The organism is Chroococcidiopsis sp. (assembly GCF_051657925.1).
Taxonomy (GTDB): domain Bacteria; phylum Cyanobacteriota; class Cyanobacteriia; order Cyanobacteriales; family Chroococcidiopsidaceae; genus Chroococcidiopsis.
In genome coordinates this window covers 1-41,828 of record NZ_JBOFLP010000131.1, presented here as the reverse complement: position 1 = coordinate 41,828, position 41,828 = coordinate 1, and the positions used below count along the sequence as shown (strand labels likewise).

Below are 41,828 nucleotides of genomic sequence, written 5' to 3'. Positions count from 1 at the left end.
GCGATCGCCTGCCATTACTGCTTGTCTACCTGCCTCAAAGTCAGCTAGGGCGAGTTGAGCGATCTGTAAAGCTTGCTCTGGATGAGCTTCGATCGCGGCGATTGCGGTAGAGGCGATCGCGCCGAATCCTGGCAGGTTTAACAACTCGGCAATACCTGCAAATACTTCTGCTTGCGCTCGCAATTCGCCCGCAATTTCTTGACCTGTAGGATCGGTGACGATCTCCGAGAGCCGTTCGATTCCCTGAGCAACATCCACCTCAAAAATCGAGAGTGCAATATCTACCCCTAGATCGACAGAGCTAGGTAACTCCGCCGCTCCTTTCAAGAAATTTCCTATACTCGATTCGATCCGAGCAAACACTGGCTCTGCTGTTGCCATTGCCTGCTCGTTGTTGCACTGACCGTTTTCAATCTGCTCGATTAATGGTAGACGCAGACAGTCATAAGCTTCTAGTAACAAGCCTTCTACTTCGGCATTAATATCTAATTCTGGGTTGTGCAGCCCTTTAAAAATATCTTCTAGGCTATGAGCTAAGGTTTTAATCGTGTCTAGACCAACACTCGCCGCCCCTCCCTTAATTGAGTGAGCAGCCCGCATCATGTTATGGACTTTGGCGGTGCTGCGTTCCGTTCTGAGCGTCAGCAATTCCTCTTCAATGAGCTGCAATAGCTCTGGAGCTTCTTGAATGAAGAATTGATAAGCCTGGTCGCGAATATCAGAGTCGATCGCCATACTGAATAGGGAGTAGGGAGTAGGGAGCAGGGAGCAGGAAGCAGGGAGTCGTAAGGGGCGGGTTTAGGGCAAGCTTGACGGATGAGGCAATAAATCTTGGTTCAAAACCCGCCCGTACTCGGGAGTCGGGAGTCGGGGAAGATAAATTGATATCTCTTCTCACGCACCACGCACCACTAACTAACTTTGAACTGACTGACACTAGCTTGCAGTTCTTGTGCTAGTGCTGAGAGTTCTCTAAAGGAGCTGGAAACTACGGTGGCTTCGTTGGAAGTGCGGTCGGCGATCGCCACTACATCTGTCATTGTGGCAGTTACTACTTCAGATGTTTGGGACTGCAACACCGCAGCAGAAGCGATCGCCGCTACGAGTTCGCCGATCTGTTGACTCGCTGTGGCAATTTGGTTCAAGCTTTGACGAGTTTCATCGACTAACTTGGTTCCAGAAACAACTTGTTCTGTGCCAGCTTCCATTGCTGCTACCACTTCGTTTGTCTCTGCCTGAATGTTGGCAATCAAACTTTCAATTTCTGCGGTTGCTTCTGCCGATTGCCGCGCCAAGACGCGCACTTCATCAGCTAGTACGGCAAATCCTCTTCCTTCTTCTCCAGCACGGGCAGCTTCAATTGAAGCTTTTAATGCTAATAAGTTAGTTTGAGCGGCAAATCTACCGATCAAGTTCACGACTTTAGAAATCTTTTGAGAGGATTCACCCAACTGCTTCACTTTTTTCGAGGTTGTCGTCACTGTGTCCCGAATTGCCATCATTCCTTCAACTGTTCGGTTCATCGTCGTACCTCCTGCTGCTACCGTTTCAGTTGCTTGTTGCACGACTGCTTCTGCTTGGGAAGCACTTGCTGCTACAGCACGAATTGAATCGGACATCTGTTGAATTCGCTCTAGTGCCGCAGTAATGACCTCGGTTTGCCGCAGCGCTTCTTGAGACAGTTCGCCCACAGATCGTTCGCTGCTAGTTGTTGTGCTGGCTACTTGTCGAGCGGCAGTTTGTACTTGCGTCACGATTTTTCGCAGGCTGTTAATTGTGGCATTGTAGGAGTCGGCGATCGTGCCGATTTCATCTTCGGTGACGTTAGCGCGTACTGTTAAGTCGCCGCGACTAACTGGATCGACTTGCATCAACAGTTCTAAAGCACGTTGCTGCATGAACTCTCTAGCGTTCTTTTGCTGCTCTAACAGAGATGCACGATCGAGAGCGTAGCCAATTTGTGTTGCTAATTGCCGGAAAAAGTCCATCTCTTGCTGCTGCCAAACACGGGCACCAGAACATTGATGAGCAATTAATAAACCAAATAATCGATCGCCCTGCACAACTGGCGCGACTAAATTTGCTTTGACGCTAAATTGTTCGAGTTGTTTGCGATAACAAGCAGTCACTCTCGGTTCCTTGTATATATCGCTAATGCTCGTGACTTGTCCCTTTTTGTAGCGTTCTACCTGACCTTTTTTCAAGCAGGGATCTTCAATCTCAGCTCCCATTGCTACTGGAAAACCATTAGCCACCGACTCAGCTATAATCGTCCCCTTCCAGTTAGTCGGGTCTAAACCGTAAACCACCACTCGGTCTGTGGCGATCGCTTGCCGGATCTTATCAGTAGCAACATTCAGTACATCTTGTAGGTTGCTGATTTGAGCAATTTTGAGCGTGATATCTTTGAGTAGCTCGCCGCGCTTAGCTTCATCTTGTTGTTCTTGTAATAGATCGATCCGGTGCAAAGATGACCCTAATTGTAATCCTAAGCGCTCTAGAAAATTAATTTCTGCTTGCTCCCAAAGATGAGATTTTGAGCAATATTGAGCAAATACTAAACCAAAAAGCTCGTCGTCTTTAATAATTGGTGCAACTAAATTTGCTTTGATTTTCAATCTTTCAAGTAATTGAATGTGGCAATCAGTAAAGCCTGCTCGATAAATATCGTCGATCGCCCTCACCCGACCTTTCTTGTATTCTTCAGCTTTTTTTGCCTGCATACAAGTATCGGCAATCGTCGTGTTCAGGCAGGACGGTAAGCCAGGTATGGCTGCCTCGGCAACCACTAGTCCACTCCAATCAGAATTGAAACGATAGACTACTACTCGCTCTACCTGTAACATATCGCGGGTAACTTTGACTGTATGAGCTAACACGTCTTCAACTGTTTGAAAATCTCGTGTTGTCGCTGCCAAATCGCCAAAAAATTGAGCGTATTTTGCTTCTTGACGACGAGCTTCCAGATTGGCTTCAATATTGGCTGCCATCTGATTCAATTCTTGAGAGAGAATGCCAATTTCATCGTGGCGATCGCTGACTTCTTCCAGTCTCGTGCCAGTCTCTCCAATCCCAATCTGTTGTGCGAAACTTGCTAAACGTTTGAGCGGTCGAGAAAAAGAGCCTGTTACTGGAATTGCAACTAAACCAATTAACAGCAACATGCCTCCAGACACACCGTAGGCGAAAAGTTGCTGTTCGCGAATGTGAGCTTCTATTTCATCCAAAGGTGTACCGACGAAAGCCATTCCAACAGGCTTAGCTTTGTCTGGATGCAAAATCTTTTCATGGTCGTACAGAGGACTGTATGCTGTAAGATATGTTTGCCCCAAGATATTTGTCTGACCATTAAATTCTTGCCCCCGATCTAGGACTGTCTCTGCAACTTCTCTTGCAGCTCGCGTACCAATTGCTCTAGATTTACCGTCTGTATATGGGACAGTCGTTGTCACCCGCCAATCTTGAGCAAAGATGGTTGATAAGGAAACTTTTTCAAAGTCTTTAAAACTATCCACCTGCCCTGGAGCTTGGTTGATTACAGAACCGACGATGACAGCACCGACAACCTTTTTATTCGCTAAGATTGGCTGCACTACCATCCCTACCAATCCCATTTTCCCCGCATCAACGTTGTAAGTCCCATTGGGAGAGGGTTGTTTGCTTGGTGGTAAACCTGCTGTCGGTTGGGGACGAATACCAATATTCGCTTGCTTATCTTGCCCTAAGCGTTTGAGAACATTACTGTTAATGAGTTCTAGACCGCTTAAAACTTTTCCTGTTTGTAAAGCGTGTTGGACGATCGGTACATCCCCTAAATGGATACCAGTTGGAAGAGAGACTTGGCGGTATGGGGGATTGAGTTCTACTTTATCTACGGCTAAGTTTAAATATTCTTCTGATAAGGTGCGAATACTTTGGGCTACTGTTTTTCCGTCAGCACCTACAATAACGCGGATGTTTTTTTCTACAGAACCACTACCATCTGTAACGCTAAATTTGCCCAGAAAAGTATTGAGAAACTGGCGCTGAGCTGCTACCTGCTGCCGATCGCGTAGGTCAACCTTCATTGCTTGTACGACTTCGGCGATCGTATTCGCTTCTGTAGCTGATTCCGTAACAACCCACGTGGCATAGTTAGATAAGAAACTAGCTTGAGCTTTTTGTAAAAATGTTTGAGCGTTCTGTATTTCTCTTTGTCGTGTCACAGCAGCATTCCTTTGCGTTACCACGACTATAGGCAGTGCCGCACTCAACATTAGCAATAGAGTTAGCTTGGTACGAAAGCTAAAATTATTCCACGGTTGACCGCGACGCTGTTTGCCAACAGCAGATTTATGTGGCGATCGCGGTGGCTGCGAGGATGTTTTGACCTCAGAGTTTGAGACTTGGGGAGTTTGTTTGAGGCGAGAATTTAGCATAGCTGATACATCTTCGAGGGAGTAGGGAGTAGGGAGTAGGGAGTAGGGGAAAGAGAGAGTCGCCCAGCTGTAGGGCGAAGCCCTTCTCGTAGCCCGAAGGGCTTGCCGAAGGCTAGAATGGGGGCGCAAGGTTGCTGAGGGAGCAATTCCAGCCACCAGCCACCAGCCACCAGCCACTCACCACTCACCACTAACTAACTTTGAACTGACTGGCGCTAGTTTGTAGTTCTTGCGCCAGCGTTGAGAGTTCCTTAAATGCCGCAGATACTACAGTTGCTTCGTTGGAAGTGCGGTCGGCGATCGCGGCTACATCTGTCATTGTTGCCGTCACGACTTGCGATGTCTGAGATTGCAACGCCGCAGCAGAAGCGATCGCCGCCACGAGTTCGCTGATCTGTTGGCTCACTTCTGTAATTTTGAGCAGATTTTGCCGCGTTTCATGCACGAGTACAGTACCCGTCACCACCTGCTCCGTACCAGCTTCCATTGCTGCTACAACTTCGTTTGTCTCTGTCTGAATATCTTTCACCAAGCTTTCAATTTCTGCCGTTGCTTCTGCCGATTGCCGTGCTAAGGTTCGTACTTCGTCAGCTACCACTGCAAATCCTCGTCCTTGCTCTCCCGCGTGAGCCGCCTCAATGGAAGCGTTAAGTGCTAGTAGATTAGTTTGATCGGCAAATGTACCGATCAGGTTCACAACTTTCGAGATCTTTTGAGACGATTCACCCAATCGCTTCACTTTTTTCGAGGTTTCTGCCACCGTTTGTCGAATTGCCATCATCCCGTCCACAGTCCGGTTCATGGCTGTATCGCCTTCTGCTACTGTTTGAGTTGCTTGCTGCACTGCTGCTTCCGCTTGGGAGGCACTATTGGCTACAGCAAGAATTGAATCTGACATTTGCTGAATCCGCTCCAAAGCCGCAGTCACTGCTTCAGTTTGCCGTAGTGCTTCTTGAGATAGTTCGCCGACAGATCGTTCGTTACTCGTCGTTGTATGAGCTACTTGTTTGGCAGTAGTTTGTACCTGGGTTACGATTTTCCGCAAGCTGTTAATTGTCGCGTTGTAGGAGTCGGCGATCGTCCCGATTTCGTCTTCGGTGACATTGGCGCGTATCGTCAGGTCGCCTCGGCTGACTGGATCGACTTCCATCAGCAATTCTAAAGCGCGGCGCTGTAAGAATTCTCTGGCATTCTTTTGCTGTTCCAACAAAGAGGCGCGATCGAGTGCGAGTCCTACTTGAGTAGCGACCTGGGAGAACATGGCAATTTCTTCTTGCTGCCATTTGCGGGGAGCATCGCACTGGTGAGCGATCAATAGACCCAAAAGTTCGCCACTACGAATCACGGGAGCAACTAAGTTTGCTTTGACTGCAAACTGTTGTAACTGAGCAATATGACAATCAGTTAATCCCGCATCATATATATTTTCTGTTGCTTGCACTCGCCCTTGACGATAGCGTTCTACATAACCTTTGGCAAAACAGGGATCGTCAATATCTGCTCCTAAAGCCTTGGGGAAACCCTCACCAACAGATTCGACAATTACTCTGCCTTTCCACTGCTCGTTGAAACTATAAATGATGACGCGATCGCTATTGAGTGCTTGGCGCAGTTCTTGCACCGCAGTTTCCATAATTTCCTGCACGCCAAGTCCTTGAGTTAGCTTAATGGTGATATCTTTCACCATTGACGCTCGCTCTACCGCAGCTTGTTTTTGTTCTAGGAATGACAAGCGATTTAAAATAACACCTAGCTGAGATGCTAGTTGTTTGAGGAAGTTAATTTCTTCTTGCTGCCAAGTGTGGGTTTGTTCGCAGTGATGGGCAATTAATAAGCCAAATAACTGGTCGTTTTTCAAGATTGGTGTAACTAAATTGGCTTTAATTTGCAATCGTTCCATTAAACGCAGGTGTTCTGGATGGAAACCCGCCGCCATGACGTTACTAGTAGGAACGACGCGACCGCGCCTATATTCTTCCAGCAGTTGTTCGCCAATACAAGCATCGTCAACATTGTTATCGAGGGCGCGCGGCAAACCAGGTAAGACTGATTCCGCTGCAATATAGCCACTCCAGGTGGGATGAAAGCGATAAACGACAACTCGATCTGCTTGTAAAAGTTCTCTGGCTCCTTGCACTGCTTGGCTGAAGACAGTTTCTAAATCTTCCGAACCACCATCGCGGGCAGAGGCAATTTCTGAGAGGAAATTAGCTTGTTGAGTTTGGGTAGCTTGGCTGTGTAAGAGATCTTGTAACTGGTTTGCCATCTGGTTGATGTTAGTTCCCAGTACCGCTAGTTCGTCTTCTCCCTCTACAGCAACGCGGGTGTCCAACTCTCCCTGACCCAATTTTTCTACTGCATCTGCTGCTTCTAAAATGGGACGAGTGGCGCGGTTAACTAAGTAAGCAGCGATCGCGCTGACTAAAAATGCCGCGATCGCCGTACCAACACCGAAGTTTAATAACAGTCCTTGTTGGGCAACAAATGCTGTAGCTGAATCTCTTGCAATTGCAGTACTCCAACCTAAATCTGGTATCCCCTCTACTTTTGGAAAAGGAGCGTACGTCAAGATGTGTTCTTCTTTATGAGTTGTATGAATATCAGTGGTTGCTCCACTCGCGAGCGTTGCTTGCATTTGCTGCAATTTAGGAAAGATCGATTTAGCCTCTTTTCCTAAATTGGTGGCATCTTGAGAACCCAAAACTTTTCCGTTAGCATCAATCACTAGAAAGTCTTGTTCGCTCGCACCATATTTTTCTAGCAACTGGCTCACTGCTTCGGCTGGAATTTGAGCGCGAACGACACCAATGATTTGGTTAGTCAGAGAATCTCTGACTGGTGCGGCGATCCGAAGACTTAATTTTCCTGTTGATTTAGTGACTGCTGGTTGACTAATGAAAGGGCGACCAGTTTTCAGCGCTTGCTGAAAATATTCGGCATCCTTGTGATTGGCAATTGGTTTCCCTTTAGATTGCACGACGGTATCGCCGTTGAGATCGAACATAGCAATGCTGCTATATACCCCATAGGCATTGATATATCGATCTAGTAAGCTCTGCTTTTCCTGCGGCGTTGTCACTGCTACTACTTTAGGATTTGCTAGGATCGGTAAATTTGCTAGCACTTGAATATCGCCATACCGCTCAACCATGAAATTTGATAGCTCTTTACTCAGAGCTTCATTTCGCAAGAGTTGACTTTCCGTAACATCTTTATGTAACTGTTGATTGGTCAAAAAATAATCAGTTGCCCCAATTACCACTACAGGAATCGTACTCAGGGCAACTGCTATAGCTGTGGCTTTGAACCTCAAACTGCGTCCTTTTTTGCCAGATTGACTTGGTTGTTGGTTCGGCTCTAGTTCGCTACGATCTTGATTAAAGTTTTGCCGACCTTCAATTTCAGATATTGGCTGCTCGTTGAATGTCGTATCGTCATGAAAAGGCTCGTTGTAGTTACCCTTATGAGTATTTTTAGCTGAGTTTGGTTGGGAAGAAGAATTCATAGTTTAAGTCGTTAACTTAGAAATCAGGGGTGAGATGGAAACTTTCATCTGCAAGTTTAGTAATGGACCAAAATGAAATTAGCTCAAGCATTTCAACTAGTCTCTGTTTTTGGTTGAGGCATTCCAGCGATGATGGAGTCGCCATCTAACACCACCAAGATTTCGCCATTCGGTTTGGGAAAATAACCACGCAAATACGGCACTAACTCAGGGGTGACAGCAGACGCGGGAGGGGATTGAATGTTATCGGGGTTGCACCATTCCATGTCTTCCACCTGATTGACCAATAGTCCCAGCACTTTTTTACCTGTTTTGCGATCGCTTTGTCTTTCAGCAACCTGCTGAGTGCTGTGAATCACCACTGCTGTGTAACTAGAGCGACTAGTTCCTTGTTGGTATAGGGGAGCCTGTCCGATCTTGTGACCGAGATCGACAATCCACAGAATCTCGCCTCGCCAGTTATAAACACCCATGACCCAAGCGGGTAAATGGGGAATAGGTACGATCTGAGCAGTGGGTACGGTCAGTACTTCTGCGATTTGGGCTAGTGGCAATATGGCAGTCGTATCTGGTGGCAAATGCAATCGCAAAAACTGCTGTTTTGAGCCAGCAGCTTCTTCTGCATTTGGATTTCCTGCTACTACACCCCTGGTTGTAAATTCCGATATCATGACCGCTCTCCTAGCAGTTCTTGGCTAGCAAATTTGCCAAGTAATCGTTACATTAATTCCAATCATTTCAATAGTTGCTTGACAGTTTGTAGTAGTTTTTCTTGATCGATAGGTTTGGTAATATAAGCATCTGCTCCTTGTTTCATGCCCCAGAATTTGTCCATTTCGCTACCTTTTGTGGAACACATGACAACAGGAATCATGCTCGTTCCTGCTTCTGATTTGAGATCGCGACAAAGTTCAAAACCGCTCCGACCTGGTAGCACGACATCCAAAATAATTACGTCTGGTTTTTGACTGCTAATTTTAACTAAAGCTTCTTCTCCGCTAGTTGCTGTTTGAACGCTTAAACCACCGCGTTGTAAGCAACTAGTGATGACTTGCATTTCTGTCATTGAATCATCGACGACTAAAACTGTACTCATGGCTTCAACCTCTAGAACAAATGAAAATAAACTAGTATTTAGATCGATTACAAGCGATCGGATTTAAGGCAGTGCAAACGAGAACAGCTACATCATAATGAGTCATTTTAAAGATCTTCTACCAAAGAATTACTGTTAAGATGTTTAGACGTTACCGACAAAACTGTTTCTGCATCTACTGGCTTACTCAGAAAATCTGAAGCCCCGACAATTTTGGCACGAACTCGATCGATAATGCCATCATTACCAGTGAGGATAATAATGGGAGTGATACGGAAAGCAGAAACTTTACGTAACTGGCTGCAAATTTCATATCCATTGGTATTTGGCATGACTAAATCTAAAAAAATTAAGTCTGGTTTGCGGCTCAACAAACCAGCGATCGCGCGGAGAGAATCTTGAACGGCAAAAAATCTGTAGCCGTTTGCGGTCAAAATTTGTTCCATGCTTTGACAGACTAACGGGCTATCGTCTATGCAAGCAATGAGCGGTCCTTTGCCAGAAGGTGTGGATGGCGGTGTGGCTGGCGCTGCTGGAGCGACTGGCGGTGCTAAATCTGGAATATCAATCAGTTCGACTAAACCTGCTTGAATGTAAGGTAGCAAAGAACAAACGACATCCTTAGCATCCCGATTCATGACTACTGATAGATCTCGCAATGTCCGCTGTCCGTCTAGCAGTTTAGTTAGATTTTGATAAACAGCAGGCGAGACTTGTTCCTGAAGCTGTTCTGGTTGGTTAATAACTGCGGCTTTATTTGGCGAGAGATCGGCAACTTTTGCTTTTTGCCAGAGCTGCCAAACTTGTTGTACTTCTGATAATAATTGCCCTGGATCGAGTAGTGCTAATTGTGGTAATGCAATGTTATCTGTCTTGCTCTGATATGTTACGTGCATGGCTTGAGTGATATCAAACATGACTTCAGAGACAATCGCCGCGATCGTTTTTCCTGCTTGCTCTCTGGTAATTTGCTGTTTCTCTATCCCTGCATTGAGCAAGTGGCATTCCCAGCAATTATCTGAGCTATTTGAAGCGTTAGAGAGAACGGCAGATAGTTTTAACTGTTGAATATCAACTTGCGGACAATGCAATTTTAAAGCTCTATACCAACGTCTAACGGTATGATTTCCCCCAGAAGCACATAAAATTCTACCCAGAAATAAATAAACAATCCACTCTTGTTCTACAGGGCTTTTCAGTAATAATTGCCCGCTGAACCTCTCTTGTTTTAAAGTATTAAGATGACTGATAAAATCATGACTTGCTATCGGTTCCGTCATCATAAGATAATTTATTTACTTACAAAAAGTTGGGCGTTCATTGACAATCTCAAAATATAGATAGAAAATAGTAGCTCTTTCAAAATATAGTTATAATGTGAAATAGATTTTAGGTTTTTAGAGAAAACTATATAAATGAGTTAACTCGATAATGACTTCAACATTCTGTTTAGCTCAAATCTTCAAGAAAAAAAGAAATACAAGCGATAATAAAGCTAATTAAACTCCTGTCATAATGTAGCCTCGATCATGACATTAGCTCAAAGTAGCAAGTAACCGTATGAATACTGAATTTATCGAGCCAAAATAGCATCACGTACGTGTTCTCAATGGCTTTTTAGCTGCATAAAAGGAATTTATCTACTAAATAGAAGCTCGCATAGAAGCTCACAAAGAGAAGTTTTTGTAGTTAGCTTATCAAGCTCGTACTAGTCTCAGTTAAAGTTGCAAGTTGGCGATCGCGTCTCAAACCGCCGCTCAAACATGAAGGAGCAGCAACAGAGTTGCGCTTGAACAACTATTCAGGTAGGGTGTGAGTAGAGCTATGAAGAGAGCGACCTTGTGGTGGCGATCGCATGACAGCAGAAGCTTGAGAAACAGCATGAGTGAGGGTTCGACGCTATTTAGCCGCGCACGGAAGTCTGGAGTGTCAAATTAAACATTTCCAATCGTGCTATTTACAAGGTCAGAAAGTTTACAAACTTAGCTTTGGTTCGACAAGTTCTTTACTAAGTTTTTATATACCATAAAGTATATTTACTGTGTCTTTACACTATATAAGCAATCTGCATACTACTATTGTTACGCAGATGGTTAATTTATACTTGTTTATAAAATTAGCAAAACAGTGACAAAGCAATCGATTGGAAAGACAAGAGGAAACCTGCAAAGTTTTGAGGTGCTTGCATGAAAGCAGTCATACTGGCTGGAGGGCTTGGGACTCGTCTGAGTGAGGAAACCACCGTCAAACCAAAGCCGATGGTGGAGATTGGTGGCAGACCGATCTTGTGGCACATTATGAAAATTTACTCTGCCTCTGGTATTAATGATTTTATTATCTGTTGCGGTTACAAAGGATACTTAATTAAGGAGTACTTTGCTAACTATTTTTTGCATATGTCAGACGTAACGTTTGACATGCGTTTCAATCAAATGAACGTTCACTGCGGTTATGCCGAGCCTTGGCGAGTCACTCTAGTAGATACGGGTGATAAAACCATGACTGGTGGAAGACTCAAGCGCGTTAGAGAACATATTGGTAATGAAACTTTCTGCTTCACCTACGGCGACGGCGTGAGTAGCGTAAATATCAAAGAGATAGTCAAATTTCACAAAGAGCAAAATACTTTAGCAACTCTAACCGCCAGCCAACCGCCGGGACGCTTTGGTGCAATTCATCTGGAAGGAGATCAGACCAAGATTACTAGCTTTCGAGAAAAACCAGATGGCGATGGAGCATGGGTCAACAGTGGTTTCTTTGTTCTAGAACCAGAAACGATTGACTTGATTGAAGATGATAATACAGTTTGGGAACAAGAACCATTACAAAAATTGGCACAGATGGATGAGCTATCAGCCTACAAGCACCCTGGTTTTTGGCAACCGATGGATACGCTGCGAGACAAACACCTGCTCGAAGAACTTTGGAATAGTGGCAACGCTCCTTGGAAGGTATGGTAGATAAGTCAAAAGTTAAGTAGGGGCGGGTTGATGTCTCAACTCTTAGGTGAACGATTGACCGTCGAGGATTAAACTCGCCTTTACAAGTGTAATATTAGTCACTTCAATCGCATGAATAATAATCTCACGTATGATTTCGCGATCGTTGGTGGTGGGATAGTAGGGTTGGCTACAGCCATGACGCTAGGCGATTGCTATCCCGATGCCAAGATTCTGGTCTTAGAAAAAGAGAACGATTGGGCATCTCATCAAACTGGGAATAACAGCGGCGTTATTCACTCGGGCATTTACTACAAGCCAGGTAGCTTCAAAGCTAGATTTTGTCGAGAAGGCAGTCGCTCGATGGTAGAGTTCTGTCAGCAGCACGATCTTCCTCATGAAGTTTGCGGCAAAGTCATTATTGCCACGACTACCGCGCAACTGCCATTACTAGATAATCTTTATGAAAGAGGTATAGCTAATGGCTTGGGCGTGAGAAAGTTGAGTGCGGCAGAAGTTGCGGAATACGAACCGCATGTCAGATGTTTGGCAGGAATCCACGTCCCTACAACCGGAATCGTTGACTACAAAAAGGTTGCGCAGAAGTATGTCGAAATAATTCAAGCTCAGGGTGGAGAATTAAAGCTCGGTACTAAGGTAGAACGAATCCGACATACGAGCAACAGGACACTACTAGACACTAACTCTGGTAGCTTTGAGACAAAGTTTACGATCAATTGTGCTGGACTGCAAAGCGATCGCATAGCTAAAAAGAGCGGAGCCGATCCCCAAGCCAAAATCGTACCTTTTCGTGGCGAGTACTACGAACTCGTACCAGAAAAACGCTACTTAGTCAAAGGCTTGATCTACCCCGTACCCAATCCTGCTTTCCCCTTCTTGGGCGTACATTTTACCCGCATGATTGATGGCAGCGTTCACGCTGGACCTAATGCAGTCTTGAGTTTCAAGCGTGAAGGCTATCACAAAACAGATTTTGACTTCAAGGATTTGGCAGAAGTGCTAACCTATCCAGCTTTTTGGAAATTAGCTGCCAAACACGCCGATGAAGGAATTAAAGAAATCGTTCGTTCTTGGAGTAAAGCTGCCTTTGTCAGGAGTTTACAACAATTGATTCCAGAGGTACGAGAACAAGATGTCGTGCCAACTCACGCGGGAGTAAGAGCGCAAGCGCTCAAAGCCGATGGTAGTTTGGTAGATGACTTTTTACTCGTGCCAGGAAAAAATGCCATGCACGTTTGTAATGCTCCTTCCCCAGCTGCTACCTCTTCGCTAGAGATTGGTAAGGCAATTGTTGCCGCAATTTCCCAATCCCCTTCCCAGGCAAACACAGTCAAAGTATAGGAAGAATAATTATAAATGAAAGTATTAGTTACAGGTACAGAAGGATATTTAGGCTGTTTACTACCACCACTATTAATCAAACGGGGACATGAAGTTCTAGGAGTAGACACCGGATTCTACAAAGTTGGCTGGTTGTATAACGGGACTGAGACGACGGCTCAAACCTTAAATAAAGATATTCGCCACATCACTACAGAAGATTTGCAGGGTGTAGAGGCGATCGTTCATATGGCAGAATTGTCTAACGATCCTACCGGACAGCTCGCACCCAATATTACTTATGACATTAACCACAAAGGTTCAGTACGGTTAGCGAACTTAGCTAAAGCTGCTGGTATTCGTCGTTTCGTGTACATGTCCTCTTGCAGCGTCTACGGTGTTGCAACCGAGGGAGATGTGACAGAGGCTTCTCCTGTGAATCCGCAAACTGCCTATGCCGAGTGTAAGGCTTTAGTAGAGCGGGATTTAACGGCAATGGCAGATGACAGCTTCTCGCCTACATTCATGAGAAATGCTACAGCATTTGGTGCTTCGCCACGGATGCGCTTTGATATCGTCCTGAACAACTTATCTGGATTGGCATGGACGACCAAGGAAATCAAAATGACGAGTGACGGTACGCCTTGGCGACCTTTAGTACACGCGCTAGATATATGTAAAGCGATTATTTGTGCCCTAGAAGCGCCGCGGGACATCGTTCACAATCAAATCTTCAACGTCGGGGATACGGCGCACAATTACCAGGTAAGAGAAATCGCCGAAATTGTGGCAGAAGCTTTTCCGGGCTGTCAGGTTAGTTTCGGGGACAGTGGATCGGATAATCGCAGCTACCGAGTCAGTTTTGAGAAGATTAACTCTACCCTACCAGGGTTTAAGTGTGAGTGGGATGCACGGCGGGGAGCAAAACAGTTATTTGAGTTGTTTAGTGGAATTCAAATGACTGCTGATGTATTTACTTCCAGAGGGTTTACTCGCTTGAAGCAATTGGAGTATCTATTGCAAACAGGACAGTTAGATAAAGATTTCTTTTGGAATCAACCAAAATAATCCTGTTTGCTCAAACTTCAGTTTCCACTCTTTGAGTGGAATTTATTTTGTAATTTAGCTTTAAATCGTAGGAGAAATCGGATAGTGAGTAAAAAGTGTCGTTTTTGTGGCAACGAACTGCGATATACCTTTGCAAATTTAGGTATGTCACCTATAGCAAATGATAATTTAACTTCAGAACACTTGAATCGCGCCGAGAAGTTTTATCCACTCCATACATACGTCTGCGATCGCTGTCTTCTGGTACAGTTAGAGGAATTTGAATCTCCCGAACACATTTTTGGTGACGGTGACTATGCTTATTTTTCTTCCTATTCGGATAGCTGGCTCAGACATGCCAAAGCTTATACCGAGTTGATGGTAGAAAGATTCAAATTCAATGCAGCTAGTCAAGTTGTTGAAATCGCTAGTAACGATGGTTACTTACTGCAATATTTTCATCAAAAAGGTATTCCAGTATTAGGAGTAGAACCAGCTGCAAACACTGCTAAAGCAGCATCTGAAAAAGGAATTCCAACTTGGGTAAAATTCTTTGGCGTAAATACGGCTAAAGAAATGGTAGCAGAAGGAAAATCGGCAGATCTATTGTTGGGAAATAACGTTCTGGCTCACGTTCCCGATGTGAATGACTTTATCGGTGGCATGAAAATTGTCTTGAAGCCAAATGGCATCTTGACAATGGAATTTCCTCACTTACTGCAACTAATGCAGCAAAATCAGTTTGACACGATTTATCACGAACATTTTTCTTACTACTCCTTCATTACTGTAGAAAAAATGTTTGCCGCGCACGGTTTAACGTTGTTTGATGTCGAAGAACTCTCGACGCATGGCGGTTCTTTACGAATTTACGGCAAGCATAGCAATGCAGTAGAGCCAAGAGTTAGCAACCGCGTTAAGCAACTGAAGACAAAAGAAGCGGCTGCTGGGTTGGAAGATATTGAAACTTACTTGACATTTGGCGAACAAGTTAAGGCAACCAAGCGCAAGCTACTGAAATTTTTGATCGAAGCTAAATCTCAAGGAAAGACAATCGCTGCCTACGGTGCGCCAGCTAAAGGCAATACCCTACTGAATTACTGCGGTGTGGGCAAAGACTTCATCGACTATACCGTAGATCGCAGTCCTTACAAACAAGGTTTATTCCTACCTGGAACTCACATTCCAATTCTGCACCCAGATAAAATCCGCGAAACACAGCCCGATTACGTGTTGATTTTACCCTGGAATTTGAAAGAAGAGATTATGACACAAATGGCATATATTGCTGAATGGGGTGGACAGTTCGTCGTGCCGATTCCAGAAGTACGAGTTTATCCGGCAATTCAGCAACAGGTTTTGTCTACTATAGCTAGCTAATGCCACTATCAAGCCTATGCTTTTTACTGAAACGGCGCTCCAAGGAGCGTACATCATTGACATAGAGCCAAAAGAGGATAGTCGGGGTTTTTTTGCGCGGACTTTTTGCGATCGCGAATTTGCTGCGCTTGGCTTAGAAATTACTAACGTCCAGTGCAGCATTGCCTTCAATCATAAAAAAGGTACGTTGCGAGGAATGCATTACCAAGCAGCTCCAGCAACAGAGGCAAAGTTAGTTCGCTGCACTCAAGGAGCAATCTACGATTGTATTGTCGATTTGCGTCCCGATTCTCCCACATACTTATCTCACATCTGTGTGGAGTTGACTGCCGATAATCATAGGGCGCTATACATTCCAGAAATGTTCGCACACGGCTATCAAACTCTTGACGATAATACAGAGATAGCGTATCAGATGAATAAGTCTTATACGCCTGGATACGAGCGGGGGCTGCGCTACAACGATCCGATTTTGGATATTCAGTGGCAGCTACCAGTCAGCGAAATTTCTCGCAAAGATCTGGAATGGGATCTACTAGAAACGGTTTTAATTAAATAGTCATCCTGTTGGAAGTGAGTCGTGAGTAGTGGGTACTGGCAATTGGCAATTGGTAGTTGGTAGTTGGTTAAGAGGCAAGGGGACGCTAATAACTGACAACTGATAACTGTAAATGGCAACTTATAACTACAATCCACAGCAGGAAGTCATCGGACTGTTACCAGCAGGGGGACAAGCAACCCGCATTTCTCCCTTGCCTTGTAGCAAGGAATTGTATCCGATTGGCTTTCGCTCTCAAGCAGATGGTAGCCTGCGTCCCAAAGTTGTATCTCATTACTTACTGGAAAAGATGCAAACGGCAGGGATTCGGAAGGCGTTCTTTCTCCTACGCCCTGGAAAATGGGATATTCCTGCCTATTTTGGCGATGGCGACATCGTAGGTTTGGATTTAGGCTATCTGGTAGTAGGTTTACCCTTTGGCGTGCCCTATACCCTCGATCGCGCGTATCCTTTTGTTCAAGATGCAGCGATCGCGATCGGGTTTCCCGATATTCTCTTTCAACCAAATGATACCTACAAGCGTTTGCTGACAAGGCTTTATGCTGGCAATGCAGATGTAGCAATCAACTTGCTACCGCTTGAGCATTCGCACAAAGGTGGTATGGTTGACTTCGACGCGCGAGGACGGGTAAGGCAAATTATTGAAAAACCCGCCCAAAGTGAATTGCAATACAGCTGGTGTGCTGCCGTCTGGAAACCAAGTTTTACAGAGTTTCTCCATCAGTTTGTTGCTAAGTTAGAAATAGAGCGACACAATAATTCTTCTCCACCCCGCGAAGTTCCGATTGGAGATGTTTTTCAAGCAGCAATTGATGCTGGTTTGCAAGTAGAAGCAGAAATCTGCGATCGCCAACCATACTTAGATATCGGTACTCCAGCAGATTTACAGCGAGCCATACGCTACTTAACATCTGAGAAAATATAGCGTTTGAAATTGATGAAAAGCTCCTCACGTATTATTCGTTCAATTTGACGCTCAGATGTCATATAAATATCTTAAGTCTCTAAAATAGATCGAATCATCCAATTTCGATGAATTTTCTACTTTTGGTCGAAAATAGTTTTGATTTACAGAACCTGTTAAAATAATTTTGAATACATATATAAAATTAGTAACGAACTTGTTGTAGGAGTAAAATTATGATTCAAGTTAGTCCGAGTATTCATAACCTATCTTATTTAAGGAAATCTCTCACCTCAAACGATATAGGACGACAAATTTATCAAATGATATCTCGATTATATCCAATTTGTCGTAGTATTACAGGCAATGGAGTCCGAGAAACCCTAAAAATTATTCAAGAACACATTCCTTTAGAAATAGCAGAAATTTCTACAGGTACGGAGGTTTTTGACTGGACGATACCAAAAGAATGGAATATTAAAGATGCTTATATCAAAAATTCAAGAGGTGAGAAGATCGTAGATTTTCAGAAATGCAATTTGCACGTCGTGAACTATAGCGTTCCCGTACATAAAACTGTCAGTTTATCTGAATTAAAAGCACATTTACATACGCTTCCAGAATATCCCGATCGCATTCCATATCGAACTTCATACTATAAAGAAACTTGGGGTTTTTGCTTAAGTCACACACAATTTTTATCTCTAGAAGAGGAAGAATACGAAATTTGTATTGATTCGAGTTTAGAACCTGGATATTTGACCTATGGCGAATATTATTTACCAGGCGAAACGCGAGAAGAAATTTTAATTTCCTGCCATACCTGCCATCCATCTTTATGTAACGATAATCTTTCCGGTATATCGTTAGCTACATTGTTAGCCAAACACCTTAGTCAAATTCAACAACGAAGATACTCTTATAGATTTTTGTTTATTCCAGGTACGATTGGTTCCGTGACCTGGCTAGCTTTAAACGAGCAAAATGTCAATAAAATTGCTCACGGCTTAGTTGTTACTGGCGTAGGTGACGCAGGAAAATATACTTATAAAAGAAGTCGCCGGGGTGACACGCAGATAGATCGAGCTGCAATCCATGTCATGCAACACTCTGGCTCGGAATATCAAGTTATTGACTTTTTTCCCTACGGCTATGACGAACGGCAATATTGTTCTCCCGGGTTTAATTTGGCTGTAGGTTGTTTCATGCGATCCTCCCACGGTCAGTATTCTGAATATCATACTTCCGCAGATAATTTGAGCTTCGTGCAACCCGAGTATCTAGGTGACTCGTTCGCCAAATTCTTGTCAATTTTGCACGTATTAGAAAATAATCGCACTTACTTAAATCAAAATCCTAAATGCGAACCACGCCTGGGTAAAAGAGGACTGTACAGAGCTGTAGGCGGTCATGCAGAAGAACAAGTGAATGAGCTAGCTTTGTTATGGGTTCTCAACTTATCTGATGGCGAATACAGTTTATTAGACATAGCCGAGCGATCGCAACTCAGTTTTGATGTCATCAAGCAAGCAGCAGACGCTTTAGCGGGCTGCGATCTGTTGAAAGCTAAGCCAGAACCAGCTATGAAAGCATAAAGAATTTTCGTAAAATACATCTATATATAGATGAGTCAATCTGACTGCGATCTAGACTATGACAAAGAAGATGAATCTATTGCCCAAATAGTTGAAGTTAAGATGAGTGATGCGCTGGCGGAATTATCGGGAAAGAGAGTTTTGGTCACAGGTGCGAGTGGATTTTTGGGTTCTCATTTGTGCGATCGCCTATGTCAAAATGGTGCGGAAGTTCATGCTATTTCTCGCACAGAACGCACGACAGATCGTGAATTACTGCATTGGTGGCAAGGCAATGTGGAAGATTTAGAAGTCGTGCAAAACCTATTTCAGACAATTCAGCCCCAGATAGTCTTTCATTTATCTGGGCTGATTACTGGTGTTGCTGGTTTAGAGTTGGTGTTGCCCACATTTCACAGCTTAGTAGTGAGTACTGTCAATATCTTGACAGTTGCGACTCAAATGCAGTGCGATCGCATAGTCACGATCGGCTCGTTAGAGGAACCAGAACCAAAACAGGGTGAAATTGCGCCAATTTCACCCTATTCTGCTGCTAAGTGGGCTAGTGTTGCTTACAGCAGGATGTTTCACCATCTCTACCAAACACCTGTAGTTCTCGTGCGCCCGTTTATGACCTACGGACCCAGACAACCCATCCATAAAATTATTCCTTCCGTTACCCTATCTCTACTCCAAGGCGAAGCTCCCAAACTAGCCAGTGGTACGCGAGAAGTTGACTGGATCTACGTTGATGATGCGATCGACGGTATGCTAGCGGCAGCAAGAGTAGCTGGAGTTGAAGGATATACCTTCGATCTGGGTTCGGGCAACTTAGTTTCTATTCGTTCGCTCGTAGAACAACTAACGCAAATAATTAACCCACAAATAGAACCTTTGTTTGGTGCTTTACCCGACCGACCAGTAGAAAAAGTGCGAGTAGCAAACATAACCTTGACTTTAGATAAATTAGGTTGGCAGCCGAAAATTTCTCTAGAAACAGGCTTAGTTTATACAGTTGATTGGTTTCGTCAGCAGTCAAAAGCCGAGCGCGCTTAAAGCGCTCGTAGTTTTATGCTTTTGGACTAAATTGTCCAATGAAAAATATATTCCAATTGCTTCAGTATTTATTAGTTATAGCGCGTCCAAGTTGTAATAGTTGTAATACTGAGTTTGAAACAAGCGATTGATAAATATGGTTATTAAAAAATATGACTAGTAAACAAAGAGTACAAGAAGTTATCAACAGGCTAAAAGTTATTGTCGGCTTGCACCTAAGAAATTTAACTTCTTATTTATTATTTTTATGGATTATAGCGCGTAAAAGTAAACCTCTAGCGCTAAGCCAGAAATCGGCGATCGTTTTTGCTCCTCACCAAGATGATGAAACTTTAGGCTGTGGTGGCGCGATCGCCCTCAAACGGCAGCAGGGAGTCCCAGTGAAAGTCGTGTTTATGACTGACGGGCGCTATGGTTTCCTCGATCGTATGGAAACGGCAGAAGTTATCAGCTTGCGTAAAAAAGAAGCTCAGACTGCGCTTGATGCTCTTGGGGTTGCTGATTCAGAAATTATTTTTCTCGACCAAATTGACGGTACTTTGGCTAGCTTGACCAGTGAATCGCGCCAAAACTTAATCGAGCAGATCGTTCAATTGTTACAAAAAACTGCGCCAGGGGAAGTGTACGTTCCTCATCGCAAAGATTTTCATGCCGATCATGAAGCAACTTACGATCTAGTCCGGACTGCGATCGCTCAGTCTGGAATGCAGGTAGAGCTACTACAATATCCCATTTGGATCTTCTGGCAAAATCCTCTGTCATTTCAACTTCAAGGGAGAGATCTCGACGGCGCTTATCGACTACCGATTAATTCCGTTCGCGATCGAAAACATCAAGCGATAGAAACTTATCAATCGCAGATTCCCGGTCTCAGCCGTGGTTTCTTACGACGATTTTTTTCGCCATACGAATTATTTTTCAAAGAATAAAGTCATTCCGACTTTACAGTTACAAGTTATTAAGAACAGATAATGTTCGCGGTAAACTAAAATAGTAGCCTGAATGTTCGCAGTAAACTAAAATAACAACTCTGTTTTTAGGTAAAAACAGGGTTCAGATATATGAATATTCTAAATATAGATAGCAATAGAACAGCTATGATTGCTAACTTTTTACATCGTCTGGGTCACTACTTCAATTTTATTTTTGGCAAAATTAGTGGTCGAATTAATCGTATTAAAGTTGCTTCTTTCAAACCAGAAGGCATTGCCAAAGGAAACGCTCTAATTTCATATAACCTCGATCCATTTCTCGCCAAATCTACTGAAGCAGTTTGCAATAAGCACACCCATCATTGGGAAACTGTGGAGATGGTGAGAATTTTGTTAGATTTAGGTTATTGCGTTGACGTTATTACCTTATTTAACGATTTATTTATACCCCAAAAAAAATATTCTATCGTGCTCGATAGTCGGCACAATCTAGAAAGATTAGCTCCAGTACTCGATTGGGACTGTATTAGAATTTTGTATGCTGATACAGCTCATATCGTATTTCATAATGCGGCAGAGTGCAATCGATTATATGCCTTGCAACAAAGAAGAGGTATAACTTTACGCAATAACAGGTTTGAGCCACCGAATAAAGGAGTTGAGTACGCGGACTGCACGATCGTTTTAGGAAATGAATTTACGATTAATACCTTTAAGTATGCTCGCAAACCAATATATCGCGTGCCAATTTCGACAACTGAAGTCTATCCATTTCCAGAAGAAAAAGACTTTGCTGCTTGTTGTCGGCGTTTTTTATGGTTTGGTAGTAATGGAGCAGTTCATAAAGGGTTAGATCTAGTTTTAGAAGCTTTTGCAGAAATGCCAGATTATCACTTAACTATCTGCGGTCCGGTTAGCAAAGAGCTAGATTTTGACAAAGCCTTTTATAGAGAACTTTATTATACTCCTAACATTCATACTTATGGATGGATCGATGTTAGTAGTCCTGACTTTGTAAAAATTGCTAATTCTTGTCTCGGCATTATTTATCCTTCGTGTTCTGAAGGTGGTGGCGGTTGTGTAATTACCTGTATGCACGCTAGTTTAATCCCAATTGTGACTTACGAAGCTAGTGTAGATGTCAGAGATGATTATGGAGTGATTTTAAAAGAAGCTTCCATAACAGAAATTCAAAAAGAGATTCAGAAAATCTCTAGCTTACCTCCAGCAGAGTTAAAGGCAATGGCACGGCGAGCGTGGGAATTTGTGAGGGCAAATCATACACGAGAGAGGTATTCTCAAGAATATCGTAGGGTAATAACAGAAATTATTGATACTTTTGGAAAACCCAAGTTTTAAATTAATCGGAAACTACTATTTAATTTATCTCAACTAGCTTTTGAGTAAGTGAAATAATAGTTTAGTTAGGTTGGGTGAAATTAGCTTGTCGCTATTTCTTGAGTGACAAATTATAGGAGTTTAGTAATCCATTCAAGACTTTTCGTTGAGGCAAGTGTCTCAAAAACGATAGATTCTAAAAAAAGAAAATCGATTAGTACTATTTTTGGTGTCGCTTCTTGAAATCGAAATAGGTATAACTGAATAGAGGAAGTCGAGCTGCAACAGAATAGCAAATGATTCTCAATAAATCGAAAATTTTCCAAGCGATCTAAGTTGTCATTTTAGACCGCATAAGCGTGTGATTTTTGAAGTGAGGATAGTTATAAAGTTTCTATAACTAACATAACTCATGCTCATCGCGAGCGCAAAAATCTCAAGGGCAAAATAGCTAGACTCTAGATGCACCCTATCTCACCGAGAAAAACTACGACTTTGTGAAGAGGTAAACGAATTGTCATACAATTAAAATTGGTGAGCGATTCGTAATTGATTTATGGTTGTGTAGTTAATGCTGGTGCTTTCTAAAACATCTGTCATAGTAAGTGATAAATACTCTTGTTCTTCTCAGGAGCAATTGTTTCGAGCAGAGTAACTTTGGAGAATATGGAAAAATTCTTCGATTTTATTTCAGGCATCTGCTATATTGCGAAGGAGAATGGGATTATAACTGAGAATTTTGCGCTAGTAGAGATGGGCAATCGCATCTGTATAATCCGCTTATACCGACTTTATACCGATTGAGAGGCTGAAATTGACTATGAATGCTGACTTGCTTGACGCGATCGCCAATTCCGAAGCTTGGTGCGCCCGTAAGCAACATCGGTTACATATTTTCCCAAGTCAGAAACATCTCGCTCTCTCAAGAAACATGACATGCAAATGACTCATTAGCTTTGGTTGACAATGCTAAGCTTTCCCATGCTAGGTTGGATTGCGCCACACTAGCTTGTAAGTGCCGAAATGTGACGGCAGCAGGCGTAAAGGCTCTCGCTAGAGCGTAATGTTAATTGTTAATTTGGTCATGAGCTTAGATGATATCAGATCGTTTGCCAAAACAAGATAACTCTGTAGCTACACCTGCACGGATTGACTGCGTTGGTATGGGGTGGTTTCCGCACGCGCCAGGAGGACTAGACCGCTACGTATACGAACTAACGCATCATCTAGCTGCGACAGGCGATCGCGTTACCCTATATGGTCTAGGTTTGCCAATACTAGATAACTCCGCAGTAGAGTTAGTCAATTTAGCTGCACCCGACCGTCCCCTCTGGCAGCGATTATGGTCAACTCGTTGTAACTTTGCCGAGCGGCAATTGCAGAAGCCAGACGCAATTAACCTGAATTTTGCTCTGTATAGTTTGCCATTGTTGCAGAGTTTGCCGAAGGGCGTACCAATAACCTTCACTTTCCACGGTCCTTGGGCATTAGAAAGCGCTCAGGAAGGTAGCAGTCAACTGAGCGTGTTGCTAAAACAGCACTTGGTAGAAAAAACGGTTTATCGTCGTTGCGATCGCTTTATCGTTCTCAGCCGTGCCTTTGGCGAGATTTTGCATCAAACATATCAAGTTCCGTGGCACAAAATTAATGTCATTCCAGGTGGGGTTGACCTACAACGCTTCCAGCCCAACTTATCGCGGCAACAAGCTCGGACTCATTTAAACTTTCCTTCAGACCGATTGATTCTATTCGCGCCCCGTCGCTTGGTTCACCGCATGGGTTTAGACAAGTTACTGCTAGCCCTGGCACAAATCAAGCCAAAAATCCCTGATGTCTGGTTGGCTATAGCTGGTAAAGGACCGCTCAAACAAGTTTTAGAACAACAAGTCGCCGAGATGGAACTGCAAGAACACGTAAAATTTCTAGGTTTTTTACCAGACGAGCAGTTACCGATCGCTTACCAAGCAGCAGATCTTTGTGTCATGCCCAGCCAATCATTGGAAGGTTTTGGTTTAACAGTTTTAGAATCTCTTGCTTGCGGTACTCCCGTGTTATGTACTCCTATAGGCGGAATGCCAGAAATTTTAGCTCCGTTTTCACCAGAATTAATTGCTGATACCAGCGAGGCAACTGCGATCGCTCGGAGATTAGCTGAATTACTGACCGACTCAAGTTTGTTACCTTCTAGAGATGCTTGTCGGCAGTATGCTGCAACTCATTTTGATTGGCAGAAAATTGTATTACAAGTGCGCCAAGTCTTGTTAAGATAATGTGCCAATTATTCAACCTCAAATTTTTAAGTCCTGTTCTAGGAAAGTTAGTACTTGCTAATCGAAAGGATTAGTGGTACTGCGTAGGCTTTATAGATTTTTTATAAAAGTTTTATATAGTTCGAGTATTGACTGTAAAGAAACAGTGAAAGCCGGCTAATATCGTGGTGGTTTTAAGGGATTTTGCATAACATAAGTATAAATTTGCTCAATCATTTCCGAAATCACGTAAGTCCAACGTGTCATCTTATTTAAGACATACAAATCTAAAACTTTTTAATTGCCATTTTACACAAGTTGAGGTCATACTCTTGAAAATACTTGAACAGATTGATTTGTAAGTCAGTTCGCCTGTCAGCAAATAAATATCTCTATTAGAGATTCCAATTTGCCTTTGATTCTGGATCTCATCCCTGCTTGGGGAATTGAAACACTATAGCCGTTACATGTCAACATCTAAAGCTGGAATTATGCCGAATAGCTCTACTATCGAGCGAGAGCGCCAAGCTAATCAATTTTTGCGCTACAAATTGAAGTGGCGACAACAATATCTGGTTGTAAATTTAGCATCAACAACAAGAAAAATGTATCTCTCTGGGCTTGACACTCAGGAATGGTTGGTAAACCGTTTAAAGCTGTCATCATTAAAGGGAGTATGCCTCGATCCTAATCTTGGGGAGACAGAGATCGAAATATGGGCTGATGCGTGCGCTCAAGCAGACAAAACAGCATTTTTGCGCCTACCACCTCAACTAAAAAGAGCAAAGCGACAAAATCTGATTGGTGGGAAATTGCAGAAGCTGCTCGACCGAGCGATCGCGGCTCTGTTAATTTTATTGCTCAGTCCTGCACTACTCGCATTGCTCTGCATATCCTGCTGGCGATCGCCAAACCCATTCACCTGCGATCGGCAGTGGTACGTGAGCCAGCAAGGTAAGCTATTCAGACTATACAAATTTCAATTAATCGCAACAGCCAATTCTAAACGACGAGAAAACGACGCACAGCACGAGTCAAAAAATCTGCTGGAGCGTTACGGATGCTCTCAACTCGAAGATTTGGATCGATGGCTGCGTAGATATCATTTCGATAGACTGCCGAAGCTATTCAATGCTTTGCGAGGAGAGATCGGGATTGTCGAACGACGCTATCTGACTTTGGGGCAGGTAGTAAGGCTAAGTTTAGACAAAAAACCACTTGACAAAAAGCCACTTTTAGAAGCGCGACACCAAGAACCACAGTCCGAACGCAGCATAGAAAAACTGCACTCGGTAGGAGTGGAGTACAAGCACTAAGCACCAATAGTTGTTTGTTTAGCAGTTTTTGATTTGGTAGTTTTTGATTTAGGTGTTGTCAGAAAATACATAACTGAATTCTTAGTTCATCTACAATTTCGATCTGTTAGCTACTAGCTAGCAGCTAGCGCAGTGATCAACCAAGCTCTAATCGCAACATGAGAATAGATACATTCAGATGGATTGAACCAGCTAGAATGGGAAAATCCTATTCTGAGCAGCAATATCGATCGCTTCAACAGCAAGCCATAAGCCCAGATCGAGTATCGAGTACTGATGGTTTAGGAGTTTGGTAAATGAAAGCAATCAGAAGTCGAGTTCAGTGGGTTTTGAACGGACGTAGCTCTACTGCTGCAACTTTGCAGACAGTCATGGCAAGAATACTCGTGCTAGCCGCCAACATGGGGACTGGAATCATTACGTCTAGAGCCTTGGAGCCGCAAGGAAGAGGTGAATATAATGCGATCGCCCTTTGGCCCCAGTTTTTAGCTTACCTCTTAATGTTGGGTTTACCATCCGCCATACAATACAACTTCAAGCGTCATCCAGAGAAAGAATCGGAACTTTTTTCAGCAGCTCTCGGATTGAGCGTGGTACTGGGTTTATTTGCCATGACGATCGGTGTCGTATTCATGCCACGGTTCTTACCACAGTACTCGGCAGATGTGATTCGCTTTGCCCAATGGTACATGATCTTAGCTCCGATCGTCCTTTTAACGGAAATTTTTTTCTCAATCCTAGAAGCAAACCAAGAATTTACCTTTGTCAATCAACTTCGTTCCCTACAACCATTATTTACTCTAGCTATTTTGGGCGTGTTGGCATCGACCGAGCAGCTAACTCCTTTGACTGCCGCTCTAGCCTACAGCGTACCTGGGTTGCCTTTATTTTTCTGGATGTGGAGATATTTATGGCAGCGCTTTCGCCCCCGTTGGAAAGGGTTAGGCAGCGCTTATCGATTGTTAGTTAGTTACGGCATTCGTGCTTATGGCATGAACTTACTAGGAACTCTAGCCGAGAAGATCGATCAAGCATTAGTGGTGACTATGCTATCTCCTGCTTCGATGGGTCTGTATACACTAGCTTTGAGCGTCTCTCGAATGCTTGGTTTATTCCACAGTTCGACGATTACCGTCTTGCTACCCAAAATTGCCGCACGTCCAATTGAAGAGGTAGTGGCTTTAACTGGACGAGCAGTCCGTGTCAGTACGGCTGTCACTGTAATCGTTGCCCTAGCGGTTTCAATCCCAATTCCTTTTTTGATTCAATTGCTTTATGGTGACAAATTTGTCGAGGCTGTTGGTGTTTTTCGCATTCTCAGCGCAGAGATCGCGATTGGAGGCGCGGCTTGGGTTTTGGCTCAGGCTTTTATGGCTGTCGGTAGACCTGGAGCGCTGACGGTTGTAGAAGCAATCAGCGTGTTGGTGACTGTACCCCTTCTGCTCATACTCATTCCCATCTACGGATTAGAAGGTGCGGGCTGGTCATTGTTAATTTCGACTGTCTTTCGCTTAGTTTGCTTGCTTGCCGGCTACCCACTACTCTTGAAAGTACGTCCTCCCGGTTTGATTGCGACTAGAAAGGATATAGATTTTTTACGGCAGGTATTTTTACATCAGTGAGGATGGCTCAAATCGTTTCCGCGATCGCGACCGATTATAAGGTATAAATTATGCTTAGTAAAAGACGCTCGACAAGAAATAAGTTGCATAACTGGAGGCAGCTGAATGCAATCGACCAATTTTAGTGGCAAAGTCTATTTTTATTGCATTGCACCGGATACTCCTGAAAAAACAGGCTATCCCCACACGATGATTTGCTTGGGTGATGGATTAAAAGCTTTAGGAATAGATGCTTACGCCAATATCAATTATTGGCGGCTAGCTCCAGATACAGAAGAGTACCTGTTTCGCCATGACCCTGAAATTACACCAGATGACTGCTCGATTGTTGTCCTCAATCAAGACTGGTTTCGAGTAGCAAATAAGCCTTTTCCACAACATTTATTTCATCCCAATCGAAAATATATTACTGTCTATCTAGACAGCGATGATGGTAGTAAAACGCACGCTTATAACCCTGAGTTTCGCCAATTTGATTTTATTTTTAAAGTTTGTTGTAATTGTTACTTCAAATACCCCGACAATATTCGCCCTTGGGCGCAGGGAATATCTAGCCGGATGTTGCGAGAATTAGAAAACATTCCACCGATCCAGGCAAGAAAAAGGCAATTGTTAGTTAATTTTAGAGAACCGCACAAAATCAAGCACTCTGTTAGGCGAATAGTTCGTAAAGAACTGCTGCCTCAAATCGATGCAGCTCTACCAGTTAATAATGTCGTTGAAGGTCTAGATAACTTCTCTACAGAGCCTTATCACTACATGCATTGGTCGCAAACAGGCAGAAGACATTCGCCAGGTTATTTCCAAAGTTTAAAAGATTACGCTGCTTGCGCCTGTTTTGGTGGCTTTTTTGTCACTCCTGTACCTCGCGATCCTTCTACGGCAACAAGTCGTTTGCTCAAAAAAATTCTCAGCAAATTGGAGTGGAAATCAAATCGGATTACAGATTGGGATAACTGGCGTTACTGGGAGTCCCTTGCAGCAGGATGCGTTAGCGTGCGCGAGGATTTTGACAAGTACGGTTTTATTATTCCGGTCATGCCAGAAAACTGGCGACACTACATTGGGATCGATCTGAACAATATCAAACTAGCTGTGGATAGAATAGCCAGCGAACCAGAAATTTTAGAAAAGATCTCTATTGAAGGCAGACAGTGGGCGCTAGAAAATTACAGCCCCGTACCTACAACGTTACGCTTTCTGAATACAGTCAGCGAAAAATTATAATAAATAGCCACCTATGTCTACGAATATAACTACCCATATCACAGCGCCAGAATCGTTAGTTAGTGTTATTATTCCTACCTACAATCGCCCAGAATACTTGAGAAAAGCGATCGCGAGTGCGGTACGCCAAACATATCGTAATATCGAAATCATCGTATCTGACGATTGCAGTCCTGACAATCCTCAAGCAATTATTGACGAGTTTCAAGACCCTCGAATTCGGTTCCGCCGCAATCCACAGAACTTAGGCATTGCATTAAATGTCACGAGTGCATTTAAAGAAGCAAAAGGCAAGTATGTTGCAAGTTTAAATGATGACGATCTGTGGAATGAAGATTATTTAGCAAAACTCGTACCATACCTCGATGCTAATCCAGATTTGGTTGTCGCTTTTTGCGATCATTACGTGATTGACTCAGAGGATAAAATCGATTATCTAAAAACTGAGGAAAATACGCGGTATTGGCAGCGATCGCGGCTTAAAGAAGGAATTTATCAACCTTTTTACGAGTTGAGTGTGGTCGATCAGTCCGTATTCATCGCCCTAGCAACTGTCATCCGTAGAGATGCGATCGATTGGGATAGCATCCCACTGGAAGTAGGATTGTTTTGGGATCTCTACTTGGCATATCTTGCTTGTCGATCTGGTAAGGGTGCTTACTACTATCCCGAAAGATTGACGCGCTACCGCATTCACCCCCAATCAGAGACGCAAATCAGCGGCAAAAAAAACGTGCAGGCGAAGATTCGCACGGGTAAAGCAGGAATCTTTTGTTACGAGCAATTCATAGCAGACGAGCGTTTACAACAATTTCGCCCGTATTTTAGAGCCAAACTAGCACAATCTCACACGACTTTGGGAATTGGTCTGATGCGGTCTGGACAAATTGCGGCAGCACGCCCCCATTTCTGGAAAGCAATCCAATACCAATTAAACTTGCGTAGTGTAGCTGCACTGACCCTGAGCTTTACGCCTGGGTCAATCGTCAAGCTATTAAAAGTCTAATCGGGTGAGTCGTGGAGTTAGCAAGTCATGATGATTTCTGTTTTGATACCTACTTATCGCCGTTCGCAAGACTTGGCACGCTGTTTAGTAGCTTTACAACAGCAAGCTCGACCGGCGGATGAGGTGCTGGTGGTCGTCCGCGATAGCGATACGGAAACTTGGCAACTACTAGCAGGATTAGACCCTCATGCTTTACCAATACGCACTGTCAAGGTGAGCGTCCCAGGGGTAGTAGCAGCCATGAATGCAGGCGTTGATGTGGCAAAAGGAGAGATTATTGCCATCACCGATGACGATGCCGCACCTCACGCCGATTGGTTGAAGCGGATAGAAGCTCACTATTTAGCAGATGAGAAAGTGGGTGGTGTTGGCGGACGCGATCGAATGCACTACGGGGCGCAGCTCGTCGAAGGTCAATCCCACGTAGTCGGTCGATTGCAGTGGTTTGGACGGGCGATTGGCAACCACCATCTTGGCGTGGGAAATGCCCGTGAAGTTGACATACTTAAAGGGGTAAACTCCAGTTATCGGCGTTCCGCGATCGCTCATATTCGCTTTGATGAGCGGATGCGGGGTACGGGAGCGCAGGTACATCACGAATTGATGTTGTGCCTAACTCTAAAACGGGCTGGCTGGAAGCTGATTTACGATCCCGCGATTGTCGTCGATCACTACCTCGGGCAGCGGTTTGATGAAGATCGGCGCAACCAGTTTAATGCAGTTGCTTTTAGCAACATGACATATAATGAAACCTTGTCTTTGCTGGAACATTTAAGCCCTATACGGCGAACAGCCTTCGCGATCTGGGCGGTTTTGGTAGGAACGCGAGATGCTTGGGGTTTAGTACAGTTACTGCGGTTCTTACCGAGTCAAGGAAAATTGGCGTGGCAAAAGTGGCTTGCCTCCATGCACGGGCGCTGGCAAGCGTGGGTAAGTTGGAGCAATCGCGATCGCTCCTCAGAGGTATGGGCGCAGCATTTGTAATTCGTAATTCGTAATTATCGATTGAGAAATCTGCCTTAGTTTAAATGCTGTCATCATGGAGATGCTACTAGGTGAACTCTAAGCAAACACTTTCAACTCCTGCTTTCGGATTGCAACCAGCGCCAGCTTGGATGGCAATTATCGGATTTTCACTGATTACAGCACTGTGCCTGGTTGCTGCTAGCGGGATCGCACGCTATGCTTTTCCCCTAAGTGCTTTTGTTGTGGGTGCGTTTCTCTATTTTCGCTATCCTGTCTTTTACGTCAGCTTTACTTGGTGGATTTGGTTTCTCACGCCGTTGCTTGCCCGCATCGTCGATTTTAAGAGCGGCTGGGATGCACAGCGTTTAATGCTGGTCACGCCTTTTCTTGTCTCGTTGCTAAGCGGGATTACTCTCATCCGCTATTTACCTAAAGCATATCGTCAAGGCGGCTTACCCTTGATCTTGGCTTTTGTCGCCGTACTCTATGGTTTTCTAATCGGATTGGTGAAGAATTCGCCTGTGGCAGCAACGCGAGCGAGTCTGGACTGGTTCACGCCAATCCTGTTTGGCTTCCATCTATTTATCAACTGGCGCGATTATCCCAAGCTCAGCAAGACAATTCAGCAGACTTTCCTTTGGGGCGTGCTAGTTTCCGGTGTCTATGGTGTCGTGCAATACTTAGTTGCACCAATGTGGGATCGGTTCTGGATTATTGAAACAGAATTGGTGACAAATGGCAGACCAGAACCACTTGGCATTCGCGTGTTTAGTACCATGCATTCGCCCTTTCCTTTTGCTGTGGCAATGATGGCGGGTCTGGTGTTGTTATTTAACACGAAAGGAACTTTGCGTATCCCTGCTTCTGTAGGGGGGTATTTGGCTTTTCTGCTATCGGCAGTAAGAGCGGCATGGGGCGGGTGGCTAGTGGCACTTATCACCTTGCTGACTTCCATGAAAGCACGCCTACAGCGACGATTGATTATTTCCATCTTAGTGATGTCTGTGTGCGTGATCCCGTTGGCAACGATCGAGCCTTTCTCAGAAGTCATTAATACTCGCTTACAGTCTTTTTCAGAGATTCAAAAAGATACCAGTGCTAACGATCGCGCTGCTACCTACGAGCAACAACTCAATCTTGCCCTATCTGATTTTCTGGGTAAAGGGTTGGGAGGGATGTACGCTACTAACAGTGAAGGTCAGTTAGAACAAGTTATCCTCGACAGCGGCGTTCTCGATTTATTCTTCACCCTGGGCTGGTTTGGTGCGATCCCTTACTTGGCGGGCATTGTTCTCATTATCTATACGCTGCTGCAAAATTCCGAACTGCGGCTGGACTCTTTTGCTAGTGCTGCCCGTGCGATTAGTATTGGCGTTCTCGTTCAGATGCCACTGGGAAATACCATAGTTTCGCTTGCGGGTATGGTTTTTTGGTGCTTTGTGGCTATGTGTTTGGCAGCACGTAACTACTACCAGCAGCAGAAGTGGTTGCAGTCAACGAATATGGCAGGGAGTAGGGAGTAGGGAGCAGGGGGGAGAAGAGAGCTGGGGGAGCTGGGGAAGCTAGGGAAGCTGGGGAAGCAAAACAATTCACTCACGCATTCAAAATTCTCTACACCCCACACTTCCCACACTTCCCACACCTCCCACACCTCCCACACCTCCCACACCGTCCCACACCCCACACCCCACACCCCACACCCTACACCCTTTCATCACGCACCACGCACCACTCTTCACTGATAACTGTCAACTGTCTTCAGGTATGGCAAGTTCGTCATAGACTGCTAGGGTTTCTTTATGAACTCTAGTCGCCGTCAGACGTTCTATATTTTGTCGTGCTTTGTCTTTCCAAGCGTGGAGAATTGGCGGCTCGTTCAGTAATTCAGTCAGAGCAGCTGCTAAAACATGACTGTCTGCTGCTGGGACTAAGATGCCTGCCTTCCCACCGTCCAAAGCTTCAGGAATGCCATCGACGTGAGTGGCAACAATAGCACATCCTGCTTCCCGCGCTTCTGGAATCACCAAAGGAGAGGGATCGCGGTGGGAAGCCAATACGAAGATGTCAGCAGCCATTAAATAGCGTTGCGGTTGTGGTTGAAACCGCTCGAAGTGGATGCGATCGCTAACAGGCGTGTTCCGTGCTTGAGCTTCAAATAGTTCGCGATCGGGACCATCCCCAACTAAGTAAAGATGAGCTGTAGGAAAATCAGCAGCAATTTGGGCAAAGGCAGTAATTAACTCTGCAATCCCCTTGCGTTTGTACATTCCCGCCACGGTCACGATCGCTGGGTGTTTTAGAGTTATGGGGACGCACTCTTTGAGTTGGCAAGTTCGAGGGCTACCTAGCGTACCGTTGGATATCACCCGCAGTTTTTGCTCTGGAATACCACGCCGTACCATAGAGTCTGCCACAGCCTTGCTGACTGCAATGACGCGATCTGCCAAACCCATCAGAACAGCACTACGCTGAAATTCGTTATGCACCGTCGATACGAGAGCGTATTTCGACTGAAATCTCAAAGTACTTGCTAATACAACTCCCGTCATCATGTGAGCATGAACGATGTTGGGGTCAAACTCTTTGACAATGGCTCGATAACCTCTAGCAGCTTCGATCAACTCGATGGGTTTTCTCGTCTGGTCTAGTTTGAAGTGCTTGACACCATGTTGCATGAGTAACTTCTCATAGCCTCCCCCAGCAGAAGCTACACCCACTTTGCAACCTGCCTGTGCTTGCAGACACGCTAAATCTACCGCTACGTTAACTATGCCGTTACCAGCTTCTAGCACGTGATTCAAAATATGCAGTACGTGCATTTATATCCCTACAATTCCTACAATGTCAGATAAGTTATGAATGCGTGCTATATGCACGAACGAGCTTGAAACAGTGAAGGTTATTGATGCATAAACCAGAAGCAAATAAATCCTTCACCATAGTAGCTGCGATTTGTCTGTTTTTTTGAGCGTTTTATGGGCAAGCTTAGGACGTGCGGAGAGTCACATCATCCCACTTCACGTAGTCTCCTTTTTTTCCAGTTCCCGTGGTTCCTAACTCTACGACTGCCCAGTCTCGGGAGATGGGTAAGGTGATTTCTAAATATTCCCAACCATTTTTCTTGGTGGCAGTTTTTGACATCTCTGCATCTCCGTCGCGATCGTCATAGCCAAGAATTTTGAGCGTTGCCTTGGCATTGCCGTTGACATATGCCCAAGCACCGATCGCCACATTTTTGCCTAGTGGCAGCTGACCAGCAATTCGTCGGACTCGGACTGGTGTACCCGCTGCGGTGCCATCTAATTTGACGTAACCCCTACCTTTGTGCGCTCCACGAGCATCGTTACGCACGAAAGTTACGTAAGGCAAAGGTCCCATATCGCCGATGTCGCCAGCACCAAAATGTACCCACTCAGTCTCAGGATTGTTAGCCGACTCAAAACCTTTGTTAGCAAGCGGTTGGTTCAAACGCATACTTTTGATTTTTTGATAAGTCTTGGTGGGCTTAAAGTTTGGGGCGATCGCCCACTCATCATGACCGTCAAGATCGAATAGTATGGCGTTGTCGTAACCGAATCTTTTGAGCTGTTGCCCGAAGATCGCAAACCACCGACGACGACAGTTTTCTTTTTCAGCCGCCGAACCAGGACACCAGCTTGAAATGACTCCGGCTTCGCTGATGGCAAGCGGTTTTCTGATGCCCCGTGCTTCTAGCGATCGCCAAGGATGCCCCAAGCGATTGTCGGCAATTTGTCCGCCATAGGCATGTAAGCCGATGTAATCGCTCACCTTATCGATGCCGCGATCGAGCATTTCATCTAGGATATGGGATTCAATTCCTGAAATTGGGGGTGATTCGATCTTAATTCTCGGGTCAATGGCTCTAGCAGCTTTAAAGGCAATCTGAGTCATGTCTACGCACTCTTGAGCTGACATCTTGCCATTGCCATAGTCTAATTCTGGTTCATTGTCAATAATATAATAAAAAATTTTACCTTTGTAATGTGCCATGACGTTACGAACGAAATAATTGAAGTTCGCTTGCCATTGCTCGTAGTTGCTATCTCGATCGACTCCCAATCGAGGAGATACAACCGTATGAATTTTCAGCCCTGCATCGAGGTACTGCCGCACGGCGATATCTCTGGCAAACCAATCAAAGGATGAGCCTTCTGTCTTACCGCCAACACCATCCATGCCCATACGAACTAAGCCTAAGCCTAGATCCTTCGTATGTTTAATCGATCGCGCCACATATGCTGGATCGGTGTTATAGCCAGTACCGTTATTAATTCCCAGATATGGACCGCTGGGAGTAGCTCTGACACTAGCGCTGGGCGATCGCGCTGGAGGTTTATTAGATGTAACAGAGAATAAATTTGGAATGAGATAAATAGAAATTAAACTAAAAATAATTAACCCAGCAATGACACTCAATAAAAGCTTAAATCCCAAGCGATGACGAGCAGGTTGTTTAAACTTAGTCGAATTTTTTTTAGATCTCTTCAACATTTCAATTAGTGTCGAGCTATTATGCAATCGATTTGAGATTTTTTTTGCTGTCACGATAACATCATAAATAATAACTTACCCGTGAAAAGGCGATCGCCTTTTCACGGGTGAGCTGAGAAAATCTAAGTTAAGCTATGGCGCGCGTCCGCAATTAGAGTACGCGGACGCTAACGTCATCCCACTTCACAGAGTCGCCTGCTCTGCCAGTCCCCGACGTTCCTAGTTCGACCACTGCCCAATATCTGGAGATAGGAACGGTAATCTCTAAATACTCCCAACCGTTTTTCTGAGTTGAAGTCTTCGAGATCTCGGCATCACCATTTCTAAAGTCATACCCCAAAGCTTTTAGCGTTGCTGAGGCTCCGCCACTGACATAGACCCAAGCACCAATTGCTACCCTCTTGTTTTTTGGCATATCGCCTAAAATTCGCCGGATTCTAATTGGCGTGCCAGATCCAGCCCGACCGCTCTCTAACTTGATGTAGCCTTTACTGCCGTTACGCCCTCCTTGATTGCTATCATTCTGGACGAAGTTGATATAAGGCGAAGTCCCTTTATAAATCCATTCATCGTTGTTATCAGCAGGAGTCCACTCATTTTCAACGTTATTCGCCGACTCAAAGCCACCATTCGAGAAAGCCTTATTTAGGCGTAAATCTTTAATTTGGTAATAAGCTTTCGTGGGGTTAAAGTCTGGTGCAACAGCCCAGCTATCGTGACCGTCAAGATCGAATAGGATGGCGTGGTCGTAACCAAATCTTTTTAGTTGTAGCCCGAACATGAGGAACCAGCGACGGCGACAGTCTTCGGTTTCAAATTGGGAACCGTTACAATACTCGTTAATCGATCCCGATTCGCTAATAGCAAGGGGCTTTCTGATGCCGCGTGCTTCCATGACTCTCCAAGGATGACCGAGACGATTCTCGGAAATCTGTCCGCCATAGGCGTGCAAGCCGATATAGTCGCTGACCTTATCGATGCCGCGATCTAACATCTCGTTGAGCAGACCAGATTCAATTCCCATCACGGGCGGCGACTCGATTTTAATATTGGGATCGATGGATTTGGCTGTTTCGTAGGCAATCCGAGTCATGTCAACGCATTCTTGGGCTGACATTTTACCGTTGCCATAGTCGAGGTCGGGTTCGTTATCAATAATGTAGTAAAAGATTTTGCCTTTGTAGCGCATCATGACATTACGAGTAAAATAGCGGAAGTTTGCTTTCCACCGCTCGTAGTTACCGTCTCGATTGACGTGCATCCGCGCTGATAACACGGCGTGAATTTTGAGTCCTGCATTGCGATATTTATCAACAACCATATCCCTGCCCGACCAATGAAACCCTGCACCCTCTGTATTACCCCAAACGCTATCCATACCCATACGGACGACTTCTAATCCCAGGTTTTTGGTGTGTTGGATGGAGCGATCGACGTATCCTGAGTCCATGTTGTAGCCAGTGCCGTTATTCATGCCCAGAAAACTTGTCAAGGCTGTTGCTGGCAACGTGTAGAGAAGAGCTGAAGCAATTAATAGTGAAACAATAGACTTAGACGATTTAGCTTGTCGTTCTGATAACTTTTTTGGAGTTATGTTTTGTAGTTTCTGGTAGAATTTCATTGTGTACCTCTAAATGGAATTAATGCAAAATTCATGCAGCACAAGTTGACGATCGCACTTCATTTGCTACTCAATGCGGTTTGAGTAGACGAGAAGTCAATCGTGCAGAAAGCTGCTTTATTGCTGGCGATCGCGCTGCAATATTGGCAAGCTAGAGGGAAGGGTTAGCTGGCTAAGGAAAGTGAAGCAGCGCTTTGTGCAAATAGCTTTTCTAGTAGTTAAAGAAAGAACTATTTCAGTATGGTTATGCAATAGAGCAGTGTAGTGAAATGGAAAGGATTTAAGTCATTACACTTGAACTTGGTAATGAAGTTTCTGAAAAAAGCAGAATGCTTTACAAGAGCTTTACATGACCAATCTACAACTAAAGTAGGCTTGCTCAGATGCGGATTCAAGAGGAATTTTACTGATCTAGCTACTAGCCGAGATTTCCCCGATCGCCTTGTTTTCTTGAACTCTTATCGTAAAAATACTACTAGTGAAAATACCGTTAACTCGAGGGATGCAGAGCATTTTTTTGAGCAATCTCACTGGAAATATAATTATAGCTATCTTGAAATCTTAAAAGTATAAAATACAATATTTGACTTTATTAAAATAAGAAAATATCAGTTTTATATCTGGAAAATCTTAGTAATACCAATTCTGTTAATTTTTGCACTAAATCAAGTGTCATAGCCCCCCTTAATAAGGGGGGTTGGGGGGATCTTCTCCGCCGTAGTCATCAAGAACTAGTATAAAATCTCGTAAATTTGCGATCGCCTAGTGTTTTAGTTCTTCACAATTTCGCCAAAATTTGCCAACACGCGAGCATGATTGCGAAGTAAACCGAGTAGATTTAAGCGATTGCGCCTAATTTCTGGATCGGCATCCATGACTAAAACGCTTTGTTCTCCATCAAAAAAATTGCTCACAGTAGGAGCAATTTGAATTAAAGCATCTACTAATTGTTGATAGTTCCGCGATTCTCTAGCAGCTTGAGTTTGAGGCACGAGTTGCAATAGCGCATCGTAGAAAGCTTGTTCGGAAGATTTTTGAAAAAGTTTTGGTTTGACTGAATTTTCTGGCTGCAAGTGCGTGAAATCTAAATCTCCTTGAGCCGCGAGACGGGTGGAACGGTTGACGGTTTCGTAGATTTTATCGAGCGTACCGTTATTACGAATAGATTGTAAGAAAAGAGCGCGATCGCGTACATCTAATAAGTCTTGCAATGCTCGCAATCTGTATTCAGCATCACTTTCTCCCAGTACAGCATTCACTAGATCGTAGTCGATACTTCGTTCTTCTTGTAATAGCGTGCGAATTCTTTGAATGAAAAATTCCTGTAGAGATGCATTTAACGTCTCTATACTGGTTTTGGCATAAGTTTTGATAAAATCTCTTGCCGTTTGCTCTAATACTTGGTAGAGATTAATTGGTAAATTAGCCGCCCATGTAATAGAAACGATCGCATTTGCCGCACGGCGCAGCGCAAAAGGATCGGAGGAACCTGTAGGTAGCATTCCCAAACCGAAAATGCTGACTATGGTATCAAGTCGATCGGCAATACCGACAACTTGACCTGCTAAAGTTTCAGGTAGGCGATCGCCTGCATTTCGCGGTAGATAATGTTCAAAGATAGCTGTAGCTACAGTTTCCGATTCTCCGCTTTCCATAGCATATTTTTGACCCATTACGCCTTGCAATTCGGGAAATTCAAACACCATTTGGGTGACTAAATCCGCTTTACACAAGCTAGCAGCGCGTTCGATTTGGTGGCGTTCTTGCTGGCTTAATTGCAACTGTTCGTTAATTTGCTGCGCGATACTAATAATGCGTCCAACTTTGTCACCAACTGAGCCTAAGTCTTCTTGAAATGTAACTTTTTCTAGTTGGAGTAAATAGCTTTCTAACGGTTTTGCTAAGTCAGTTTTATAGAAAAATTGTCCGTCAGCCAACCTAGCGCGAATCACTCGTTCGTTACCTGCGGCAATAATATCCGATTTAGCAGGATCGCCATTAGAAATAGTAATAAAATTCGGTAGTAGAGACGCACGGCTGTGCGCCCCTACCTGAAATACAGGAAAATAACGTTGGTGGCTTACCATCACCGTAGTAATGACTTCTGGAGGTAAGTTCAAAAATTCTGAGTCGAATTTTCCGACTACAGCAGTAGACCACTCAACTAAATTTGTGACTTCTTGTAATAGTTCGGGGTAGATCGTAACGCTACCATTGAGTTGTTGTGCGATCGCATTGACTTGTGTTTCAATCTTTGCTTTGCGTTGTTCGACATCAACATCGACAAAAGCCGAACGCAAGCAAGAAACATAATCAGTGGCTTGAGGAATGGATATTGATTCTGGATGTAAAACGCGGTGTCCCCACGAAATGCGATCGCTTCTAATTATCTCGGAACTATTTTCAATTTGAATTGGTAAGACTTCTGTATCTAATAAAGCGACAAACCACACAATCGGACGGGAAAACTTTAAATCGCCGTCTCCCCAACGCATAAACCGCTTCCCTTCTAACCCGAAAATCCACTCAGGGACGAGTTGAGTCAAGATTTCTGCGACAGGACGACCTGGATAAGAGACGCGGACAAACACAAACTCGCCTTTATCCGTAGGACGAATTTCTAAAGCATCTAATTCTACCCCTTGCTTTTTGGCAAAGCCTTCAGCGGCTTTGGTAGGTTTACCGTCTTTAAATGCAGCTTGCGCGGGTGGTCCTTTAATTTCCTCGTCTCGGTCTGGTTGTTGCGATGGTAGACCTTTGATGAGTACGGCGAGGCGGCGGGGAGTGCCGTAAACTTCGATTGCTTCTGCCGTAAGATTATTATTGGTAAGACTTTGAGGAATACGCGATCGCCATTGCGCGATCGCGCTATCGACAAAACTGGCGGGGAGTTCTTCTGTTCCGACTTCTAATAGGAAATTAGGCATAGCACCCTAGATTGAGCGAGGCTTAATAAAAGACCTAGTTTCAACAGTTTACCGTGCCTGCAATCCCATTGGGTATGATGGCCGAGAGTTGATAGGGTGCGTTAATTAACGCACCCTATCAATCTTACGCACCCACAGATTCTTTAGCAGCGTACATCACTTCTACAGTGATTTCGGTAAAATTGCGATCGCGGGCAAATTTTTCTGTATTCCGCTTGACTTTACTGCGCACGAAGCCAGGAATTTTATTCAATTCTGCTTGAGCTTCTCTCGTCCAACTTAAGTCAGAATCAGCAGATATTCCCTTAGTAATAACTTCTTTGGTGTCGTGTCCGCCAAAGATTTCTAGCAAGTGGTCTTCCATTCCCAAAGTAAACGAATTATACACCAAATCGGCAATTTGATTCGTGCCTTCGTAACCCATAAAAGGCTTGTAGCCAATGGGGAAGTTTTGGATGTGGATTGGTGCAGCAATTACGCCGCAAGGAATATCTAACCGCTTACCTACGTGACGCTCCATCTGAGTCCCAAATATAGCAGAAGGCTCGACACGGGCGATCGCATCTCCAATTGCACCATGATCGTCTGTAATAATGACCTCATCGCAATATTCGCTGACCTGTTCGCGGAACCAGTCAGCATCGTATTTGCAGTAAGTTCCAGCCCAAACAACGTGAATTCCCATTTCCCGTGCGAGAATTTTGGTTATTGCTGCGGCGTGGGTGTTATCGCCAAATACGACAGCTTTTTTACCCGTTAAGTTTTGGCAGTCAATCGAACGCGAGAACCAAGCGGCTTGAGATACGTAGAGAGTTTGGTTGTTGATGTACTCTTCGTAGTCAACACTAGCACCTTGAGCGTTAATAATCTGCTGGATTTTACGTAGACAACGAGCAGTTTCGACTACGCCCATCGGAGTAATATCGACATAGGGTATGCCGAATTCTTGCTCTAAGTAATTTGCTGTTAATAAGCCTAGTTCGCGATAGGGGACGAGATTAAACCACGCACGGGGTAAGTTCTTCAATTCGTGAACGGAAGCACCTTCGGGAATGACAGCATTTACCTCAATACCCAAGTCAGCCATTAACCGTTTCAACTCGGTGCAGTCGTGTTGATTGTGGAAACCTAGAGTAGAAACACCGATGATATTGACTGAAGGCTTTTCGGTTTTAGCTGTGGGTAGTTCGCCCTTTTTCCGTGCTTTATCGATGTAGTAGCGGACAATTTGATCTAAAGTGCGATCGGCTGCTTGTAGTTCGTTGACGCGGTAGTGGTTGACATCTGCCAGGAGTACGTCAGCTTTTGCTTCTAACGACGCTCTTTCGACGAAGTTTTGTAAGTCTTCCTGTAAAATGCTGGAAGTACAGGTAGGCGTTAATACGATCAAGTCTGGATGTTCTTCCGCATCTTTACGGGTAATATTATCTACTACCTTCTCCTGAGAACCACGGGCAAGCACGTGTCTATCTACAATGCTAGCTGTGACTGGGGTAAAATTTCTTTCACGCTCTAACATCGATCGCATGACGTTGAAGTAGTCATCGCCTAGAGGCGCGTGCATAATTGCGTGGACGTTTTTGAACGAGCTAGCGACACGCAAGGTCCCTATATGTGCGGGACCAGCATACATCCAGTAAGCTAATTTCATATCTACCGTATTCCCCTCTGTGAATTGCGAAGTGTGAATCGCGAATCGTTGAATATTAAAGTCCGTTTGTTGATTGTCGCAAACATCGCGATCGCACTTGCTGCCTTACGCAACGATTCTTTATCTTTGGCTATATTCTGTAGTATATAGATGCTAGCTAGAGGGTGATTTCGTGCGATCGCTTTAGTTAGGATTTACCATCTCTCTCTAAATCAGCATTTCTATAAAGAAATAAGCTTGTAAATGTGTCACTAACTAGAGTGGAATAGAGCGTACATTTAATTTTTAGGAATTTATTATTTTAATATTAGAGTTAAGTTTTTACGTTGTCGAGCAATAGACTTATCCAATTCATTTGATTGTTCAGTATGTCGAAGCACAGGATATGCATAGCTTTGCTACTACTATTTATATCTTTTTTAATTTATTCTGTGTATTTTTTGAATAAAAGTTTTTAATTTATTCTGTGTATTTTTTGAATAAAGGTTTTGGAGGTGGCGATTCATTAGCTGTCCTTTGGCTACAGCTAACTAAAAAGTGTTCGGGATGCGATTTGAAGTATGCAAATCTAAAATCTGCAAATCTTAAAGGGGCAGATCTTAGCAAAACTCAATTAGATGGCGCTCATTTAAGTTACTCTAA

31 protein-coding genes are annotated in these 41,828 nt (G+C 44.1%); 18 read left to right on the top strand and 13 right to left on the bottom strand.

The genetic code is table 11. The annotated features are described in order from the left end of the window. The 7 genes from ACRC32_RS10130 to ACRC32_RS10100 form a co-directional block, all read right to left on the bottom strand. The coding region (locus ACRC32_RS10130) for an Hpt domain-containing protein (protein ID WP_438553840.1) at positions 1-735 on the bottom strand (735 nt) is incomplete at its 3' end. After that, positions 719-937, bottom strand: coding sequence for a hypothetical protein (locus ACRC32_RS10125; protein WP_438553839.1), 219 nt, complete (start codon positions 935-937; stop codon positions 719-721). The genes ACRC32_RS10125 and ACRC32_RS10130, both read right to left, overlap by 17 nt. Next, on the bottom strand, positions 912-4,418 hold the full coding sequence (locus ACRC32_RS10120) for a methyl-accepting chemotaxis protein (RefSeq protein WP_438553842.1): 3,507 nt from the start codon (positions 4,416-4,418) through the stop codon (positions 912-914). The genes ACRC32_RS10125 and ACRC32_RS10120 overlap by 26 nt, the downstream gene beginning before the upstream one ends. Before the next feature lie 190 nt (positions 4,419-4,608). Then, positions 4,609-7,923 carry a methyl-accepting chemotaxis protein gene (locus ACRC32_RS10115; RefSeq protein WP_438553838.1) on the bottom strand — a complete coding sequence of 1,105 codons (3,315 nt, stop codon included), beginning with the start codon at positions 7,921-7,923 and terminating at the stop codon, positions 4,609-4,611. Between the two features lie 92 nt (positions 7,924-8,015). After that, on the bottom strand, positions 8,016-8,594 hold the full coding sequence (locus ACRC32_RS10110; RefSeq protein ID WP_106546566.1) for a chemotaxis protein CheW: 579 nt from the start codon (positions 8,592-8,594) through the stop codon (positions 8,016-8,018). Between the two features lie 62 nt (positions 8,595-8,656). Further along, complete coding sequence (locus ACRC32_RS10105) at positions 8,657-9,019, bottom strand: response regulator transcription factor (protein WP_015152324.1); 363 nt, start codon at positions 9,017-9,019, stop codon at positions 8,657-8,659. 107 nt (positions 9,020-9,126) lie between these two features. Then, positions 9,127-10,302: a response regulator gene (locus tag ACRC32_RS10100; RefSeq protein ID WP_438553837.1), complete on the bottom strand. Its 1,176-nt coding sequence runs from the start codon at positions 10,300-10,302 to the stop codon at positions 9,127-9,129. A 903-nt stretch (positions 10,303-11,205) separates the two neighbouring features. Here ACRC32_RS10100 and rfbF point away from each other — a divergent pair. From rfbF to ACRC32_RS10015, 17 genes are all read left to right on the top strand, one after another. After that, positions 11,206-11,979, top strand: a complete 774-nt coding sequence (gene rfbF, locus ACRC32_RS10095; RefSeq protein ID WP_317104782.1) for a glucose-1-phosphate cytidylyltransferase — start codon at positions 11,206-11,208, stop codon at positions 11,977-11,979. 111 nt (positions 11,980-12,090) lie between these two features. After that, positions 12,091-13,320 (top strand): L-2-hydroxyglutarate oxidase, encoded by a 1,230-nt coding sequence (gene lhgO, locus ACRC32_RS10090; RefSeq protein WP_438553836.1) that lies wholly within the window; start codon positions 12,091-12,093, stop codon positions 13,318-13,320. Positions 13,321-13,335: 15 nt separating this feature from the next. After that, a complete protein-coding gene (locus ACRC32_RS10085; RefSeq protein ID WP_438553835.1) occupies positions 13,336-14,367 on the top strand; it encodes an NAD-dependent epimerase/dehydratase family protein in 1,032 nt (343 codons plus the stop codon). An 84-nt stretch (positions 14,368-14,451) separates the two neighbouring features. Next, complete coding sequence (locus ACRC32_RS10080) at positions 14,452-15,726, top strand: methyltransferase domain-containing protein (RefSeq protein ID WP_438553834.1); 1,275 nt, start codon at positions 14,452-14,454, stop codon at positions 15,724-15,726. 16 nt (positions 15,727-15,742) lie between these two features. Then, positions 15,743-16,285 carry a dTDP-4-dehydrorhamnose 3,5-epimerase gene (gene rfbC, locus ACRC32_RS10075; protein WP_192157918.1) on the top strand — a complete coding sequence of 181 codons (543 nt, stop codon included), beginning with the start codon at positions 15,743-15,745 and terminating at the stop codon, positions 16,283-16,285. Positions 16,286-16,397: 112 nt separating this feature from the next. Further along, complete coding sequence (locus ACRC32_RS10070) at positions 16,398-17,210, top strand: nucleotidyltransferase family protein (protein WP_438553833.1); 813 nt, start codon at positions 16,398-16,400, stop codon at positions 17,208-17,210. 215 nt (positions 17,211-17,425) lie between these two features. After that, positions 17,426-18,784, top strand: a complete 1,359-nt coding sequence (locus tag ACRC32_RS10065) for a DUF4910 domain-containing protein (protein WP_438553832.1) — start codon at positions 17,426-17,428, stop codon at positions 18,782-18,784. A 30-nt stretch (positions 18,785-18,814) separates the two neighbouring features. Next, positions 18,815-19,819: an NAD-dependent epimerase/dehydratase family protein gene (locus tag ACRC32_RS10060; RefSeq protein ID WP_438553831.1), complete on the top strand. Its 1,005-nt coding sequence runs from the start codon at positions 18,815-18,817 to the stop codon at positions 19,817-19,819. 152 nt (positions 19,820-19,971) lie between these two features. Continuing rightward, positions 19,972-20,748, top strand: coding sequence for a PIG-L deacetylase family protein (locus tag ACRC32_RS10055; RefSeq protein WP_438553830.1), 777 nt, complete (start codon positions 19,972-19,974; stop codon positions 20,746-20,748). Positions 20,749-20,880: 132 nt separating this feature from the next. After that, positions 20,881-22,110 (top strand): glycosyltransferase, encoded by a 1,230-nt coding sequence (locus tag ACRC32_RS10050; RefSeq protein WP_438553829.1) that lies wholly within the window; start codon positions 20,881-20,883, stop codon positions 22,108-22,110. A gap of 1,073 nt (positions 22,111-23,183) precedes the next feature. Then, entirely contained in the window at positions 23,184-24,359 is a 1,176-nt protein-coding gene (locus ACRC32_RS10045) for a glycosyltransferase family 4 protein (protein ID WP_438553828.1), read from the top strand. Positions 24,360-24,805: 446 nt separating this feature from the next. Further along, a complete protein-coding gene (gene hepC, locus ACRC32_RS10040) occupies positions 24,806-25,654 on the top strand; it encodes a heterocyst development glycosyltransferase HepC (RefSeq protein WP_438553827.1) in 849 nt (282 codons plus the stop codon). A 296-nt stretch (positions 25,655-25,950) separates the two neighbouring features. Next, complete coding sequence (locus tag ACRC32_RS10035; protein WP_438553826.1) at positions 25,951-27,276, top strand: lipopolysaccharide biosynthesis protein; 1,326 nt, start codon at positions 25,951-25,953, stop codon at positions 27,274-27,276. Positions 27,277-27,381: 105 nt separating this feature from the next. Continuing rightward, a complete protein-coding gene (locus tag ACRC32_RS10030) occupies positions 27,382-28,503 on the top strand; it encodes a glycosyltransferase family 1 protein (protein ID WP_438553825.1) in 1,122 nt (373 codons plus the stop codon). A 13-nt stretch (positions 28,504-28,516) separates the two neighbouring features. Further along, the gene (locus ACRC32_RS10025; protein WP_438553824.1) at positions 28,517-29,509 is read left to right on the top strand and encodes a glycosyltransferase family 2 protein; all 993 of its coding nucleotides are present in this window, start codon (positions 28,517-28,519) and stop codon (positions 29,507-29,509) included. Between the two features lie 27 nt (positions 29,510-29,536). Next, the gene (locus ACRC32_RS10020; protein ID WP_438553823.1) at positions 29,537-30,493 is read left to right on the top strand and encodes a glycosyltransferase family 2 protein; all 957 of its coding nucleotides are present in this window, start codon (positions 29,537-29,539) and stop codon (positions 30,491-30,493) included. Positions 30,494-30,564: 71 nt separating this feature from the next. Further along, complete coding sequence (locus ACRC32_RS10015; RefSeq protein ID WP_438553822.1) at positions 30,565-31,998, top strand: O-antigen ligase family protein; 1,434 nt, start codon at positions 30,565-30,567, stop codon at positions 31,996-31,998. A 78-nt stretch (positions 31,999-32,076) separates the two neighbouring features. Here the strand turns inward: ACRC32_RS10015 and ACRC32_RS10010 are convergent, their stop codons facing one another. The 6 genes from ACRC32_RS10010 to bchB form a co-directional block, all read right to left on the bottom strand. Next, complete coding sequence (locus tag ACRC32_RS10010) at positions 32,077-32,214, bottom strand: hypothetical protein (protein WP_438553821.1); 138 nt, start codon at positions 32,212-32,214, stop codon at positions 32,077-32,079. A gap of 9 nt (positions 32,215-32,223) precedes the next feature. Next, positions 32,224-33,294 (bottom strand): glycosyltransferase family 4 protein, encoded by a 1,071-nt coding sequence (locus tag ACRC32_RS10005; RefSeq protein WP_438553820.1) that lies wholly within the window; start codon positions 33,292-33,294, stop codon positions 32,224-32,226. Positions 33,295-33,460: 166 nt separating this feature from the next. Further along, positions 33,461-34,987, bottom strand: a complete 1,527-nt coding sequence (locus tag ACRC32_RS10000; protein WP_438553819.1) for a hypothetical protein — start codon at positions 34,985-34,987, stop codon at positions 33,461-33,463. Between the two features lie 151 nt (positions 34,988-35,138). Continuing rightward, positions 35,139-36,608 carry a hypothetical protein gene (locus tag ACRC32_RS09995; RefSeq protein WP_438553818.1) on the bottom strand — a complete coding sequence of 490 codons (1,470 nt, stop codon included), beginning with the start codon at positions 36,606-36,608 and terminating at the stop codon, positions 35,139-35,141. 770 nt (positions 36,609-37,378) lie between these two features. Beyond that, positions 37,379-39,535, bottom strand: coding sequence for a glycine--tRNA ligase subunit beta (gene glyS / locus ACRC32_RS09990; RefSeq protein ID WP_438553817.1), 2,157 nt, complete (start codon positions 39,533-39,535; stop codon positions 37,379-37,381). A gap of 124 nt (positions 39,536-39,659) precedes the next feature. Then, positions 39,660-41,186, bottom strand: coding sequence for a ferredoxin:protochlorophyllide reductase (ATP-dependent) subunit B (bchB, locus tag ACRC32_RS09985; RefSeq protein ID WP_438553816.1), 1,527 nt, complete (start codon positions 41,184-41,186; stop codon positions 39,660-39,662). A gap of 466 nt (positions 41,187-41,652) precedes the next feature. Between bchB and ACRC32_RS09980 the strand changes: the two genes are divergently transcribed. Then, positions 41,653-41,828 (top strand): pentapeptide repeat-containing protein (locus tag ACRC32_RS09980; protein ID WP_438553841.1); only part of this gene is annotated, 176 nt, incomplete at its 3' end.

Bases quoted from the DNA above. Each gene is read 5' to 3' on its own strand.
- ACRC32_RS10120 (WP_438553842.1), bottom strand. From the start codon at position 4,418: ATGCTAAATTCTCGCCTCAAACAAACTCCCCAAGTCTCAAACTCTGAG.
- ACRC32_RS10115 (WP_438553838.1), bottom strand. From the start codon at position 7,923: ATGAATTCTTCTTCCCAACCAAACTCAGCTAAAAATACTCATAAGGGT.
- ACRC32_RS10110 (WP_106546566.1), bottom strand. From the start codon at position 8,594: ATGATATCGGAATTTACAACCAGGGGTGTAGTAGCAGGAAATCCAAAT.
- ACRC32_RS10105 (WP_015152324.1), bottom strand. From the start codon at position 9,019: ATGAGTACAGTTTTAGTCGTCGATGATTCAATGACAGAAATGCAAGTC.
- ACRC32_RS10100 (WP_438553837.1), bottom strand. From the start codon at position 10,302: ATGATGACGGAACCGATAGCAAGTCATGATTTTATCAGTCATCTTAAT.
- rfbF (WP_317104782.1), top strand. From the start codon at position 11,206: ATGAAAGCAGTCATACTGGCTGGAGGGCTTGGGACTCGTCTGAGTGAG.
- lhgO (WP_438553836.1), top strand. From the start codon at position 12,091: ATGAATAATAATCTCACGTATGATTTCGCGATCGTTGGTGGTGGGATA.
- ACRC32_RS10085 (WP_438553835.1), top strand. From the start codon at position 13,336: ATGAAAGTATTAGTTACAGGTACAGAAGGATATTTAGGCTGTTTACTA.
- rfbC (WP_192157918.1), top strand. From the start codon at position 15,743: ATGCTTTTTACTGAAACGGCGCTCCAAGGAGCGTACATCATTGACATA.
- ACRC32_RS10070 (WP_438553833.1), top strand. From the start codon at position 16,398: ATGGCAACTTATAACTACAATCCACAGCAGGAAGTCATCGGACTGTTA.
- ACRC32_RS10065 (WP_438553832.1), top strand. From the start codon at position 17,426: ATGATTCAAGTTAGTCCGAGTATTCATAACCTATCTTATTTAAGGAAA.
- ACRC32_RS10060 (WP_438553831.1), top strand. From the start codon at position 18,815: ATGAGTCAATCTGACTGCGATCTAGACTATGACAAAGAAGATGAATCT.
- ACRC32_RS10055 (WP_438553830.1), top strand. From the start codon at position 19,972: ATGACTAGTAAACAAAGAGTACAAGAAGTTATCAACAGGCTAAAAGTT.
- ACRC32_RS10050 (WP_438553829.1), top strand. From the start codon at position 20,881: ATGAATATTCTAAATATAGATAGCAATAGAACAGCTATGATTGCTAAC.
- ACRC32_RS10045 (WP_438553828.1), top strand. From the start codon at position 23,184: ATGATATCAGATCGTTTGCCAAAACAAGATAACTCTGTAGCTACACCT.
- hepC (WP_438553827.1), top strand. From the start codon at position 24,806: ATGTCAACATCTAAAGCTGGAATTATGCCGAATAGCTCTACTATCGAG.
- ACRC32_RS10035 (WP_438553826.1), top strand. From the start codon at position 25,951: ATGAAAGCAATCAGAAGTCGAGTTCAGTGGGTTTTGAACGGACGTAGC.
- ACRC32_RS10030 (WP_438553825.1), top strand. From the start codon at position 27,382: ATGCAATCGACCAATTTTAGTGGCAAAGTCTATTTTTATTGCATTGCA.
- ACRC32_RS10025 (WP_438553824.1), top strand. From the start codon at position 28,517: ATGTCTACGAATATAACTACCCATATCACAGCGCCAGAATCGTTAGTT.
- ACRC32_RS10020 (WP_438553823.1), top strand. From the start codon at position 29,537: ATGATGATTTCTGTTTTGATACCTACTTATCGCCGTTCGCAAGACTTG.
- ACRC32_RS10005 (WP_438553820.1), bottom strand. From the start codon at position 33,294: ATGCACGTACTGCATATTTTGAATCACGTGCTAGAAGCTGGTAACGGC.
- ACRC32_RS10000 (WP_438553819.1), bottom strand. From the start codon at position 34,987: ATGTTGAAGAGATCTAAAAAAAATTCGACTAAGTTTAAACAACCTGCT.
- ACRC32_RS09995 (WP_438553818.1), bottom strand. From the start codon at position 36,608: ATGAAATTCTACCAGAAACTACAAAACATAACTCCAAAAAAGTTATCA.
- glyS (WP_438553817.1), bottom strand. From the start codon at position 39,535: ATGCCTAATTTCCTATTAGAAGTCGGAACAGAAGAACTCCCCGCCAGT.
- bchB (WP_438553816.1), bottom strand. From the start codon at position 41,186: ATGAAATTAGCTTACTGGATGTATGCTGGTCCCGCACATATAGGGACC.